The sequence below is a fragment of the Flavobacterium sp. KACC 22758 genome, assembly GCF_028736135.1.
GTDB lineage: Bacteria > Bacteroidota > Bacteroidia > Flavobacteriales > Flavobacteriaceae > Flavobacterium > Flavobacterium johnsoniae.
Genome location: NZ_CP117878.1, coordinates 4,727,849 through 4,785,519 on the forward strand (window position 1 = coordinate 4,727,849; position 57,671 = coordinate 4,785,519).

Sequence of the window (57,671 nt, forward strand, 5' to 3'; positions counted from 1 at the left end):
AAGTTATAATGCTTACCGGAGACAATAAAAACACTGCAAAAGCAGTAGCGGATCATCTTCATTTAAGTTCATTTAAAGCGGATTGTCTTCCTGAAGACAAACTAAAAGAAATTGAACGCCTGCAGGCCGAAGGAAAAGTTGTAGCAATGGCAGGAGACGGAATCAATGATGCTCCGGCACTTGCAAAAGCCGATATTGGAATTGCAATGGGAACCGGAACTGATGCTGCTATTGAAAGTGCTAAAATTACGCTTGTAAAAGGTGATTTAAACGGAATTGTAAAAGCTCATAAATTAAGCTTTTCTGTTATGAAAAATATCAAACAGAATTTATTTTTTGCCTTTATATATAATGTTTTAGGAGTTCCAATTGCGGCTGGGATTTTATACCCTGTATTTGGGATTTTGCTTTCGCCAATGCTGGCAGCGCTGGCTATGAGTTTAAGTTCAGTTTCTGTAATTGCAAATGCTTTACGATTGCGAAATTTAAACCTTTAAAAAATCAATATGAAACTACATACTATTTTAATTGTCTTTTTAATTGCTTTGGGTGCAAAAGCTCAAAAAGTAGTTCGTTATGATTTACACGTTCGGGATACAATTGTCAATTTTTCGGGAAAAGAAAAACGTGCTCTTACGGTAAACGGACAAATTCCGATGCCTACGCTGACTTTTACTGAAGGGGATATTGCCGAAATTTATGTACATAATGAACTAAAAAACGAAGATACCGCAATGCATTGGCATGGATTGTTTCTGCCTAATAAAGAAGACGGCGTTCCATATCTTACGCAAATGCCTATTAAACCCGGAACGACGCATAAATACACGTTCCCAATAATTCAAAACGGAACGTATTGGTACCACAGTCATTCTGGTTTACAGGAACAAATTGGTTTATACGGTCTTTTTATCATCAACAAGAAAAAAGACGACCCAACTATTCGAAAAGGAATTGATGATCTGCCAACGATTCCGGTTATTCTAAGCGAATGGTCTGATTTAAAACCAGAAAACATTCAGCGAATGCTGCACAATGCAAATGATTGGTTTGCAATAAAAAAAGGAACAACGCAAAGTTATTTTGAAGCTCTTAAACAAGGACAGTTCTCTACAAAAGTTACTAACGAATGGAAACGTATGAATGCCATGGATGTGAGTGATGTTTATTATGAGAAATTTTTAATTAACGGAAAAAATGAAGACCAGCTTTCGCAGTTTAAGGCAGGTGATAAAGTAAGACTGCGAATTGCAAACGGAGGAGCATCCAGTTATTTCTGGCTGACTTACGGCGGCGGAAAAATCACAGTTGTTGCCAGCGACGGAAATGATGTAGAACCTGTAGAAGTTGATCGTTTGATAATTGCCGTTTCTGAAACTTATGATGTTGTCGTAACAATTCCTGAGGACAAAAAATCCTTTGCATTTTTGGCCACAGCCGAAGACAGAACCGGATCTGCATCTTTATTTTTAGGCAACGGAACAAAACAACCCGTTCATCATCTTCCAAAATTAAAATATTTTAGCGGCATGAAAATGATGAACGACATGATGAAAATGAACGGAGAAATGAATGACATGGGCATGAATATGTCGCTCAATAAAATGGATATGAATGCCGTAATGTATCCTGAAATTTCCGGTGAAGATGAAAATTCAAAACCAGCGATGGATCATTCAGGTCACAATATGGAAGAAATGAAAATGGAAAGTGACAGCACAGAAAATCCGGAAATTGTTACTTTAAATTACGGAATGCTTAAATCGCCTTTTAAAACGAATCTGCCTAAGGATGCTCCTGTTAAAGAACTTCGTTTTGAATTATCAGGAAATATGAACCGTTATGTTTGGAGTTTAGACAATAAAGTGATTTCTGAAACCGATAAAATTTTAATCAAAAAAGGAGAAATTGTTCGTATAACTCTATATAACGCATCGATGATGCGCCACCCGATGCATTTGCATGGACATGATTTCAGGATTTTAAACGAACACGGTGATTATTCTCCATTAAAAAATGTTCTGGATATTATGCCGATGGAAACCGATACTATCGAATTTGCAGCTAATGCCGATGGTGATTGGTTTTTTCATTGTCACATATTGTATCACATGATGGCAGGAATGGGACGTATTTTTAGTTATGAAAATTCAGCACCAAATCCGTTGATTCATCATCCTGAAATGGCATATAAAATGCTGAAAATGGACGATCGTATGTTTCATTTTATGGCCGAAAATGATTTTGCCACAAATGGAAATGACGGAGAAGCCATGTACAGCAACACGCGCTGGAGCATTGGCACCGAATGGAGATTGGGTTATAATAATGAACATGGTTATGAAACTGAAACCCATATTGGCCGATACATTGGCAAGATGCAATGGTTTATGCCATTTATAGGTTTTGACTGGCGTTATAGAAAAATGGGAATGGACGAACAGGAACAAAACCTTTTTGGTCAAAAAAACACTAAAGACAATCGTTCGGTTTTCAGCATAGGTGCCGAATATACACTGCCAATGCTCGTAAAAGCCCAGGTTGAAATGTATACAGATGGAAATGTGAGGATTCAGTTTGAACGAAAAGATATTCCGCTTTCTAGACGATTACGAATGAATTTAATGTGGAATACGGATAAAGAATATATGGCGGGATTAAAATATATCGTTGCCCGTAACTTTGGAATCACAACACATTATGACAGCGATATGGGAATTGGATTTGGATTGAATTTGAATTATTAAAAATTGTCTCATATGGACTACATAAACATTTAGATATTAACTTATCATTGACAATTTCCAAAACTAAATCGTATTATATTTGAATCAACATCTTCAATCAAAAAAGAAAAATATCTAACATTTAAATTATACAAAAATGAAAAAATTATTTGCCGTTTTAGCGATTGCTTTATTTACAATTGGTGCACAAGCACAAGACACAAAACCAGCTCCTAAAAAGGAAAAAGCTAAAAAAGAATCATGCTGTAAAAAAACAGATGATAAAAAAGACAAAAAATGCTGCGCTAAAAAATAATCCCAGCATATATAAAATGCAAAAGGCTTCAAAAATTTGAAGCCTTTTTTTATAATGTTTGTTTTAAATCTATTTCACCGTTGCAACATTTCCAGTTCGCGTTAAAACTCCCCAGCTTTGGCTTTCACCTTTTATGGCTCTTCTTAATGCTTTGAACAAAATGACATACATTAATTGTCTGTACACAAATCGTTGTGGAATCAACCAAAACAATTTAGTAAGTTTTTCTTTTTCGAAAATAAAAGCAACAACGCTTACCAACATGTCAACCAACATAAAAGCAATATAATAAACCCATATTTTGTGAAGACTGTCTGGGTCATTGTGATTCCAGAATAAACTTATAATAAGAACCAAATCAGCCAAGGGCGCAAAGATTGGTAAAACGATTTGAAAGAGAAGGATATTTGGAAGTGCCACCATTCCCAAGCCTTTGTATCTCGGATTAAAACATGCATCCCTGTTTTTCCAAAACGCCTGCATAATACCATAACTCCAACGGAAACGCTGTTTCATAAATTCTTTTAAACTTTCTGGAGCTTCGGTTATCGCTACGGCTTCAATACAATTTATAATACGATAATCTTTTCGCAAAATACGAATCGTTAAATCACAATCTTCTGCAAGAGTATCGGTTGTAAAACCTCCAGCTTTTTCTATTGCTTCTTTCTTGAAGGCACCAATTGCTCCGGGAACAACTGTAATTCCATTGATTAAATCAAAAGCTCTTCGGTCAAAATTTTGTGCTGTTGTATATTCAATACTTTGCCATTTGGTCAACATTGTATTTTCGTTGCCTACTTTTACATTTCCTGCAATTGCCCCTACTTCTGCATTATCCTTTAATTGAATTCTAAAGCCTTTCATTAATTGTGAAATGGCATCGGTTTTAAGCTGTGTGTCGGCGTCAATACAAACTACATAGTCGCTTTTTGTTAATTTTATTCCGTAGTTTAAGGCAGATGCTTTTCCTCCGTTTGGTTTCGTATTTACTTTCACTTTTGGATTATCAGCGAAAGCTTCACTAATCATAGCAAACGTTTTGTCTTTCGATCCATCATCCACAAAAACAATATCGAATTCAGGATAATCCTGCCCCAATAAATTTTCGATTGTTTTTACTGCATTTATTTCTTCATTATAAGCCGGAACAATAATACTTACTTTCGGAAAAACGCCGCCTGAAGCTTTATAAATTGGCGGGTATTTATAATCTCTCCATTTTTTTATAAAAGCCATTATTGCCATCAACGCAATTCTTAGAAAGCCCAGAATAATTGCAACCCAGAATGCAGCCGTAATAAAATGGCCGAACCAATATCCAAAATCAAAAATAAAATTATCCAATGAAATAAATGGACCTTTTGCTTCGGGCATAATTTCATCTTTCGTTTTGCCAAGCAAATGAGCAACGGTAGTAAACTGAATATGTCGGTCTTTAAAATATTTAATGATTCGAGGCAAAGCTTTAACTGTAGCTTCTCTGTCTCCTCCAGCATCGTGAAGCAAAATAATTCCTTTATCAGGATTTGCCTCATATTGTTTTATGGTTCTAATGTAAACCGAATCGGCACTAACGCCTTTTTCCCAATCATTTGGGTCAATACTTTCTCCAACTGTATAATAATTTTGTGCTTTGCTTAATGCAATTGGTTTTAGTTCGGCTTCTGTTGTGGGTTCTGCATCAGCATTATAAGGCGCTCTAAAAAGCACGGTACTTTTTCCGGTAACGGCTTCAATTAATAATCGGGTTGTTTCCATTTCTTTTGCTGCTCGATCTGCACTCACCAAAGCAATATTGGGATGTGTAAAAGTATGATTGCCTATTTCGTGGCCTTCTTTATAAATTCTTTGCAGCAACGGAATATTATTTTCTCCCTGAATACCAATAACAAAAAATACGGCTGGTACTTTTTCTCTTTTTAAGATATCTAAAATTGGCGGAGTGTAAATAGGATCTGGTCCGTCATCAAAAGTTAAAATAACTTGTTTGTTTACATTCCCAAATTTGCTGATTACATACTTTGTAGGCAATTCTACATACTTTTGCTCAGTAATAATAGTTTCATTGGTATTAATTTCCAAATCAATTTTTCCAGGCGACGGAGCTGCAATAACATTTAATATCTCCCCGTCTCCAATATAAGCCGGGCTTTCGATTCGCGTATCGACACGTTTCATTACTTCAAAATCGAAAGGCTTTTTTTCCAAGCTTTCGCTGGTTAAACTTCGCTGATAAAAACTCCACAAACGCTGATCTTCACTTCCTAAACGCCACAAAGCCGTTCCTGCCAAACCATATTCGTCACTAAATCTTATTGTATTAAAGTTTGTTGCGGCATCTTCAAAATCAACCTCATGTTTTTTTCCATTACTATCGGTATATTTAAAAGAATTATTATAAGTATTATTATCAAATTTTATTACTGCATTATGCTGTTTTGCAATGGCAATTGCCTGATCGTAAGTTATCGTTTCGCCTTCTTGTTTTTCCTGCCAATCGTAGCCATAACCGGCAAAACAGAGAATAATTTTATCTGACGGAACTTCTTTTGCAGTTTTATCTACTATCCTTTCAATCCATTTTTGACCACTAATTTCTCCTGGAATACTGCTGGCATAATGTTCATCATAAGCCATCAAAAACATGTAGTCGTTGTATTTGGCTAATGCTTTTACATTAAAATCATCATCTCCGGCCATAATATCCTGCGAAACAAGATATCCTAACGGATGGAGTTTTTCGTACAATGCTTTCTGAAAAGCAATTATAGGTTCATCGCTGTTTTCTTTAAATTCCTCAAAATCAATATTGATCCCCTGTAAATCATATTTTTTTAATGCTTTTGTAATATCATTAATAAGTCTTTCCCTTTTATTTTTATCATGAAGAATTCTATGAATAAGATCACCGTCAAATTCGCCTTGGCCAAGTGATTCATTTATATTATTGATCAATGGCAGAATTTTTACTTTCCCTTTTTTCATTACTTTCAAGGCGGCAGTATCAATCTCAGTTCGCAGTAAATCGGTTTTTGGATCAATAAAAAACCATTCCGGAACTACCATATTTAGTTTATCAATATTTTTTTGGAGTGAAAATAAACTTTGCGGATCCCAATCGACATAAAAAGCAGCTCGAACTTCTGATGTCGTTCTTGGAGTCGCCGGCAGTTTTTTTAGTTTATCGATTTTCGCTTTTGATCGTAAAAAATAATCAAACCCTCGAAACTTTTTTAATTCTTTTGAGCTTAAATCTTTTGGTGTAATCGGATTTTCAAGGCTGCGTCCTGTGTGGCTGTTGTTTGCTAAAAGTGGAAGTTCTGGTTTTAATCCTCGTTTTAAAGTGATAAAGAAAATTGGAACCATTAAAATGAGAACAAATAAAATCAGTCGGCTGGACCATTGAAAAGTTTTCCAGCGTTTTTGAGTTACTGTTTGAAAAATTTGTTTTTTATTGTCCATATATTCTTACTTTTTTTTTAAGCAAATGTAAAAACAAAATTAATTTTAGATAAAACTATTACTATTAAATTAAGGTAAAATGAACAAATTCTTTCTTTCGTAATAATTACTAGTGAATAAATTTACGAAAGAAAAGTTCAGAAAAACAGCAAAACACACTGATTAACAAATAAGTACAAAAAAAAAGACCTCAATTGCTTGAGATCTTTGTCTATATTTTTTTAGCCACAGATAAAAGGATTGACAAAAAACTATTTTAATCTAACGCTCCATTCAAAATCCATTTCAGAAACCTGAACACCTTCTTCATTAGTTCCAATAGATTTCATCCAAAAAGTCTGGCCCTCTCCTGTTTCAATTGTTTTTTTTATTGCATCGGCAATTAAATGTCCGTCGTTACAGACAAAAGTAATTCTGCCCGTTGCTTTTTTTGTAAAGTTCCCTTTATTATTAGCAACCAGCATAGAAATCTTTTTACCGCTTTGCTGAATCTGCGAAATCACCAAAGCTCCAGTTGTTAATTCTGCCGCCATTGCCTGAACAGCAAAATACATCGAATTAAACGGGTTTTGATTTATCCATCTGTGCTTTACACTTACTATGCATCTGTCTTTGTCGATTGCTTTTACACGCACACCGCAAAAGTATGCCGATGGTAATTTGAATAATACAAATTTGTTGAGTTTCGATACTGAAATTGCCATTTGATATATTTTTTATGTAAAAATACAAAAAAACTATGCACGCACAATACTTCATATTTACTTTCTAATGAACCCAATAAAATCAATACTTACCAATGATTTTCAATTAATTAATCAAAATCTAGCATACATGAATTTGTTAATATTTTGTTAATATTTACTACTATGTAAAACAAGATACTGTTTTTTAGACATATATTTGCATAAGAAATTACTATATGCTTTTAATCATGCAATCATCAACACCACTCATCATGGAAAAATCAACAGAAAAGAATACTTCGGCATTCACACATTTAAGTACATTAAGCCAATACATTATTCCGTTTGGGAACTATATTTTCCCAATTATAATCTGGTCAAGCTACAAAGACAAATCAGAATTTGTAGATCATCACGGAAAACAGGCATTGAACTTTCAACTAAGTTTATTGCTTTACACGTTAATTTTAGCTTTAATTGCTATTCCAATTTTCGTTACAGTTTTTTTACAAAACCTGCCACTGGAAGCTGTTTTTAACGATGACGATTTCTACATTAGAAATTTCAATTTTGAAGGAAACATTGGTCTTTTAAGCATTGGAGCAACGGCGGTAATACTTTTTGGACTTTTAAAATTTGTTGAATTCTTTTTAGTGATTTATGCTTCGATAAAAGCTTCAAACGGAGAATTATACAAATATCCGCTAACGATACCTTTTATAAAGTAACATTTTGGATTCGCAAAGTGCGAGATCTAAAAAATTAAAAGTTATAGTCGAAACCAGCATACAATCAATCAATATATAGTTTCGAAATCAATCATCAATCAAATCATCATCAATCAAAAAACGAATTGTTCAATCAAAAAAAAACAAAATGAAATTATGAACATTGAAAACACAAAGGCACAGATGCGCAAAGGTGTTCTTGAGTTTTGCATCTTATCAGTTCTAAAAGAAAAAGACGCATATACATCTGAAATATTAGACACTTTAAAAAACGCAAAATTACTAGTTGTAGAGGGAACTGTTTATCCGTTGTTAACTAGGCTTAAAAATGACGGTTTACTAAATTATCGATGGGAAGAATCGACATCCGGACCACCAAGAAAATATTATGGATTAACCGAAATAGGACAAACATTTTTAAACGAACTAAGCGGTACCTGGACAGAATTGTCTGACGCTGTAAATCTAATCACCAATCAAAATCAATAAGTCATGAACAAAACAGTAAATATTAACTTAGGCGGTATGTTTTTTCACATCGATGAAGATGCATATTTAAAATTATCACGCTATTTTGACGCTATAAAACGATCACTTAACAACTCATCTGGACAAGATGAAATCATTAAAGATATCGAAATGCGTGTTTCTGAATTATTAACAGAAAAACAAAAAAGCGAGAAACATGTTGTTGGACTGAAAGACGTAGATGAAGTGATTGCGGTTATGGGGCAGCCGGAAGATTACAGAATCGAAGATGAAGAAAGTACAAGTCAATCTAACAGCAGTTATAACACAAGACGTCATAAAAAATTATACCGAGATAAAGAAAATGGTATGGTTGGAGGTGTTGCAACTGGATTAGCGCATTATTTTGGAATTGATGCTGTATGGGTTAAAATCGTATTCTTAATCTTTGTTTTTGCTGGTTTTGGAACTGGTATCTTAGCTTACTTCGTGCTTTGGGTGGTAACACCTGAAGCCGTTACAACCTCTGAAAAATTAGAGATGACAGGAGAACCGGTTACAATTTCTAATATCGAAAAAAAAGTTCGCGAAGAAATTGATTCATTATCTGAAAAATTTAAAAATGCAGATTATGATAAAATGGGAAACCAGGTAAAGTCAGGAGCTGAGAGAATAAGTAGTTCATTTGGAGACTTTATTATGACTGTTTTTAAAATTTTTGCTAAATTTTTAGGTGTGATTTTAATCATCGCAGGAATTTCAACTTTAATAATGCTGTTAGTTGGAGTTTTTACTTTAGGAACTAACCTTTTTGTTGAATTTCCATGGCAGAATTTTATAGAAGCAGGAAACTTTACAGAATATCCGTTGTGGTCATTTGGTTTATTGATGTTTTTTGCTGTAGGGATTCCATTTTTCTTCTTAACTCTTTTAGGATTTAAATTGTTATCTCCAAACTTAAAATCAATTGGAAATATTACTAAATATACTCTTTTAGCTATTTGGATCATTGCAATTGCAGTTTTGGTAAGCATTGGAATTAAACAGGCAACTGAAATTTCACACGATAATAAAATCATCGAGAAAAAAGCTTTCAACATTAATCCAACAGACACTTTATATGTAAAATTCAGATACAGTGACTACTATGCAAAAAGCTTAAATCATTACAGAGAATTTGAATTTGTTCAGGATTCTGCCAATAACGAATTAATTTATTCAAACGATGTACGCCTACATGTTTTACGTACAGATGAAAAAGCTCCGTTTGTTCAAATAGAGAAAAGTGCAAGAGGAAACTCTTTTACAAATGCTAAAAAAAGAGCAGAAAAAATTAATTACAAGTTTCAAATTAACGGAAATCATTTAATTTTGGATAATTATTTTCTGACAGATATAAAAAACAAATTCAGAGGACAAGAAGTTGACATATACCTTTATTTACCAGAAGGCCAATTGCTTAAACCAGACAGTTCTGTTAGAGATTACTTTAATTACGATGATGATTTCTTTAACCTAAATCATGATGGAAATTATGATTATAAAGTTGAAGGTTCAAAAGTTAAATGCCTGAATTGTCCGGCAGATGATCATGATAATGACAGTGACAATGACAACGATTCTGACGAAGTAAATACAATCGACAATGATACTGTAAAAGAAGTTTCAATTAAAATAAATGGAAAAGAAGTTCTAAACGGTAAAAAAACTAACGGAAGATTAACAACTGATAAAAACGGAGTTATTATAAAAATTAACTAACAACCAAAGCCATGATAAAAATAATCATTCATATCACAAAGTTTTTAATTGCAACTATTACCGCATTATTGTTTGCTTCATGTAATTTCAACATGAACGCTATCGAAGGAAGCGGCAATGTAACCACTGAAAAAAGAATAGTTCAGGGAGATTTTAAAAACATTTCTGTAAGCAATGCGATAGATGTAGTTGTACAGCAGTCTGACTCGGTAGAAGTAACAGTTGAAGCCGATGATAATCTGCAAAAAGAAATTATTACTAAAGTAGAAAACGGAACATTAGTTATAGAATGCAAATACTCATCATTTCGTAATATAACTCAGAAAAAAGTAACCGTAAAAATGCCTCATATTGGCAAAATCGAAGCCTCTAGTGCTTCAAGTGTTACTAGTAAAAATACACTTCAGGGAGAAAATATTGAACTGGAAACTTCAAGTGCCGCATCGATGAATGTAGAAGTTGAATCTGATAATGTTTCTTTCCATGCAAGCAGCGGAAGTTCAATTGATATTAAAGGAAAAGCATTAAAAATTAAAACTTCAGCCGCAAGCGGGTCTTCTATTGAAGCCGGTCAGTTATTAGCAAATGATGTTGATGCCGAAGTTTCGAGTGGAGCAGTTATTAAAGTTCATCCTATTTTAAGCCTTAAAGCACAGGCAAGCAGCGGAGGAAACATTAACTACAACAATGTTCCCAAAACAATCGACAAAACCGCAAGTTCTGGAGGAAGCATAAGTCAGGGCTAATATGCCGTAACTGTTAAATATAAAAAAAATCATTCATCTAAAGTGGATGATTTTTTTATATTTGCTAAAATCAAAATTAGAATTAATGAAAAAACATACTGCACTATTCCTGTTACTTTTAGTTACAACATTAACCTTTGCTCAAAAAAGAGAAAAAGTAAAAGGATCAAAAATTGTAACGACTTCTATTAAAGAAACAGGAAGCTTTGATGCAATTGAAGTCGATGATAATTTAGAAGTTTATCTTGAAAAAGGAGAAAAAAACGAAATTAAAATTGAGGCCGATGATAATCTGCATGAAATCATCGCAATGGACTTAAGAGATAAAACTCTTCGTTTATATACATCAAAAGAAAGTACAATCTTTAAAAAACTTTCTGTAAAAGTTACCTACACCAGTTCTTTAAACAAAGTAATCAGTAAAAACGATTCTAAAATTTATGCAATTCAGGAACTGCAATTAGACAATATTACTTTTAACAGCTTTGATTATTCTAAATTATACTTAAATGTAAATTCAAAAAAATTCACTCTTTTTGCTGATGACAAATCAAAAACTGAATTAAACTTAAAAACGGAAGATGGAAGTTTGCAATTGAGCAAAAACTCTTCTATTAAAACATTAGTTTCTGCCATTAAATTTAAATGCGATTTATATCAAAAAGCAATTGCAGCTATAGAAGGTATTGCGGAAAAAGCAACAATTCGTTTAGATAACAATTCGGTTTTTACAGGAACAAAGTTCACTCTAAAAGATGCAAATGTTACAGCTGAGAATTATGCAGTAGGAACTATTCTTGCAGAAACAACACTTTCATTAGCTGTAGGAGATAAGGCTGAAATCTCTCTTTTTGGAAGCCCGGCTATCACGCTTAACCGTTTTTCTGAAGAAGCTAAACTGTTTAAGAAGATTAAATAAAGTATTCAGTATTCAGTCACAGATTGCCTGAATTAGAACACATACTATTTTAAAAATAAAAGTCCCAATCAGTTTAAGATTGGGACTTTTATTTTTTATTCAATTCCTAAAAAAGCTGGAAACTGAAACTGAATACTGTGACTCATTTTTATTCTTGAGAAGCCAAATATCTTTCAGCATCAAGTGCAGCCATACATCCTGTACCTGCAGCAGTAATTGCCTGACGGTATACGTGGTCTGCAGCATCTCCGGCTACGAAAACACCTTCAACATTAGTTTTAGATGTTCCTGGAGTATTTATGATATATCCTGTTTCATCAAGAGTAATGTAATCTTTAAAAATATCTGTGTTTGGTTTGTGTCCAATTGCTACGAAAAATCCGGTTGCAGGAATTTCGATTGTTTCGCCAGTTGTTTTGTTTAAAGCTTTAATAGCATGAACCACATTATTGTCTCCTAAGACTTCAAGAGTATCATGATTCATTAAGATTTCGATATTTTCAGTTTTACGAACTCTTTCTTCCATAATTTTAGAAGCTCTGAATTTTTCGCTTCTTACCAACATCGTTACTTTTTTACAAAGTTTAGATAAGTAATGTGCTTCTTCACAAGCAGAATCTCCTGCTCCTACAATTACTACTTCCTGATTACGGTAGAAAAACCCATCACAGACAGCGCAGGCAGAAACTCCGCCTCCCATATTTAAATAATGTTGTTCAGAAGGTAATCCCAAATATTTAGCCGAAGCACCTGTCGAAATAATTACTGTTTCGCAGTGCAATTCGATTGAATCGTTAATCCAAACTTTATGAATTCCACCAGAGAAATCAACTTTTGTAGCCCAGCCGTCACGAATATCAGCACCAAAGCGTTTTGCTTGTTCTTGTAACTGTATCATCATTTCTGGTCCTGTAACACCATCAACATAACCAGGAAAATTTTCTACTTCATTAGTTGTCGTTAACTGACCTCCAGGCTGCATTCCTTGGTATAAAACAGGATTCATGTTTGCTCTGGCAGCATAAATAGCTGCAGTATAACCCGCAGGGCCAGAACCTATAATAAGGCATTTAATTTTTTCGATTGTATCTGACATAATGTGTATTGTTTTTAAGAGATGCAAATGTAAACTTTATTATAAAAAATAACGCCGAAAATAAATCTGAAATAGCTATCTTAAAATAAGTTTTATTTATTTTCATTTTTTCCTTTTGTAAACGAAATTTATTTATATCTTTGCATCCGCTTTCGGGCAGTACAACAATACATCATCGGGGTGTAGCGTAGCCCGGTTATCGCGCCTGCTTTGGGAGCAGGAGGCCGCAGGTTCGAATCCTGCCACCCCGACAAAAGTCTTTTCATTTTCTGGAAAGACTTTTTTTTGCTCTTATCTCAAAATCTTTTAAAGCATAAATTAATTCCTAACGATTATCATCACCGATTAAAAACATAGCCCGTAGTTTCAACCACGGGAAACATATTGCAATAACACATTGTGACAAACATATTGCGCCCAACGGTTGAAACCGTTGGCAATGTTTAAACAGAACAACCCGCATCACAGTTTAGTACCCACATTTAAAATCAAGAATACATAGGTTAAAAACAAAAAACTCTGAAGATTAATATATCCTCAGAGTTTTTTGTTTTTAATATTTTCTAACACATTAATTATTACTTTTCCATATTAATATAAGCAGGATAAGATTCGCGATTTGGCAGAATAAATTCTTCGTCATAAGGCTGTACTCCTTCCCCATTATTATAATCAGCGACACGTTTTGTTCCATTTGCTGTGCTTCCGCCTGTACCATTAATAACATTTTGAATATTTCCTGAACCGGCAAAACGGGTAATACACATTTTTTCCAGTTTCACATTTGGGCTGTTTGGTGCTTCAAATCCGTTTTTCTTGTTTACATTTCCATCCGTTCCTGTAAAAACGGCGTAAGATCCCATTCCTATAGTATGATGTTCTTTTACAGTATTAGCAACTTTAAATGCTGCATAGCCGTCAACTCTCCCTCCCTGACTGCTCCAGCTTGCTTGATTTGGTGCATCATATGGAGGTTCATTTTGAAAGAAATACGTTCTGCCGCGTTCTCCAAGCCACAATACTTCATATTCCTGATAATGTTCAGTAAAAAGAGCATAAAGCGTAACATCATTACCCGTTACAATAAGTCCGTTTTTACATCTGTCTCTCTGCCAGCGTGCATTGCCGCCTTTCTGCGAACCATGATCAGCACGCCATAACCAGAAATGATCTCCCACAACATTACTACTGTTAATCTGCATAGAAGCCTGTATCTGGATATTTTTAGACTGAACTCCTCCTACTCTGCAAGTAATATCTGCAAGTAAAATAGGATCTGCCGCATGATTTGCATTTGCACCTTCGTTACCAATTCTAATTTGATACGTTGTACTATTAAACGAATCCATAAGAAGTCCGGCAACAATAACTCCGTCTTTATCATCAGCATAAATACATCCCCATATATTTTTTTCGGCTGGCTCCAAAGTTACCGATGCTATACCAGCTCCTAAAAGTATGGCATCTTTTCTGTTTACCTGAATAGGAGCATTTAACGCATAATGTCCCGGAGTAAAAAATATATTCTTACCAGCTTTTAACGCATTATTAATTTCTACATCAGTATCACCTTCTTTAGCGACATACCATTTCGTAAGCAAATCCTGAACCTGACCTTTACCCATATCTTTCGACGACCACGAAACTCCTACTCTGTCTTTCTGCCAAGCCGGAACAAAGACTTTGTATTCTCCATCATTATCTATAAAAAGAAAAGGTTTTTCTCTAATAATAGGCGTAGTTGGAATTGGCGAATTAGCATTATCTGCCTGAGGAGGGTTAACACATCCCTGCCAAACCATATTATATGAACCACCCATAGCTCCTGAGCCCGAAGGAAAAACAGTATTTCTAGTGTACCATTGCTGTTGTCCGCCCCAGTTGGGTCTTGATGATGTATAATGCGTATCGGCGATAAAGCCTCCGCTTCCCCAAAAATTGGTATTTCCAACATCTGAAATATATTTCGAAGTGCTGTCAATTAATAATCTTCGTGCACTGGTTGACTGCGAAACCGTCCATGCAAAATCTCGCATTACTTCTACATTTTCTACAGAACGCCAAAAAGTACAAGTAGCATTCGCTCCACCTGAAAGATGAGGCCTTGTAAATATAGAACCTAATTTAACATCTGACGGAACTTTTCCTAAACCTCCAATGTGAGAGTAAAATCCCAGCTCTATTGAATTTGCTTCTGCTCCTGATGCTGAACCCGAACCACCAGAATCGTAAGTCTGGCCTTTCACGTTTGCTTTGAAATAATAAGCCTGACGTTTGGTTGTCCACTCACCGTTGGCTCCGCCTAAACCAATAGATTCAAACTGCGAATTAATTTCTTTCCGTGCCGTTTCTGCTTTCTCATATTTTCTATCATAGAAATACATATTATCTCCAAAAATCTGATTTTCAAGCGAAATTATTATGAATTCATACCCACGAGTAATCTTATAATGATTTTCATATTTATCTGCATTAGGTTTATTATCGGTAAATTCTAATTTAGAAGTTGAGCCAATCGAAACAAAATCTGATGCCAGACGGCTTCCTCCTCTTGTAATTATATAATTTCCTGAAGAACCAAAAGCAGACCAGGTTAAGGTTATACTATGCTTTTTTTTGTTGTAAACAATTTTTCGTTCTGTTGTACTTTCCTGTTTTTTTTCATTAGACGGATAAGATGAAATAAAACTGCATAAAGTCAGCATAAACAAAAATGCCGTAAATACTGAAATCGCTTTTTTAGTCATAAGAATGTTCATTTTTGTGGTTTGATAGTTTGTAATAATAGTACTTTTAAAGAAGCCCAAAATAGCAATAATCTCCAACCTAAAAGTCCGTTTTTGGTTCCAATTTTCTTATCAAAAACTATACAAAGCCTCAATTTTGGCTTTTAACAACACAAATAAACCGTCTGCTATATGTTGATTCTTTTCCAATAGTTTTTTTTTGCCCTTCTACAAAAATTAGAAAATGAAAAAGATAATACTATCTATGGCTTTAGCCGTTTCCTCTACAGTTCTTTCACAAAAAGCCCCTGCTTCTGCAAATACCGATGTAGTAAATGAAGAACAGAATTTTTACAAAAAAGATGCTCATGCTTCCTATTATCACGACAAATTTAATGGCAGAAAAACAGCCAGCGGAAGAAAATTCAACAACAACGACCTGACTGCTGCACATAAAACGTTTCCCTTTGGCACGATGCTGAAAGTTACAAATGAAGCAAACAACAAATTTGTAATTGTAGAAGTTACAGACAGAGGACCTTTTGTTAAAGGAAGAGAAATTGATTTAAGCAAAAGGGCATTTATGAGCATTGCTTCTAACAAAAAAAGCGGTGTAGTTTATGTGACTATAGAAATTTTAAAATAAGCTCTTTTCTTAGGACAAAATCAGATTCGTCTCTTTTTACAGAAGGAACATCAGGCAAATTGACCAAAATTTAATTGATAATTCTATTCATAACTAAATTTATTTTGTTCCCAAGACCCATGAAACCGCGATTAAGCAAAGTTTCTTAAATGTTAACAAAATAGATTTTCAAAAACCATAAATAATTGTATTTTTACGGTTCAAAATTCAGAAAATAAATGGGCAAAATCATTGCTATTGCTAATCAAAAAGGAGGCGTTGGAAAGACTACTACATCAGTAAATCTTGCTGCCTCATTAGGTGTTTTAGAGAAAAAAGTATTATTGATCGACGCTGATCCTCAGGCCAATGCCACATCTGGCCTTGGAATAGACGTAGAAACAGTTGAAGTTGGAACTTATCAAATTCTAGAACATACTGTTACACCAAAAGAAGCCATTTTAAAATGTACATCTCCAAATGTTGACGTGATACCAGCTCACATTGACCTTGTTGCGATCGAAATTGAATTGGTTGACAAAGAAAACCGTGAGTACATGCTTAAAAAAGCATTAGAAGAAGCAAAAGAAGAATATGATTATATCATTATCGACTGTGCACCATCTCTAGGATTGTTAACCCTGAATGCTTTAACAGCTGCAGATTCTGTAGTTATTCCTATTCAGTGTGAGTATTTCGCACTTGAGGGATTAGGAAAACTATTGAATACTATTAAGAGTATTCAAAAAATACACAACCCGGATCTTGACATTGAAGGTTTATTATTAACAATGTACGATTCAAGATTACGTTTATCTAATCAGGTTGTAGAAGAGGTTCAAAAACACTTTAATGATATGGTTTTTGATACCGTAATCCAGCGAAATGTAAAATTGAGTGAGGCTCCGAGTTTTGGAGAAAGTATCATTAATTATGATGCTACAAGCAAAGGTGCCGTAAACTATATTAATTTAGCTCAAGAAATTATAAAGAAAAACAGTAAATAGTTTTTATGACAAAAGCAATTAAAAAACAAGCCTTAGGAAGAGGATTATCAGCATTATTAAAGGATCCGGAAAACGACATTAAATCAGTAGAAGACAAAAATGCTGATAAGGTTGTTGGAAATATTATTGAGCTTGAAATAAGTGCTATCGAAATAAATCCGTTTCAGCCTAGAAGCAATTTTAATGAAGAATCATTACGTGAATTAGCCACTTCTATTAAAGAACTTGGTGTAATTCAACCTATTACTGTTCGAAAATTAGATTTCAATAAATACCAGTTAATCTCGGGAGAGCGTCGTTTACGTGCTTCTACTTTAATTGGTTTAACTCATGTTCCGGCTTACATTCGTATTGCTAATGACAATGAGTCATTAGTTATGGCATTAGTTGAAAACATTCAGCGTCATGACTTAGACCCAATCGAGATCGCTCTTTCTTACCAGCGTTTAATTGACGAAATTCAATTAACACAAGAACAAATGAGCGAACGAGTTGGAAAAAAACGTTCAACTATTTCTAACTATTTACGTCTTTTAAAATTAGATCCGATTATCCAAACAGGTATTCGCGATGGTTTTATCAGTATGGGACATGGCCGTGCCATCATTAATATAGAAGATCTAGATGTACAGACTGATATTTACCAAAAAATCGTAAGCCAGAACTTATCAGTTCGTGAAACCGAAGCTTTAGTTAAAAACTATCACGAAGGCCAGCAGCCAAAAGCAGAAGGAGAAGGAAAAGCCAAACCTGATTCTGCATTTGTAGTTAGAGAAACGCAAAAAAATACTTTCAATGATTATTTTGGTTCGAAAGTTGATATAAAAGTTGCTGGTAACGGAAAAGGAAAAATTACGATTCCATTTAATTCTGAAGCCGATTTTAACAGAATCATAAAATTAATAAACGGATAGTGAATAAAATTGTCCCCATAAGTTTATTGTTCTTTCTCTTAGGAACCGTCTCTCTTTTTGCCCAGGTAAAAGAAGAAACGGTTTTGGTCGCTAAAGACAGTATTGCGTTAGAAGAAATAGACCCGCTGACACCAGCAAAAGCAGCCTTTTACTCTGCTATTTTACCCGGCTTAGGCCAAGCATATAATAAAAAATACTGGAAAATTCCTTTAGTTTACGGAGCTATTGGTACAAGTTTATACTTCTATATAGACAACAACAATAAATATCGTGATTACAGAAACGCCTATAAACGAAGATTAGAAGGCTATAATGACGATAAATACCAATATCTGGATGAAAGCCGTCTTGTTGCAGGACAAAAATTTTACCAGAGAAACAGAGACCTTTCTGCTTTATTTGTTGTTGGATTTTACGTTTTAAACATCATCGATGCCAATGTTGATGCTGCATTAATTCAATTTAACGTAAACGAAAGACTATCGATGCGTCCGGAAATTTATCCCAACGATGTAACATTTAAACCAAATGTTGGACTAACTTTTAATTATCGCTTTTAAACAGCTTTCTGTTTAAAACAATCACAAATACATACAAAATGAAAATTGCGCTTTTAGGATACGGAAAAATGGGTAAAGTAATCGAAAGAATTGCTTTAGAAAGAGGTCATGAAATAGTTTTAAAGAAAGATGAATTCAATACTTATGACGGACTTTCAACAGCCGATGTTGCCATTGATTTCAGCGTTCCATCTGCAGCAGTAAGCAACATTTCTGCATCTTTTAATGCTAATGTACCAGTGGTATCAGGCACAACAGGATGGCTGGAACATTACGATGAAATGATTGCACTTTGCAATGAGAAAAAAGGCGGATTTATTTCAAGTTCAAATTTTAGTCTTGGAGTAAATATTTTCTTTGGATTAAATGAATATTTAGCCAAAATCATGAATCAATTTGATTCTTACAAAGTTTCAATGGAAGAAATTCACCACGTGCATAAACTTGATGCGCCAAGCGGTACTGCAATTTCTCTGGCACAAGGTGTTATCCAAAACAGCAATTATGCAGAATGGACTTTAGAAGAAGCAAAAAACAATCAAATTCATATTGAAGCTAAAAGAATTGGCGAAGTTCCGGGTACACATACCGTAAATTACGATTCAGTTATTGACAGTATCGAAATTAAACATACTGCTCATAATCGTGAAGGTTTTGCTCTTGGTGCCGTTATTGCAGCAGAATGGCTTGCTGGGAAACAAGGAATTTTCACAATGAAAGACGTATTAAATCTACAATAAACAGAATAAAATTTTGGATTAAACAAAACCTCAATCCTTAATTTGAAACTTAAAATACAATATTATGACACTTTACTCTTGGTTCGTATTTTTTCTGGCTGTTCAAATAATTCATTTTGCGGGTACATGGAAACTGTATCTGGCAGCAGGAAGAAAAAGCTGGGAAGCAGCAATTCCGGTATATAACTCAATCGTATTGATGAAAATCATCAGCCGCCCAACTTGGTGGACTTTACTGCTTTTCATTCCAATTATTAATTTGATTATGTTTCCGGTTGTTTGGGTTGAAACACTTAGAACCTTTGGAAAAAAATCGACTTTAGATACACTTTTAGGAATTTTTACGCTTGGTTTTTACATCTATTATGTAAACTATACTCAAAAATTAGAGTACAATTCCAATAGAAAATTAACTCCAGAAAACAAAACAGCTGATACTGTAAGTTCGCTTCTTTTTGCTATTATCGTAGCAACTTTGGTTCATACTTACGTAATTCAGCCTTATACGATTCCAACTTCTTCATTAGAAAAATCACTTTTAATTGGTGATTTCTTATTTGTAAGTAAATTAAATTATGGTCCAAGAGTACCAATGACAACTGTTGCATTGCCAATGGTTCATGACTCTATCCCGTTAACAAAAAGAAAATCATACTTAAGCTGGCCTCAACTGCCTTATTTTAGACTTCCGGCTTTCGAAAAAATAAAACGAAATGATATTGTAGTTTTTAACTGGCCGGTAGATACGGTACATTATTTCTACGAGCCAAAAGGAAGACCGGGTGTTATAAAACCAATCGACAAGAAATCAAACTACGTAAAAAGATGTGTTGGTGTTCCAGGAGACAGTTTGTCTATTAAAGACGGATTTGTTTTTATTAACGGCAAAAAACTGGTTTTACCTGAAAGAGCAAAACCTCAATATTCTTATTCTGTAGCTTTAGACGGAAAAACTTCAATAGATTTCGAATCTTTATTCAAAGAATTAGATATTACTGATCCTGCAGGTTTTAGAACAGAAAAAAGAGATACTCTTTATTTTAGAGCATTAACCGAAGCAGGTGCAGAACGTTTAAAAAACACTCCGGGCGTTACCGCTGTAAAAAGAGAAATTGACAACGGAAACGACAATGCTATTTTCCCTCACATTAACAAATGGAGTCAGGATAATTTTGGTCCGATTTATATTCCGGAAGCAGGAAAAACAGTTGCTTTAACAAATGGATCTCTGCCATTTTACAAAGAAATCATTACCAATTACGAAGGAAACACTTTAGCATTACAAGGTTCTAAATTCTTAATTAATGGTAAAGAAACAAACACCTATACATTCAAACAAAATTACTATTGGATGATGGGAGACAACCGCCATAACTCTGAAGACAGCCGTTATTGGGGTTATGTACCGGAAAACCATATAGTAGGTAAGCCGGTTTTCATCTGGATGAGCTGGGATACAAACGGAAAAGGTATCAATAAAATTCGCTGGAGCAGAGTATTTACAACAGTTGACGGCGAAGGACAGCCGCAATCCTACTTTAAATATTTCTTAATCATTCTAGCTCTTTACTTCGTTGGAGAATTCTTCTGGAAAAAAAGAAAACAAAATAAAGCATAAAAAACGTTAATTCGTTAAACTGGTAAATCGTTTAATCGTTTCTCAAAAAGAACGATTAAACGATTTACCGATTAAACTAAAACCGCAATGAACTCTTTAATACTTCCCACCTATTTTCCGTCAATCAGCCACTTTGCAGTTATGGCTCAATCTGAAAATATAACTTTTGAGATGGAAGATAATTTTCAGAAACAGACCAATAGAAACCGTACTTATATCTATAGCCCAAACGGAATTCAATTATTAAATATACCGGTTAAACACTCTAAAGCGGCACATCAAAAAACGAAAGATATTTTAATTGAAAACGAATTTGACTGGCAGAAACAGCATTTTAAGTCATTAGAAGCAGCATATAGAAGTTCTCCTTTCTTTGAGTACTTTGAAGATGATATCGCTCCTATTTTTGAGAAAAAACATAACTTTTTGATGGATCTTAATTTTGAAGTTCTGGACACGGTAACAAAATGTCTTAGAATGAAATTGGAGTTTGGAAAAACAACCGAATATTTTCACGAAGTTGAAAACATTTCTGATTTCAGACATTTAGCAAACGGAAAAAAAGACCAGAATTCATTCGAAAAATATATTCAGGTTTTCGATGACAAACACGGGTTTATCAACAACTTGAGTGTTTTGGATTTACTTTTTAATGAAGGGAAATTTGCAATGGATTATTTAAAAACCCAAAAAATAATCTAAAACTGATCTATTGAAAGCCTTGTCATTATAGGATAATGATCTGAGTTTTCAAAATCAGGAAAGCTTTCAAATTGTTTTACCTTCATTTTAGTGTCGGTAAAAATATAGTCAATCCTTGCAGGATAATATTTAAACTTATACGTTGCTCCAAAGCCTTCTCCAGCCTCTTCAAAAGCATCTTTAAGTTTTCCCTTAATATTTCTGTAAACGTATGAAAACGGGCTGTTATTCATGTCTCCGCAAATAATAATAGGGTATTTGCACTTTTTTATATGCTCTTTAAAAATTTCAGCCTGTTCTTGCTGCTGCGTAAATCCTTTGCTGATTCTGGCATAAATACGCTGTGATTTTTTTTGGTTCACATTATCAATATCGTCTGAAATTTCACTTACATCCGGAGATATTTTGATAGACTGCAGGTGCATATTATAAACACGAATAATATCCTTTCCGCGTTTAATATCAGCATAAACCACATTATTATCTGATTTAGGAAAAACAATTTTTCCTTCGTCGATAATTGGGAATTTTGAGAAAATAGCCTGACCTGTTTTTATCTGCTTCCCATCAATAAAAATGTAACGATGCGGATACACTTTTAAATCCAAATGTGCAGAGTTTGAATATTCCTGAATACACAAAATATCCGGGTCTTTCTCATCTATAAATCCTTTTATATTTTCGGGAATATCGTCGCGGTCAAGCCATTTAAAAACATTAAACAAGCGGACATTATAACTCATTACCGAAAAATCCTTTTCGTCTTTACTATATTCTTTGGCAGAAAATTTATAAAACTTACTGATAAAAGTAATTCCGGTTAATAAAACCAAACCAGACAAAATAAGGCGTTTTTTAAACTGAATTGCCCAGTAAACAAAGAACAATCCATTAGCAACAAAAAAAGCCGGCATAAACAGCGTAAGCACCGATAAAAGCGGAAAACTCTTAGGTGCTAAAAAAGGCAGAATATAGACGCTAAATGTAAGCACAGTCAGCACTATATTCAAAAAGAACATTATTTTATTAAACCACGAAAGGTTTTTCATAGTATTCTGCTAAGGATTATTTTCCAGCTTTAAACAAAAACTCTTTTTCTTCTTTTGTCAGGCAGTCATAACCAGACTGACTGATCTTATCCAAAATCTCATCGATTTGCTGCTGTGTTTTGTCTTTTGTGACAATTTTTGATGTTGTTTTTTCAGTCGGCTTTTTATAATTCTTATGAACTGTTTTAAATGGGGTCGTTGGTGATTTTCTAAAAAGATTAGTAAAAAAATCTAATATTCTGGTAATTACAGTACTTAAATCTGTTCCGTTTTGAAGCAGCTTAATAAAGATAAATCCAAAAAAAGCACCGGCTAAATGAGAAATATGACCTCCCATATTATCCAAACGAAACTGCATTAGATCTAAAACTAAAATTACCCCTGTAATATGCCAAAGCTTTACATTGCCAAACAAAAACAATCGAACATTCATTAAAGGCTGATAGGTCGTTGCCGCAACTAAAATTGCCATTATAGCAGCCGAAGCTCCAACTATTGATGCCGAAGTTCCTAAAACATAAAAACTCAAAGCAAATACAATCCCCGAAAAAATGGCTCCCAAAATGTACAAACCTAAATATTGTTTCTGCGTAAAAAAAGTCAGGAACAAATTGCTGGCAAAGTTTAAAACCAGCATATTAAACAGCAAATGCATAAATCCGAAATGAAAAAATGCATACGTTAAAAACGTCCACGGTTTAAACATAAAAACCTGTGGGTCTGAAGACAGAGCCAGCCAGTTTGGAAAAGCAAAACTTCCGTTAGAAAATTGATAGAAAAAAACTAAAGAGATGAGAAAACAAGCGATATTCCAATAAATAACACGCAAAGCGATACCGCCTAATTTATATTGAAGTTTTAAATCGTCAAGGATATTCATAAAGTCTTCTTTTGGTTTCTTAAAATTAATCAATTAAAGTTAAAAATTAATTCCAACGATTGTTATTAAACTGATTTTTTTTCCAGTACCACATGATCATAAATCCAAAAAAAGCACCGCCAATATGAGCATAATGAGCAATTCCGGAATCGATTCCCATTAAAGAACTTCCGAAGATTCCAAAAAACCCATCAAACAACAGCATATAAATCGGCACAAAATATTTAGCCTTAATTGGAATTGGAATAAACATAATTCCAAGTTCTGCATTTGGAAACATAAAAGTAAATGCCACAAGTAATCCGTAAATAGCTCCAGATGCTCCAACAACAGTTCCTAAATAAGCATTCATGAAATGTTTAAACTCTGAAACGGTCAAAATTTGCTGCCATCTCGTATCAATTTTTCCGTCATTCAGTAAATTCAAAATATCTGCTTTGTGATATCCATTAGCCAGCAGAATATTTAAACTGTCCTGATAGAAATAATAATTTACTGCAAAATTTACCAAAGCGGCTCCTAGTCCACATGAAATATAGAAGAATAAAAATTTCTTCCCGCCCCAGAAATGCTCTAATGTTGATCCAAACGAATAAAGTGCAAACATATTAAATGCGATGTGAGCAAAACCGCCGTGCATAAACATGTGCGTAATAGGCTGCCAAACTTTAAATCCTGGATTTTCCGGAAAAAACAGCGCCAGATATTCGTAAGAAACCGGCACTAACTGAGCACCAATAAAAACTATTATATTAATTATAAGAAGTTGTTTTACAACTGGAGTCATATTCATCATAAGGCAAATTTTTTATCTATATCTTCAACACGCATAGTGATAAAGGTAGGTTTTTGAAAAGGTGAAATATTAGGATCCTTACAGGCAAACAAACCGTTTACCAGATTATCTTGTTCTTTCTCGGTTAAATAAGATCCGGTTTTAACCGCTAAACTTTTTGCCATCGATTTGGCAATAGTATCGTTCTGACTATAACTGCTTGCAGGAATTCCGTCTTGCAAATCGCTCAACAACTGTTCTATTACTAAAGAAACTTCGCTTTCGGTAATGTTTACTGGAATTCCGGAAATTACAACATGATCTGTTTGTGCTTCTTCAAACACAAATCCCGTTGTTTCTAACGAAGGTTTTAATTCTTCGATCAATTTCATTTCTGAAGAAGAATAAAATAAATCCAGCGGAAACAGCAATTGCTGGCTCGAAGCCTGATTTACGGTCATATTCAGCAAAAACTGCTCATACAAAATACGCTGATGCGCACGATGCTGGTCAACGATTACCATTCCGGATTTTATTGGCGAAACAATATATTTTTTATGTATTTGATAGGTTTTTTGACTCGCCTGTTCAACTTCATCATCATTAAATAAAGAAGAAGTTACTTCTTCATTTTCAAATATAAAAGGCGAACTTTCGATAGTTTCCGGATTTTCAGTATCTAAACCCACATATAAACTTTCCCAGCTTACAGTTGGCTCTACCCTTTTTGAATATCCAGAATAAGATGAACCTGAACCTGATCCAGAAGACGAAGAGGATCCTGAACTGTAACCAGAACCTGATCCTGAGCTCGCTTTTGTATAATGCTGATTGGTTTTATCGTCTGTAAAAGGATTAAAAGTTCCGTCAACCTGAATTGTCGGCACTTCTGCTTCTACATCTTTATAGTGATACGGTGTATCTAAATTTGAATCTCTGTCAAAATCTAAAACAGGAGCTACATTAAACTGCCCTAAACTATGTTTAATCGAAGCTCTTAAAATGGCATATAAAGCCTGTTCATCATCAAACTTAATTTCTGTTTTAGTTGGATGAATGTTAATATCGATTGTATTTGGCGGTACTTGCAAATACAAGAAATAACTCGGCTGTGAACCATCTTTTAAAAGTCCGTCGTAAGCAGCCATAACTGCATGATGCAAATAGCCGCTTTTTATAAAACGATCGTTTACAAAAAAGAACTGTTCTCCCCTGTTTTTCTTAGCAAATTCGGGTTTACACACAAATCCCTGTATGCTGATAATTTCTGTATCTTCATTTACAGGAACCAGCTTTTCATTGGTTTTACCCGACATAATCCCCACAATTCGCTGACGGTATCCTGCAGCGGGAAGATTGTACAATTCGCTTCCGTTATGATAAAAGCTGAAGTGAATATTGGGATGCGCCAAAGCTACACGCTGAAACTCATCCATTACATGGCGAAATTCAACCGTATCCGACTTCAAAAAGTTACGACGTGCCGGAATATTAAAAAATAGGTTTTTAACGGCAAATGATGTTCCTTTTGGCAGAACTGCCACTTCCTGTGAAACAAACTTACTTCCTTCAATTACAATATGCGTTCCTAATTCATCCTGTTCTTGTTTGGTTTTCATTTCCATATGTGCAATCGCAGCAATAGAAGCCAAAGCTTCCCCGCGAAAACCTTTTGTTCCCAGTGAAAACAAATCTTCGGCCTGACGAATTTTAGAAGTCGCATGACGTGCAAAACACAAACGTGCATCAGTAACCGTCATTCCTACTCCGTTATCAATAACCTGAACTAAGGATTTGCCGGCATCTTTTATAATCAATTTGATATCAGTTGCCTTTGCATCAACAGCATTTTCTAACAGCTCTTTTACAACAGAAGCTGGTCTTTGGACCACTTCTCCTGCAGCAATCTGGTTAGCAACGTGATCAGGAAGTAATTGAATAATACTCGACATTAAGCAAAAATAATTTTAAGGTTTAGGGTTTAAATTAAAAACCAAGAAGCACAAATTTAGTAAATTTCTACTGGCTTTTTGAATATCAGTAATCATAAAAAAAACAAAAAACCTATACTATTATGACACAGTATAGGTTTTAATATTTTAAAACAAATGTGTTTTATTCTTTCTCGATTTTTATAGGTGTTTCTTCAATTTGAAGTGCACCAGAAGATAATAAAGGCTGGTTAAACGGATGAGAAATAGAAGCCTGCTGGCGAATATAAGCCATTTTAATTGCTGCAATTGCCGCTTCGGTTCCTTTGTTACCATGAACACCGCCGCTTCTGTCAATTGACTGCTGCATGTTATTATCTGTTAAAACGCAAAAGATAACCGGAATATCAGTTTGAACATTCAAATCTTTTATTCCCTGAGTTACACCTTCGCACACAAAATCAAAATGTTTTGTTTCTCCCTGAATTACGCATCCAATAACAATAACTGCATCTACATTTTGTGTCTGCAGCATTTTTTTTGCACCGTAAATCAGCTCAAAACTTCCCGGAACATTCCAACGGATAATTTGCTGTGCAGGAACATCACAATCAATTAAGGCTTCAAAAGCGCCATTGTAAAGTCCTTCTGTTATAACATCATTCCACTCAGAAACAACAATCCCAAATCGAAAGTCTTTCGCATTTGGGATCGTGTTTTTATCGTATTCTGATAAATTTTTATTTTCAGTAGCCATTTGTATATTTTAGATTTTTAAGTTTCAGACTGTAAAAATACGAATCTAAAATCTAAATTCTTAACTCTAAAATTATAAATTATTGCGCTAATCCAATCAATGCCTCAACAGAAGCAGCTTCTGGAGCAGCATCGAAATTATCTTTAATATTATTTAAATATTTTAAAGCATCTTCTTTCTGTCCTAAAGCTAAAGCAGTTTTAGCAGCTTTTAACAAGAAACGAGGTGTAGTAAAATCATTTTTGTTTGATTCAGCAGCTTTTACATAATAATCTAAAGCTTCTTTTTGGTTATTTTTTTGAGAGTAAGCATCTCCAATAGCTCCTTTTGCTAAAGCGCCTAAAATCATATCTTCAGATTTAAATTCGCCTAAATACTTAATAGCATCGTCAAAATTACCTGTATTTAAATATGCCATACCAGCATAGTAGTTTGCTAAATTTCCTGCATCAGTTCCAGAATATTCGTCAGCAATTTTCACAAATCCAAATTTACCTTCAGATCCGTTTAATGCTAATTTGTATAATGAATCACTTGCTACACCATCAACAGCTTTTTGAAAGTTTTGCTGTGCAACAAACATTTCGTTTGCAGCTTCGTCTTGTTTAGGAGTTTCAATAAATTTTTGGTAAGCCAAATAACCAATAGTAGCAACTGCAATACCAGCAACTAAACCAATAATGATTTTTTGATTTTTAGCAACCCAATCCTCAGTTCTTGAAGCAGTTTCGTCTAATTTAGAAAAAACACCAGCAGTTGTGCTGTCTTTTTCATCAATTACCACCTGTTGTTCTTCAGTTACTTCTTTAACTTCCTTCTCTTTTGGTGCTTTATATCCTCTTTTATTGTAAGTAGCCATTTAAAATTAATTTAGTGAACGGCAAAAATAAAATTTTTCTTGAAACTGAGGCAAAAAAAATCAAAATTATCACTATTTTAAAAAAAATATTTTCAATAAAGCTAAGTCCTTTCACATCAGTATCAAAATAAATCAACTTGAAACATCCTAAAAGCCCTTTATATCGATAAAATTAGATAATTTTACATCCTTAATTTTACTGGCATAAAACAGTAAATTTTCTTTTTAGAGTCTCAAAATGCATTTAAACAAACTTTCTTTATTCAATTATAAAAATTTCTCTGAAGCCGGTTTTGATTTCGACATCAAGATCAACTGCTTTGTAGGCAAAAACGGAATTGGAAAAACCAATGTTCTGGATGCAATTTATCATTTAGCTTACGGAAAAAGTTATTTTAATCCGCTTGCCGTGCAAAACATCAAACACGGAGAAGAGTTTTTTGTAATTGATGCCGAATTAGAAAAAAATGACAGAACAGAGCAAATTGTCTGCAGTTTAAAAAAAGGACAAAAAAAGGTTTTAAAAAGAAACGGAAAAGCATACGATAAATTTTCTGATCATATCGGATTCATTCCGCTTGTAATTATTTCGCCGGCAGACCGCGATTTAATTGTGGAAGGAAGTGAAACACGCCGCAAATTTATGGACAGCGTTATTTCGCAGTTAGATTCAACGTATCTGCATCAGCTTATTCAATATCAAAAAGTAATTGTACAGCGAAATGCCCTTTTAAAATATTTTGCGCTCAACCACACTTTCGACAACGACACCTTATCTATATATAATGAGCAGTTAAATGAATTTGGAAAATCGATTTTTGAAAAAAGAAAAGAGTTTCTCGAAGAATTCATACCTATATTTAATGTACACCATCAGACCATAACAGGTTCAGAAGAATCGGTGCAATTAGTTTACGAAAGTCATTTGTTTGAAAAAGATTTATTAACGCTTTTACAGGAAAACATAAATAAGGACAGAGCGCTGCATTACACAAGCTCAGGGATACATAAAGATGATTTGTCTTTTGAAATTGATTCACATCCTATAAAAAAATTCGGATCACAGGGACAGCAAAAATCGTTTTTGATCGCCTTGAAACTGGCTCAGTTTGAATTTCTGAAAAAACAAAGCGGTGTAAAACCTATTTTATTATTTGATGATATTTTTGACAAACTGGATGAAACCCGCGTTGCTAAAATTGTCGAAATGGTGAACAGCGAAACTTTTGGACAGCTTTTTATTTCAGATACACATCCGGAACGAACCGAAGCGATTGTAAAATCGACGCACCAAACGTATAAGATATTCAATTTATAATTTTTTAATTGAAAATTGGTACAATTTGTATCAGGCTTCATAAGCAAACCCAAAATAGAAATTCTTAAATTAGCCTGAAAAACTTAAAAACAACTGCAATAAAATACAGAATATGTTAACGAAAGAATCATTGCAATTTTTAGACGATTTAAAAAAGAACAATAATAGAGACTGGTTTCAGGATAACAAAAAACGTTATGAAGTCTTCAAAAAAAATTACCATCAATTGGTAAGTGATTTTCTGGATGCTATGAAACCTCTCGATCCTTCATTAGAATTGCTGGAAGTTAAAAATTGTACTTTTAGAATTAATCGTGATATTCGATTTTCAAAAGACAAATCTCCCTATAAAGCACATTTGGGCGTTTGGATGTCAACTGGTGCAAAAGGTGCAAATCGTGCGGGATATTATGTTCATATAGAAAAAGGCGCCAGTTTTATCGCCGGCGGATTTTACTCTCCTGACTCTGAAGATTTAAAAAAAGTCCGCAAGGAAATTGCTTTTTTCTACGATGATCTGCAAGAAATATTAAACGATAAAAACTTTAAAAAAGAATTTGGAAGTTTAGACATAAACGAAAACAATTCACTAAAAAGCATGCCCCGCGGTTACGAAAAAGACCATCCGGCAATTGAGTTTTTAAAATTGAAGAGTTTTACAGCTACTCAAAAATATGATATTTCTGAAGTTACGCAGAAAGATTTCGTTTCGAAAATGAGCAAAAAACTAATTGCTTTAAAACCTTTAAACGAATTTATAAACCGAGCTTTAGAAACTGAGGAATTTTAGTTTTATTTGCCACAGATTTAACGGATTCTCTCAGATTAATTTTTGCAGCAGCAAAATCCTTAATCTTTTTAATCTGTGGCAAAAAACAATACTTAAATGAAAAGAAAAATACTTTTTCTTGGAGAATCTTACCGTGCTGACGCTATAACCTGGATGAAAGGTTTGAAAGAATTCGGCGATTTTGAAATTATCACCTGGGAACTTCAAACGCCAAACAATTCAAAACTTAACAGATTCAAACGTATTTTAGAATATTTCTTTTCTCCTGTTTCTATTAGAAAAATTATTAGAAACCAAAAACCAGATATGGTTATTGCAGAAAGAACTACAAGTTACGGCTTTCTTGCTGCTTTATCCGGTTCTAAAACTATTGCCATTGCACAGCAAGGCCGAACTGATTTATGGCCGGAAGGTTCTGTTTTATATCCTTTTAAGAAATTCATTCAGAAATATGCTTTCAAAAAAGCACATTTAATTCATGCCTGGGGGCCTGTCATGACAATTCACATGAAAGCAATCGGCGTTGATATGAGTAAAGTTTTGGTTGTTCCAAAAGGAATTGATTTGTCGCTTTTTAATCCTTCAACCAACAATTCAAATAAAATTGAAGCGATTGTAACACGTTCTTTACAGCCGGAATACCGCCATGATTCTATTTTAAAAGCTTTCGGAATTTTACATCAAAAAGGAATCGATTTTTCGCTTACAATTGTTGGAGATGGAACCAGATTGCAGTATTTAAAAGATTTAGCCAAAGAACTGCAAATCGATAACAAAGTAACCTTTACAGGAAGAATCCCAAATACAGAACTTCCAAAACTATTACAGCAATCCAATATCTATATCAGCATGCCAATTACCGAAGGCGTTTCGGCATCATTATTTGAAGCAATGGCTTGTAATTGTTACCCTGTTGTTTCTGATATTCCCGGAAACCAGAGCTGGATTACACATCGTGAAAACGGACAATTAATTGAAATTGACAATATCGAAATGCTCGCCAATGAATTGATCTGGTCATTTGAAAATGCTGAGTCCAGAAATCAGGCTATTTTAAGAAATAGAAAGTTTGTTGAGAAAAATGCGAATTATAATAGTAATATGAAGCTTATTGCTGATCGATATCATGAGTTGTTGGATTCTCGAAATAACTAACCTAAAATTCAGCCACAGATTATTAGATTAAACAGATTTTAACCAATCTTTCTAATCTTTGCAAATCTGCGGTAAAAAAAACCATCGTAACTTTTCTTCAATCTCAACGACATATTATTAAAAATGAATTATCTAATTTAATTCTTAAATAATATGAGCAATAGAAGAAACTGGTTAAAACAAATAGGTTTAGGCGCAATCGGATTAAGCTTTACCCAATTTGAAACATTTGCAAATCCGTCAGCAGAAAACTATGTTTCTTTAGATTTAGATAAATCTCCCATATTATTACGATCAAATGAAAATCCGTATGGTCCTTCTCCACTCGCCCGCACTGCCATGCAAAAAAGCGTCAACAGCAGTAATCGATACGGCTGGGATCTTTCAGGAGAATTGATTTCACTTATTGCAAAAAAGAACAGCGTTTCAGACAACAATATACTATTAGGTGCCGGTTCAACAGAAATTTTAGATTTAGTTCTTCAATATACTGCTTTAAAAAAGGGAAATTTCATACTTGCCGAAACAACCTTTAACTATTGGACATTCCCTTCTGAGAAATTAGGCCTCAAAAAAATTACGGTTCCGTTAACCGCAGATAAAAAACATGATTTAACAGCAATGTTAAAAGCAATTGATTCAGATACAAAAATGATTTACATCTGCAATCCTAATAATCCAACGGGCACAATCTGTAATTACGAACAGCTGGTTGCTTTTGTAAAAGAAGTACCTAAAAATATAATTGTTTTTGTTGACGAAGCTTATCTTGATTTCACAAAAGAAAAATCTCTGAGCAGTCTTGTAATTGAAAACCAAAATTTAATTATCACTAAAACTTTTTCAAAAATGTACGGTTTAGCCGGCGCGCGAATTGGTTATGCGATTGCTGCTGTATCAACAATTGACGAACTCAGCGCTTTAAAATCGTCTCCTAATTTATCTGTCAGTTCAGCATCAACAGCTGCTGCTCTGGCCTCATTAAATGACGATAAATTTATTCAGCAAGTGCAAACTGTAAATGAGGAAGTCAAAAAATATACTATCGAGCAGCTTACCAAATTAAATCTAACCTGCATTCCTTCCCAAGCCAATTTTATCTATTTTTCTCTAGACAACTACAAAAAAGACTACTTTAAACAATTAGAAAACAACAACATACAAGGAACAAAAATCTACGAAGAAAACGGAAAATGGACCAGAATTACAATTGGCACTATGAAAGAAATGCAGCAATTTATTGAAGCTGTAAAATAAAGATTCTAAAAAACCGGCAAAAGATTAGGATTTAACCCATTTCAACATTTTTTTCAATCTGTGCTAATCTGCCGCAGAAAAACTTAGCGGACTTTGCGCAAACTTTGTGTCTTTGCGGTACAACCAAAAATTATAATCCTTACTTTTGAGCCCAGATTAAAAAGCTTTTATATATGGAAATCCAATCCAATTTTTCTTTAAAAAACTACAATACTTTTGGTATCGAAGCCAAAGCCAAACAATTCATCGCAGTACATTCTGTTGAAGAATTAAAAACCATTTTAAAAGAAAATAAAAACGAAAAAAAGTTCATTCTTGGCGGCGGAAGCAATATGCTTTTGACCAAAGATATAGACGCATTGGTTATTCATATTGATTTAAAAGGCAAAGAAATAATTAAAGAAGACGAAGATTTTGTCTGGGTAGAAAGTCAGGCGGGCGAAACGTGGCACGATTTCGTTCTTTGGACAATCGACAATAATTTTGGCGGATTAGAAAATATGTCTCTAATTCCCGGAAATGTAGGCACAACTCCTGTTCAGAACATTGGCGCTTATGGGACAGAAATAAAAGACACTTTTGTTTCCTGCAATGCCATAAACATCGAAACTCAGGAAAGTAAAACTTTTACAAATGCCGAATGTAATTTTGGATATCGCGAAAGCATTTTTAAAAATGAAGTAAAAGATCAGTTTATTATCACTTCGGTTATTTATAAATTGACAAAACGCAATCATAAAATTAATACATCGTATGGCGATATTTTAGCCGAATTAGCTAAAAATAACATATCAGAACCAACTCTAAAAGATGTAAGCAATGCTGTAATTGCGATTAGACAAAGTAAACTTCCGGATCCGAAAGAACTGGGAAACAGCGGCAGTTTCTTTAAAAACCCAATTTTATTGAAATCTGATTTCGAGCAAATCCACAAAAAATTCCCTGAAATGAAATTTTACGAAGTCTCAGAAACCGAAGTAAAAGTTCCTGCTGGATGGCTTATTGAACAAGCTGGTTTTAAAGGAAAACGTTTTGGCGATGCCGGAGTTCACAAAAACCAAGCTTTGGTTTTGGTTAATTATGGAAATGCTACAGGTCAGGAAATCTTGAATGTTTCTAAAGAAGTTCAAAAAACTGTTTTTGAAACCTTCGGAATTAAGATTGAAGCCGAAGTGAATGTAATTTAAGAATCCCTTTTAATAATTTATCATTTTCAATTCTGCATAATGACAGAAGACATTTCCATAAAAGTAATAAACCCGGATGATGAAAAAGCAACTTCAATTCTCGAAGAATTGTCTTCAAATCTCTATCTTCGTTTTGGAAGTGACGGCAGAAATTCGTTTACAGACTGGCAGAACAATAATGCAAAATTTGTATTTGTCACAGCAGAATTAAACAATGAAATTATAGGATGCGGTGCAATAAGACCAATTGAAGGAAATATTGGCGAGGTAAAACGAATGTATTCAAAGTTTCGGGGAAAGAAAATCGGGCAGACTATTCTGGCATTTCTGGAAAAAGAAGCAAAGAAAATTGGCTTTACCGAATTAGTTTTAGAAACCAGAGTAAAAAATCTCGAAGCCGTAGAATTTTACAAAAAACAACAATACAATATAATTCCAAATTATGGAAAATATATTGACAGACCAGAAGCAATTTGTTTTGGAAAGTCTTTGATATAAAAACAAGAAAATGTACACACCAGATTTATACAAAAATGAAAATCAGGAAGAAATCAGAACATTTTTAAAAGAAAATAGTTTTGGAATCCTGATTAATCAAACCAACGGAAAATTATGCGCCACGCATATTCCAATGGAATTAGGAATTAATGCCGAGGGAAAAGAAATTCTGGAAGGTCATATTTCTAAACTCAATCCGCAGGCCGAAGGTTTTGCAGCAAACGATCAGGTTTTAGCCGTTTTTTCCGGTCCGCATAGTTACATTTCGTCCTCTTGGTACGACCATGAAAATGTGCCAACCTGGAATTACATAGCCGTACATGTTTATGGAAGAATCAAAATAGTTGATTACGATACCTCTGTAGACCAGCTCAAAAAATTAGTTGACAAATACGAAGCAAATTCTGTAAATCCGGTTCGTGTTGAAAATTTATCAGATAAAACAATGCGCGAAGCCAGAGGAATTTTTGGTCTTGAAATTGAAATTGATGAGATTCAGGCCACTAAAAAACTTTCTCAAAACCGCGACGATCATAATTATAAAAACATAATTTCAGAATTAGAGAAAACCGAAAACCCTCAGTCTATTGCTGTTGCAAAAGAAATGTCAAAATGCCGAAAGTAAATTAGCATTAAACATTGAAAATTAGGAATTCATAACTACATTTGTTCTCGCAAAAATTCAAGTACTAACAGACATTAAAACCATATGCTTATAACTTTATTTTACTTCTTTATTGCTGTTGTTTTTATTCAACTTTTCTACTATTTAGGAATTTTTGGAAAGTTTGCTTTTGCCAAACCTCAAGAAATTACACCAAAAAACATTCCGGTTTCTGTAATTGTCTGTGCAAAAAATGAAGAAGAAAATGTAAAGAAATTTGTTCCGTTGTTAGCAGAACAAAATTATCCTGATTTTGAAATTGTTTTAATTGATGATGCTTCAAGCGACGAAACTTTGGAAGTTTTTGAAGAGTTTGAGCAAAAATATCCAAATATTCGTCTGGTTAAAGTTGAAAACAACGAAGCTTTTTGGGGAAATAAAAAATACGCATTGACACTGGGAATTAAGGCTGCCAAAAAAGAATACCTTTTATTTACAGATGCTGATTGTTATCCAACATCAAAAGATTGGATTACTTCTATGACTTCTCAATTTACAGAAAGCAAAACTATTGTTTTAGGATATGGAGGTTACGAAAAAAGAGAGCGTTCTTTTTTAAACAAAATAATTCGTTTTGAAACTGTTTTAACGGCAGTTCAATATTTTTCATGGGCAAAAGCAGGACTTCCGTACATGGGAGTCGGCCGTAATTTAGCCTATAAAAAAGAAGAGTTTTTTAATGTAAATGGTTTTATCGATCATATTCAGGTTCGTTCCGGCGATGATGATTTATTTATAAATCAGGCCGCTAATAAATCAAATACAACAATATCCTATAATCCGGAAGGTTTTACATATTCAAACCCAAAGGAATCTTTTAAAGATTGGTTTACTCAAAAAAGAAGACATATTTCTACAGCAGAACATTATAAGTTTTTTGATAAATTTCAATTAGGACTTTTCTTCTGTTCACAATTATTTTTCTTTTTATCAGTTATTGTTTTGCTGGCTTTTCAATTTCAATGGATTGCTGTTGTGGCTATTTTGGCAACGAGATACACAGTAGTTTGGACTGTAATTGGATTTTCTGCCGGAAAATTAAAGGAAAATGATATTAAAATCTGGTTTCCTATTATAGAGATAGCGCTTATATTAACGCAAATTAATATCTTTATAACTAATATTTTTTCAAAACCTGTATATTGGAAATAAATTCTAAAATAGAAAAAGCAAAAAAAGGTGACCAGGTCGCCTTTACTTTTTTATTAGATTATTTCTGGAATGAAGTTTACAGCTTCATGCTTAAACGTACAGAAAATGAAACCACAGCTGAAGACGTTACGATAGAAACTTTTTCTAAGGCTTTTGACAAAATAGCTTCGTACAATCCCGAATTTCAGTTTAATACCTGGCTTATTGCCATCGCAAAAAATGTATATATTGATTTACTGCGTAAAAAGAAAACCAGCCTTTTTATCGAAATTACTGATACAGAAGACCAGCAGGCATATAATATTGCCGACACTACTCCATCTGCAGAAGATGCATTAATTAAAGAGCAAAATCTATCTCGTTTGCTTTTATGCATTAAAGAATTAAAGCCCCATTATCAGGAAGTAATACAGCTTCGCTACTTTCAGGAATTGTCTTATCAGGAAATTGCTGACAAGATTGATGAACCTTTAAGTAATGTTAAAGTAAAAATACTACGCGCTAAAAAATTATTAGCAGAAATCATCAATCGTAATAGATAATTTATTATCTTTAAGAAAAGATTAAATTATAATCGCATTTTTTCTTAAAAAAACTATCTATTCACACTAAAACAACAACTTCTACGTTGTTTGCTAAAACCCAACTCCTTTACGCGTATGATTTAAAGTTACTTAACCTTAAAATCCAAAAATCATGTCTAAATTAAGCATCTATGAAAGCAAGTGGACCGATCTTGTTTTCGAAAACAAAAACAAAGAGTACGGAGCGTATCAATTACGCCAAGAAAATTCTAAAACAACTGTCAATGCGTTGTTTATGGCTTTGTTATTACTAACAGCCGTGGGAAGTGTATCGATGCTGGTTAATAAATTTAGTATTGATAATACTGTTGATCCTGAACCGGTAATTTACAAGCCTTTAGTAGTAACTGATCTTAACGACATTGTGAAACCCAAAGTTGAAGAGTACATTGCACCTCCTGCACAAAAGCAAGAGCCTGCATCACAAGCTCCTGTTACTTCATCTCAATTAACAAATCCTGTTATCACTCATGCTGATCAAGCAGTTACAGAAATTGCAACAAACAGAGAAAACACTCCTGTTGTAGACAATACTGCTGCCGGACCTGGAACAGGCGTTAATACAATGCCTACAACTGGAGGGCCAGGAACTGGTGAAATTGACACACCTGTAGTTTCAGGACCTTATACTCCTGCTGCATTAGACAAAATGCCAGAGTTTCCGGGCGGGATAAAAAATTTCTACACTTATGTAGGCAAAAATTTTACCCGACCAGAATTGGATGAAGAAAGAACTTTACGTGTTTACGTTTCTTTTGTAATCGAAAGAGACGGTTCGATGACTGATATTTTAGTTAAAAACGATCCGGGTTATGGATTAGGAAAAGAAGCTGTTAGAGTTTTAAAATCATTAAAAACAAAATGGGCTCCAGGAATGATCGACGGAAAAGCAGTTAGGACTGCCTACAATCTTCCAATAACAATACAAACACAACCAGAATAAAAATACAAGAGCAGAACTTCGGTTCTGCTTTTTTTATATAAAAATCCGCCATAAGAGATTAAAAGATTTAGCATTTATTAAACCTTAATTTTTCTTAATCTCTTAATGCTTAGAAACGTTTTTATTCTCCAATTTATTTAATTTTACATACACTAAAAAATTAATCAAAATTAAAAACAAATAAAATGGGAATATTTTCAGCTCTTATGGGCAACGCAGGAACTGTAAGCCAGGAAGATTTACTAAAGAAATACGGTCAGCTTTTAACAGACAATGAGGAAATTGAAATGGGTTTTAAACTAATCCGTGACACTTTTATTTTTACCAACAAAAGATTAATCTTGGTTGATGTACAAGGATTAACAGGAAGCAAAACCGAATACAAGTCAATTGCTTATAAAAGCATTACCCGCTTTAGCGTAGAAACAGCAGGAACTTTTGATCTTGATGCTGAATTAAAAATCTGGGTTTCGAGCGAATTAAACCCAAGTATTGTAAAACAATTTAATAAATCAGTAAACGTGTATGATGTTCAAAAAGTTTTGGCACATCATGTTTTAGGTTAATTTGAAGCATAAAAAAACGGCAGATTTAAATCTGCCGTTTTTTATTTTCTCAAAGACTATTTTTTCTTTGTAGTGGTAGTTTTCTTTGTAGTAGTTGTTTTTTTCACAGTCGCCGCTTTTGGAACTTTATTGTCTATTTTTTGCTGTACGTATGGTTTGTAAACACCGTCTTTTTCAGCTCTTGCTTTAGCATCATCAGCTCTTTTCTTAGAATCTGGGTGAGAGCTCATCATTTGATCAATAAATGAAGCCTCTGCTCCTTCACTCATTTTTGCTAAAATTCTAAAAGCAGATTCTTCGGCATTTACGTTATAACCGTTTTTCTTCAAGAAATTGTATGAGTATAAATCTGCCTCCGTTTCTTGTTTACGGCTGTGTTTACTATCGATTAAGGCACTTCCTATTTTTCCTAACTGACTGTCAGTTACTGCAGAAATTTTAGCCGATTGTGAAGACACTCCGTCAATTAATGCTTCTTTTTGATAAGCTGCACGCATTGCATCTCTTGAATCATTGTTTGCAACGTGACCAATTTCATGACCAATTACTGCCAGCAATTCATTATCATCCATTATATCCATCAAACCTGAATATACACGTACACTTCCGTCTGCAGTTGCAAAAGCATTTACTTCTTTTAATTTGTAAACTTTATAATTTAAGGTAAAACCCTCACCGGCAGTGTGTTTTCCAAAAACACGGTTTAATCTTAAAGTATAACCGTCAGTTGGTCCTGCTACTTGATTAGTGGAATCTAATTTGCGAACTGCTTCTTTAGACAAAGCCGCTGCATCTGCGTTACTCAGCGTAAAACTGGCAACACCTTTTTGAAGTGCTCCAATCGCTTTATCACCTAAATTAATCTGCGCATTCATATTTGTAAAACCAAATGCTGCAAATAAGAATCCTGCTATTATAATTTTCTTTTTCATGTTTTTTATAATTACAATTTAACAACAAATGTAGCATAACAAAATGCTATTTCATTTCACTCAGAACTTGTTTTTTCAACAAATTAAAGGTATAAATTTTAAATAAGCTTATAACTATTTGCCGTTATTGTTGATAGTCCTTAACCTTGAAGCAAAAAAAACGGCAAGTTCTTTACAGAATTTGCCGTTTTTAGGTTTTATAGAAAAATTATTTCTTTTTTGCTGCTGCCTTTTTAGCAGGTGCTTTGGCTGGTGTTTTTGCTTTTACAGGTGCAGAATTATCAATTTTCTGCTGTACATAAGCTTTATACAAACCATCTTTTGTTGCTTTTTTCTTAGCAGTGTCTGCTCTTTTGCCAGAATCTGGGTGCGAACTCATCATTTTGGTCATAAAAGAAGCCTCTGTACCTTCACTTAAATTTTGAAGAATTCTAAAAGCTGATTCTACAGCATTTACATCATAACCATTTCTTTTCATGAAATCATATGAGAATGAATCAGCTTCAGATTCCTGTTTTCTGCTGTGTTTGCTGTCAATCATTGCACTTCCTATTTCCCCCAATTGAGACTTTGTCATAGTCTCGATTTTTCCTGACTGTGATGAAGCAGCATCTAGTAGTGCTTCTTTTTTATAAGCAGCTTTAATAGCATCTCTTGTATCGTGATTTACTACGTGGCCAATTTCATGTCCAATAACGGCAAGCAGTTCATTATCATCCATTATATCCATTAAACCGGCAAATACACGCACACTTCCATCTGCGCAGGCAAAAGCATTAATATCTTTTACTAAATAAACTTTATAGTTTAAAGTAACTCCCTCACTTGAAGTATGTTTTCCAAATACACGATTCAATCGAATTGAATACCCGTCCTCAGGTCCTGCAACAGGATTATTTGCATCCATTTCAGCAATTGATTCTTTAGCCAAAGCAGCGGCATCTGCATCACTAAAAGTAAATCCTGACACCCCTTTACCCAAAGCGCCCATGGCTTTGTCTGAAAGTATTTGTGCATTTATTTTAGTAAAACTAAAAGCAGCCAATAAAATTCCTAATACAGTAAATCTTTTTTTCATGTTATTAAACTTTAAATTAACAACAAAATTACTACAGCATAAATTTCACATGGCCCAAAAACGTCAAATTTATGATAGAATAAGACAGGATTTAAAATTTTAAAAATCAGATTAAAACATCAAAATATTAAAGAAGAATAAAAAAATAAACTATAAAAACTCAATAAATACAAATAATTAATATTTGAACTTACTATTTTTAAATGAAATCAGAAGGTATAAAAAGCAAACGAAAACTAAATTAGCATCTCCAAATAAACTACATTCCGTATCTTTGTATTCAGATTTATGATATATGGAAACAGTCATTGAAAACATACCACCTGCAAAACCAAAATGGTTGAAGGTAAAATTACCTATTGGACAAAAATATACTGAACTTCGTGGTTTAGTTGATAAATACAGTTTAAATACAATTTGCACCTCTGGAAGCTGCCCTAATATGGGAGAATGCTGGGGTGAGGGAACGGCAACTTTTATGATTTTAGGAAACGTTTGTACACGTTCTTGCGGTTTTTGCGGTGTTAAAACCGGAAGACCTGAAACGGTAGATTGGGACGAACCTGAAAAAGTAGCGCGTTCTATTAAAATCATGAATATCAAACACGCTGTAATTACAAGTGTTGACAGAGATGATTTAAAAGATGGCGGTTCTATCATTTGGATGGAAACCGTAAGAGCCATCCGCAGAATGAACCCAAATACTACTCTTGAAACTTTAATTCCGGACTTTCAGGGAATTGAAAGAAACATTGACAGAATCGTTGAAGCAAATCCTGAGGTAGTTTCGCATAATATGGAAACTGTTCGTCGTTTAACACGCGAAGTGCGTATTCAGGCGAAATACGACAGAAGCTTAGAAGTTTTACGCTATTTAAAAGAAAAAGGAATAAACAGAACTAAATCTGGAATTATGCTTGGACTTGGTGAAACCGAAGAAGAAGTGTACCAGACAATGAGAGATTTACGTGATGCAAATGTTGATGTTGTTACGATTGGCCAATACTTACAGCCAACTAAAAAACATTTACCTGTAAAAGAATTCATTACTCCTGAATTGTTTGCTAAATACGAAAAATACGGTATTGAATTAGGTTTCCGTCATGTTGAAAGCGGACCTCTTGTTCGTTCTTCATACAAAGCACAAAAACACATTTTATAGAAAAAGTTTAATCGTTTAATCGTTTAATTGTAAAACCGATTAAACGATTAAACAGTTAAACGAATAAACAAGAAATTGAAAACAAGAATTGCTATTAATGGTTTTGGAAGAATTGGAAGAAATTTATTTCGTCTTCTTATAAATCATCCTGAAATTGAAGTTGTTGCAATTAATGATATTGCAGATAACAAAACCATGTCGCATTTAATAAAATACGACACTATTCATGGAGTTCTTCCTTTTGCTGTAAGTTTTGACGAAGATGGAATTATTGTAAACGAAAAACATTATTTATTTTTTCATGAAAAAAGTATTTCTAATCTGGACTGGAAAAGTCATTCGATAGATTTTGTAATTGAATCGACAGGGAAATACAAAACACATGAAGAATTAAATGCACATATTGAAGCCGGAGCAAAAAAAGTGATACTTTCTGCCCCATCAGAAGTTGACACAATTAAAACAGTTGTTCTTGGTGTAAACGAAAATATATTAGACGGAACAGAAAATATTGTTTCTAATGCAAGCTGTACTACAAATAACGCTGCACCGATGATAAAAATCATCGAAGAACTGTGCGGAATTGAGCAGGCTTACATCACTACAATACATTCTTTTACGACAGACCAAAGTCTTCACGACCAGCCGCATAAGGACTTACGCCGTGCGAGAGGAGCCAGTCAGTCGATTGTTCCTACAACAACAGGTGCAGCTAAGGCATTAACGAAAATTTTTCCTAAATTGCACGAAAAAATCGGGGGTTGCGGTATTCGTGTACCTGTTCCCGATGGTTCATTGACAGACATCACGTTCAATGTTAAACGTGCTGTTACTATTGAAGAAATTAACATTGCATTTCAAAAAGCCTCAAAAACAAATTTAAAAGGAATATTAGATTACACAGAAGATCCTATCGTTTCTGTTGATATAATTGGCAATACACATTCGTGCTTGTTCGACGCACAGCTTACTTCTGTCATAGACAAAATGGTAAAAGTTGTAGGGTGGTATGATAACGAAATTGGCTATTCATCACGATTAATCGATTTGATTTTACTGATAAGAAAAACATAAGATTCATTGTAAAAGCGCTGCCATACATGAAGTACTACTATCTTTTAATTGTTGTTTGTTTTTTAAATCCATTTTTGTATTCTCAAACCAAACAGAATACAGACAGTATTTCCTATTATAACAAACTGGCAAATAAAAAACTGAATAGTAAAGAATACAATGAAGCAGTTCTTTTAACAAAAAAATCTATTGATTTTTGCGAAACAAACCACATTCCCGAAGATTTAGGCAATCAGACTTTTAAGCTTGGTAAAATATATTACAATCAGCGGAAGTACGATGAAGCTTTAAAAAACTTTCATAAAAGCGCAGCTTCTTTTGACAGTATAAAACCAACCTGCACTAAAATTTTAGCCCTTCACTATATTGGCGCAGCAAATACCGCACAAGGAGATTATAAAACTGCTGATATTTATTACCTAAAAGCTCAAAAACTCTTAAAAGAGCTTGGCGTAGTAGACAGTTCTGAAATTTTGAACTTTCAGAAAGCAATGGCGTTTAAAGCAAATAAAAACTATCCGTTAGCCCTTAAAACTTTTCAAAAAATAATAAAAAAACCAGATAATTCATCTGTAATAAAAACAAAAATCAAATCGTATTATCAACTCGGATTAATTGAAACCCAATTAAAACGTAACGATTCTGCCATGATTTATTTTGATAAAGCTTTAGATTACAATGAAAAAACAAACGATCTGGCTCAAAAATCAAAAATTATCTTAGCCATAAGCCGGTACTATAAGCAAAATAAAAACTACGACCTCGCCTACTCGTATTTAGATGAGCATTATCAATTAGAAAATTATATTTTAAAGCTGAAAAATGCGAAAATTGATTTTAATGAATTTGAAAAATTCAAAAAAAATCAAAACCTAAACAATACCATTAAAAGAGAAAGTGAAGAAAAAATTCAGTTAAAAACGTATCGGTATTCAAAATTAGTAAGCATTTTGGCAATTGCTTTAATCTCTATTTTATCACTCTTAAGTTTAGCATTATACAAAAACAATATTATTCGTAATCAAAATAATCTTCTTTTAAGAGAAAAAAACAAAGAACTTATCCTGGCTAAAAACAAAGCCGAAAAAGCATCAAAAGCAAGATCTGAATTTTTATCAACCGTGAGCCATGAACTCCGGACTCCGCTAAATGCGATCAACGGAATTACCCATTTACTTCTGGAAGACAATCCAAAAAAGGCACAATTAAAATATTTAGAGTCGTTAAAATTCTCAGGAAACTATTTAACCACTTTTATCAATGAAATTCTCGAAATCAACAAAATCGATTCTACAAAAGTTGAAGTCGAGAACATTAGTTTCAATTTAAAAGAATTGCTTTTTAATATTCAGAGTTCTCTCAAAGAACTGGCAACGGCCAATAAAAACTACTTCAATCTTGAGATCGACAAAGCCATTCCTGACAATCTGATTGGTGATCCAACAAAATTATCTCAAATTATATTAAACCTAATTAACAACGCCCTAAAATTTACTCAAAACGGACACGTTAGTGTTATTGCAAAATTATTTGCAGAAGAAGACGAGAACGCAACTGTTTATTTTGAAATCGTAGATACCGGAATTGGTATTCCTGAAGATAAACTGCAGACTGTTTTTGAAAGCTTCTCGCAAGGTTCTATTGAAGTCAATAGAAAATATGGCGGAACGGGCTTAGGGCTTACGATTGTTAAAAAGTTAATTGAACTTTTAGGGGGCGAAATCAAACTAAAAAGTGAAGTTGGCAAAGGATCGACTTTTACTTTTAAATTAAATTTTAAAATTAATAACGAACCATTGGAAGCAGTTACAGAAGAAAAACCATATAACGATAAACAGCTTAAGCATAAATCTATTCTATTGATTGAAGACAATAAAATCAATCAAATGATAACAAGAAAAATGCTTGAAAACAAAGCGATTACCTGCGAAATCCTGGACAATGGCGAAGAGGCAGTTGAGCTTTTAAAAGTAAAACGTTTTGATATGATTTTAATGGACGTTCATTTACCAGGAATAAACGGAACTACAGCAACCCAGCAAATTAGGGAATTTGATAAAACCACACCAATTATTGCATTAACAGCTATTTCTCTTGACGAAAACAGAGATATGCTTTTATCGTTTGGAATGAATGATGTTATTACCAAGCCTTTTGTTCCTGATGTATTTTACAGTACAATTGCTAAATTCTTTGATTGATTCTTTAAAGCAGCTAAGGCTCTAAGTTTTCTTTTATATACTGCAAAATCGAAACGTCAAAATTTTGCTGGTGATTTATAAATGTGCTTTTTATGGGCAGATAATACAATTGTGAAACCAGCTTTGAATCTTTTAAACGAACATAATCTTTTTCGGTTGTAATTATTTTTCTGCCATTTGCTTTGTTTTGAATCGATTCTAAGTCGGCATCAGAAAAATGATGATGATCAGGAAAGGTTAAGCATTCATCATTTTCATTTTTTAAATACTCCAAAAATGGTTTAGGTTTTGCAATTCCAGCCAAAAGTAATTTCGATTCTGATTTAATTTCTGCAGCCGATATTTTTTCATTTTCACCATAAATTTCAACATCGTAATCGATATAAGTAAAAAAGATCTGCTGAGAGCAGCTTAGTTTTAATTTCAAACGAATTTCGGCTTGTTTTTCTTCTGATAAATTTTTTGGGCATTTTGTAACCACAACTATATTGGCTCTGTTTGCACCGCTCCTGCTTTCTCTTAAATTTCCCGTTGGAAGCATAAAATCATCTGCGTACAAATCATCATAAGAAGTCAATAAAATATAAAATCCCGCTTTTACTTTTCGGTGCTGATAAGCATCATCTAATAAAATAACCTGCGGTTTTACATTCTGCGAAAGCAATTGCGTGATTCCGTTAGTACGATTGGCATCAACGGCAACCTGAACATCTGGAAATTTTTGATAAAACTGAAAAGGTTCATCTCCCAGAATTTCGGCATTAGAATTTTCATCGGCCAGAACAAAACCCTCAGACTTTCTTTTATAACCGCGGCTCAAAGTGGCCACACTATATTTGTTAGATAATAACCGAATTAAATATTCTATTTGAGGAGTTTTTCCGGTTCCGCCTACACTCAGATTTCCTACGGCAATAACCGGCAAATCAAATGAAGTTGATTTCAGGATTCCTTTATCAAAAAGAAAATTACGGATGCTGGTAATCAATCCGTATAAAATGGCAAATGGAAAAAGTATTTTTCGAAGTAAGTTCATTTTACGAAAGTATAATTTTTTTCGTTAATTTGTTTTTAGGTTTATCAATTGAAGAAAAACTTGGAACCTAAAAAAACTTGAAACAAAAAACCAAATGAAAATCAAAGATATAATAACCGTACTAGAAGAAATGGCACCTCTGGCCTATGCAGAAGATTTTGATAATGTCGGTCTTTTAGTTGGTAATCCGGAAATAGAAAGTACCGGAATTTTAGTCTGCCACGATGCGTTGGAAAATGTAATTGAGGAGGCAAAAACCAAAAACTGTAATCTTGTTGTTTGTTTTCATCCAATTCTATTTTCAGGAATTAAAAAAATTACAGGCAAAAATTATGTTGAACGCGCCATTTTAAAAGCTATCAAAAATGATATTGCTATCTATGCCGTTCATACTGCTTTAGACAACCATTCGCAAGGCGTTAATAAAATTTTCAGTCACGCATTGGGTTTAATCAACACCAGAATTTTAATTCCAAAACAACAGTTTATTCAAAAATTAGTTACTTATACCGTACCTGATAATGCAGAAAAAGTCCGCAATGCGATGTTTGAAGCCGGCGCAGGAACAATTGGAAATTATGATAACTGCAGTTTTAACTCCGAAGGTTTTTTTACTTTTAAAGGAAACGAAAAAAGCAATCCGGTTATTGGTGAAAAAGGAAAATTACATACCGGAACCGAAATAAAAATCGAAGTTATTTTTGAAAAACATTTACAATCCAGAGTTTTAAAAGCACTTTTAACCAATCATATCTACGAAGAAGTGGCTTATGAAATTTACGATTTGCAAAACGCACATCAAAATATTGGTTTAGGAATGATTGGCGAACTTGAAAATGAAATGGATGAAAAAGAATTTCTTTTGTATGCAAAAGATATTATGATTGCAAGAGGTATTCGTCATTCGGCCTTTACAGGAAAAAAAATAAAGAAAGTAGCCGTTTTGGGCGGATCTGGAAGTTTTGCCATTAAAAATGCAATTCAGGCTGGAGCCGATGCTTTTTTAACCGCTGATTTAAAGTATCATCAGTTTTATGAAGCCGAAAATAAGTTACTTTTGGCAGATATTGGTCATTTTGAGAGTGAACGCTATACAAAAAACTATATTGTTGATTATCTTCGAAAAAAAATTCTTAATTTTGCGATCATTTTATCAGAAGAAAATACAAATCCAGTTAAGTACTTATAGAATATGACGAATACGAAAGAATTAAGTGTTGAGGACAAGTTAAGAGCAATATACGATTTACAGCTTATTGACTCTAGAATTGACGAAATCAGAAACGTTAGAGGAGAACTTCCTTTAGAGGTTGAAGATTTAGAAGATGAAGTTGCAGGTTTGAGCACTCGTTCAGAAAAACTGAAAGGTGAACTTGAAGTGATTGAGGAGCAAATCAAAGCAAAGAAAATTGCTATTGAGGAGCATAAAGAGGTTATCAAAAAGTACACAAAACAACAAGAATCAGTACGTAACAACAGAGAATTTAATTCTTTGACAAAAGAAGTTGAATTTCAGGAATTAGAAATTCAATTGGCTGAAAAGCAAATCAAAGAAATGAAGGCTTCTATCGAGCATAAAAAAGAAGTTATTTCTAACTTAAAAGAAAAACTTGATGCTAAAAGCTCTCATTTAAAACATAAAAAATCTGAATTAGATGCTATCATGGCAGAAACTCAGAAAGAAGAAACTTTCTTAACTGAGAAATCTGCTGAATATTCAGCACAAATCGAAGACAGATTATTAGCTGCTTACAACAGAATCAGAAGCAGTGTTCGTAACGGATTAGCTGTAGTTTCTATCGAAAGAGGAGCTTCTGCAGGATCTTTCTTTACGATTCCGCCGCAAACTCAGGTTGAAATCGCTTCAAGAAAAAAAATCATTACAGATGAGCACTCTGGAAGAATTTTAGTTGATACGCAATTAGCTGAAGAAGAAAAAGAAAAAATGGAACAATTGTTCTCAAAATTCTAATAAATGGTCCCGATTTAATCGGGACTTTTTTTTTGCATTCATTTTACTGAATAAAATCTTTTTAATCCTTTTATCCCGATAGCTATTTGGAGTGGCAAAACATTTTTTTACCTTTAGAAAAAAATTACGTTTTGAAAATTAAAAAAGGAATTCGTTTCATCACATTAAAATCTGTTGGCACTTATATTAATTTTTTAAGTTACGTGCGTCCGCAAAAGGCTCTTGAACTTTCTTATGCACTTTTCAGCCAGCCCAGAATAGGCAGATTACAAAAAGAAAAACTTCCTAAAGTTTTACAAAATACAGAGACAGAAATTTTTCACCACAATGAACACCATTTTCAAACTTATGTCTGGAAAGGAAATGAAACCAAAATTTTATTAGTTCACGGCTGGGAAAGCAATTCATCACGCTGGAAAAAAACACTGCCTCATCTTCAAAAATCCGGAAGTACAATTATAGCGCTTGATGCTCCTGCACACGGACAAAGCAGCGGAAAAGAATTTAATGTTCCTCTTTACGCTGAATTCATCAATAAAGCAGTCGAAAAATATCAGCCGGACATTATAATTGGGCATTCTATTGGCGGCGCAGCCTGCGTTTATCATCAATATTTATTTCCAAATACAAGCATTAATAAAATGGTAATTCTTGGCGCTCCTTCTGAATTAAGAACTTTGATTGACAATTACGTTTCAATGCTGAGTTTAAACACCAAAATGTTTTCTCTTTTAGAAAGCAAATTCCTGGATCGTTTTAATTTTAAACTAGAAGATTTCTCAGGACAAAAATTTGCATCTCAATTTACTATTCCTGGTTTTATTGCTCACGATACTTCAGACAAAATAGTTGCTTTTGATGAAGGAAAAAAAATAGCCAGTAATTGGAAAAACAGCCAGTTTATTGAAACCAGCGGTTTAGGCCACGGAATGCATGATGATGAATTGTATGAGAAGGTTATTGAATTTCTTTTTTCTTCTGAAGAGACAAAGTAACAAAGATTCAAAAGGACAAGTTTTTTTTAAAATCTAAAGTCTGAAATCTAAAATTCTAAGAAGTCTAAATTTTAGCTACTTTTGCAGTATGGAAGAAAATTTAAAACGTCTGAATAAATTTATAGGTGAAACGGGGTATTGTTCTCGTCGTGAAGCCGATAAATTAATTGAAGAAGGACGCGTAACAATAAATGGCGCTGCTGCCGAAATGGGAACTAAAGTTTCACCAGATGATGAAATACGCATTGACGGTAAATTGATTGTTGAAAAACACGAAAAATTGGTTTATCTGGCTTTTAATAAACCCGTGGGAATTGAGTGTACCACTAACTTAGAGGTTAAAAATAATATTGTCGATTATATTAATTATCCTAAACGTATTTTCCCAATTGGAAGGCTGGATAAAGCAAGTGAAGGATTAATTTTTATGACTAATGACGGCGATATTGTAAACAAGATTTTGCGTGCCAGAAACAATCACGAAAAAGAATATACGGTTACAGTTAATAAACCTATTACAGAACGTTTTATTCAGCGTATGGGTAATGGAGTTCCTATTTTAGATACTGTTACAAAAAAATGTAAAGTAGAGCAAATCAGTAAATACACCTTCAAGATTATTTTAACGCAGGGATTAAACCGTCAGATTAGAAGAATGTCTGAGTATCTGGGTTATGAAGTTACGGCCTTAAAACGTATTAGAATCATTAATATCTCGCTGGATGTTCCGGTTGGCCGTTACCGTGATTTAACTGATGCTGAAATAAAAGAATTAAATAAATTAATAGAACCTTCGAGTAAAACTGAAGAAGCGAGTCTTCCAAAAGCTGCAGCTCCAACTCCAAGCCGAAGATCAACGTTTATTTCTAAAAATGATCCTAGATTTAGAAAAAGAGGCAACAATTAATTTCTCTCATAAAAAAGGCGTATTGAATATTAATACGCCTTTTGCTTTATTTAAATTTTGAATTAGATTTTGTTGTTAAAAATTCTCAATTCATTTTCAAAAATGTAGTAAACTGACTGCGTAGCAAAATCTACTTCATAGATTGGACGCATATTTTCGAATAAGATTTTATCTAATTCTGTTCCGTCATCTTTTCTTACTTTAACTAAAACTTTTTTCTGGGTTGCCTCATCTTTAGCAAAAATATAAGAGAAATCACGGCTTTGTCTCATTGCATCAAAACGCTGTGAAAATCTTTTAGAAACGTCAGCTAACGCTGCAGATCCAGCTGCTTGTTTTGCTGCTCTGTTTAATTGTTTGTCGTTTTGTTTTTTGATAACGCTTGAACCTGTTTCCTGTCCTGTAGCCGGATCAATGTAAACCATTCTCCACTCAGATCCTACAGCAGCATTATATCCAGCAGAAACTCCTAAACCAATAGATCCTGCAGTTGCTAAAGCTTGTCCCCAAGCTCTTCCTCCGTCACCAGGCTGTGTATAAATTCTGTGGTATAAAACTTTTCCTTCTTTACTTACTCCCATAACTTCTGTAGGTCCAGAAAGAGCTACTCCCCATGAAAATAATTCAATAGAATTTAATTCTTTTTCTTTTTTGATATTAACCTTTGCAAATGGGTCCGGTTTATCTTTTACAGTTGTATTGAATTTGAAAAGTTCTTCGTCGTTATACACTAAGAATTGATTGTTTTCTTCGTCAAAAACGTTTAGTAAAGGACGTTTTGCATTGAATTTCAAGTTTCCTCTCCATAATTTTTTACCCGTTTTATAATCTACCATGTTACCATAAGTAGCTGTTAAGTATAAAACTTTATCATCAACTTTACCTAAGTAGTTAATTGCATCTTCTTTATCATCAGAGATTTCGATGAAGCTTTTCCATTTTTTCTGACCGTCTTTGTCAATCAGCATCATTTCGTTTTCAGCAACATATAAATAATCACCATCAATAGAAATTACTTTTTTCAATCCGTCGCCGCGAGCGTCTTTTTTCCAAACTTTAGATCCGTCTTTTAAATTATAAAAGTTGAATCCGCTGTTGTGAGCTACAAGAATTTTATCTCCCCAGTCTTCTAAATAAACAATGTATTTTGTTTTGATAGCATCTTCCCAGATTGGTTTTCCAGTTTCAGCATCTAATACGTTTAAGTATTGTTTAAATGAAATTAATCCTTTGCTGTTAATTACAACTAAGTTTTTATCATTTTGAGTTGGGAATACTTTTGTGTATTCTAATTCTCCAACCCATTTTAAAGCACCTGTATTTCTGTCAATTGCAGATAATCTACCCATGTAAAGAGAATAGATTGTATTAGCACTTACTTCTGCTTCGTTAGAAAAGTTTGCTTTAAAAGTAAACATCGAAGCAAATGCGCTTTTTGCATCTCCCTGCTCTGTTTTCCATAATACGTTTCCTGTATTAAGGTCGATTAATGACGCGATTACTTTTCCGTTTTCTGCACCTTTTACTAAATATTGGTTTTCACCATATAAAAATTGACTGTTAAAAACAGTGTATTTATAGTTAGCAGAATTGTAAACTACTTTTCCATCAAGAGTATTGATTAAAACAGTTTTGTAGTTCACTAAAGCTTCAATGTATGGAGTACCATCGATATTCTTTAAAATTCTTTTGCTTGCAAATAAGTTGTCTGTGTCTAATTTGCTTAATGCCTCAAGTGTAGTTCCTTCACCAACAGCTTTATCAGCATCAAAACTCCAAGCTTCTGCTTTAGTTTCAGGGTTGATCCCCTTTACAACATTCCCTTCTTTAACAACAATAACCCCTGTGATAGGATTTTGCATTAAATCTTCGATTTTTGAGTTCATTTTTAAAACTTCATCGGCTGTTCTCTGGGCAAAACCAGTTAAGCCGGCGAATGTTATAAAAAGAATCATAGTAATTTTTTTCATAGTTTTCTGCAGGTTAAGATTTTATATTAACTTTAACAATTTGTCAGCAAATATCTTATAATAGAAATTAATTAGCAAGGCTATAAGTAAAAAAAATCTTTATAAAAATAAATTAATTTTCCATAAAGATTTCTTAACATTTTTATCACTTAACTTCCACAAAATCATAATATAAAGCCTTCGATAAAAACCCTGCTGCCTGATAATTTCCTATCATTTCTTCTCTCACTGCTTCAGGGTATTGTCCATCTAGGTTATTCTTTTTAAAATACTCTCTTCGAGATTCATCATTGAAGTTCAAACCGCTTAAAAATTTAGGTTCCACACCTTTATTTACTGAGATATTATAATTAGTAATTAGATTTCCCCAATTAAAAAAACTGCATATTAAAATGGTACCATAGAAATACCAAACCATCTGATTTACCAGGTAGGCATTTGTTTTTTGTTTTGTTATTTTTAAAAAAGAATAAACTAATCCTATAATGGCAAGAATTAAGAAAGCGTAAACTCCCAAACGTTTATAGGTTAAGCCATAGAACGAAACATATTCTGTGTTTTTAATCATGGCACTTACAATCAAAACCACATTTAAGACAATCCATACTTTGGCAAGTTTTTTTAATAAGTGTGCTTTTTCATCAAAATTAAAACCTCCTTTAAAATAAAACAGGATTACACCAACTGCCATTAGAATTGAAAAAATTACTGCATTTACACGTTCGTGCGTATCTGCACTTAGGTTCGTTTTTTCGATTACTTCAAAAAACTGTTCGTAATTATACGTTCCTATGAAAACCAATAGCATAATATTTAATAGAAATAATGTGATTTCACCGCTTTTTCTTTCAAAATCCAAATCGAGAAATGAAAATGTACTTTGATTTTTTACTTCAGAAATATTACCGAATTCGCTGCTAAGTTTTGGGTTGAATTCATAACAGACATCTGGCACCCAGTAATTCCAGAAACTGAATGAAACATAAAATCCAAGTATGCTGATTAAGATCAATTGAAAAATATCAATATCTAAAGTATAATCTGTAAATAATGATGAAAAATGATTGCTTCCGAAAGAGTAAACAATAAAAAACAATCCTAAAAACAGGAGCGGAATTACAAAAAACGCAACTAATTTCTTGGCAAAATCGTTATGAATTTTTCGTTCAGGAAGCCATTGGTTAAAAAGAAAAACTCGTCCTAACGATGTAATTCCGTTTAAGAATATCAATGGAAAAATCTGTACAATTTTAAGTTCTCCATCATGGGTTTTAAATTGTAAAAACAGGATTGACAATGCTAAAGCAAAAAACGAAGCCGCATCTCCATACCATGCAAAAGCAAAACAAGACAAAATAGAGGTTACAACCAGAACTAAGTGTGACCTGTCGACAAACTTCTCCTGAAAGAAGTAACTAATTAAAAGCGTTAATATTACCCCAAAAATAGAAAGGTTAACTCCGGGAGACTGATTGTAAAAAAGCAGTGTAAATATCACCGTACAAGCTAAAATAATTTGATGTTTTTTCATGATTCTAAAATTAAAAGTACTTTGTATTTCAAAGTTATTAGACAAAAAAAATATTGTTATTACGATTTCATTAATTTTTCGAGGTAAGAAAGGTGCTCTTTAAACGCCGCGCGGCCAAGCGGTGTTACCTGATAAGATGTTTTGGGCTTTTTACCCACAAATTCTTTCTTAATCTCGATATATTCTGATTTCTCTAATGCTGAGGAATGACTCGCTAAATTACCATCGGTGATATTTAAAAGCGTTTTCATCTCGGTAAAATCTACCCAGTCGTTAACCATCAGAACGGACATAATACCCAGTCTGACACGGCTTTCAAAATCTTTATTTAGTTTATCAATAATTCCCATTGGGTTATTTGTATTTTTTGAACATCACTAATCCGTATATGATATGCAGAATTCCGAATCCCAGAATCCAAAAAATCAATCCATATCCTATATTAAAAAGTGCAATACATCCTAAAATCAGTTCCGAAAAACCAAGATATTTTATATCAGAAAATGTATATTTTTCAGCATTTATAACGGCTAATCCATAAAATATTAAAGTAGACGGCGCTACTAAACCAAAATAGCCATGATGCATTAAAGCCAGGCAGAATATTCCGCCTGTAAATAAGGGCACTGCAAGGTTGAATACCATTTTTTTAGTTGCTGATGTCCAGATTGGTAAATTATATTTTCGGCTTTTTCTAATAGTAAAAAAGATTCCGAATGCAAACGCAAATACTAAAATTGTAATTCCAATCCAGAATAATTCTGATACCAGATTGGCAGAATACAATCTATGCTCATCATTTAAATAATCCATTCCGTTTGCTTTAAACAGCTGGTAAACATAGATTCCGCCAATTAAAGCCGAAAGACCTGCGAAAACTCCAGAAAGTCCGCTTAATGATATAAATCTTGAAGAGCGTTCCATCATGGAACGAATATGTGCTAAATCTTCTTGGTGCTTTTGATTCATAATTAAAGTACTTTGCATTACAAAGTTATTATTTATTTTGAAACAGCAATAAAAAAAGATCGCTTTTTTCAAAAAACTAATCTTAGAATTAATTTACTTTCTAAAGACTAACTCTCATTGGTTACAAAATTTTTGAATTTATACAATAAAGAAAACATGATATAACGCTTTAAAACATTGCTTTCTGAATCAACAACAGCTGTTGAAGTAATGGTTCTCGAAGTGCTCTGATTTTGATTGAGCAAATCATAAACTTTTACTTTGAATGTAAATTGTTTCGCGAATTTGTAGGACAAACTAGTGTTCCATAAATAAAAATCTCTTTTATATGGCCCAGAAATATTTGAATTATAGTTGTAACCAAAGTCGTTTCCAAAAACCCAATTCTTAGGCCAGAAGTTTGTTATTTCGACATTAAAATTATGAGTTGTATTTGAAGTTGAACTTAAAGAGGTATTATTATATCGAATGTCATTATATGTAAAATTATAATACGGCTTGATATTTAACAATTCACCATATTCATACGTAAATCCAAAGCCGGGATTGAGTCTAAATGCTTTTGCCTCATACAGCTGGTTATTTGTAAAACCTTTATTTAAATTATAATTAGCATACATAGAAAACCGCAGTCCAAAAGTATTCACATCTTTCTTTACCCTTTTGTTCCATTCTCCTGCCAGTAACATATCGTATGTACCTTCTACATTATCAAAAGTTGAAATCTGCTTACCTGAACTGTTATAAGCAGAAGCTCCCACAATCTGACTATCAAAATAGGTTGTACTAAAATGAAGGAAATAACCCGAATCTGATTCAAAATTATAACTTGAAAAACCTGTCTGTAAAAAATGAAAAGTTGAAGCTTTTAAATTAGGATTTCCTGTTCTAACCACTAAAGGATTATCTAAATTAGCAACTGCCAAAACCTGATTACTACTTGGAATTGTATATTTACGCTCATACATCATTAATACACTCTGAGATTGTGAAATGCTGTAATTGGCACTAATGGATCCGTTTGGGATAAAATAATTTTTATTCAAATCTATTGTTTCATTTAAATAAAATGCATGATTTTCTGTCCTGATAACAGAAGTCCCTGTAGATGCCGATAAATCAAGTTTTTTTATGCTCATATTAAAACCCACTTTAGGGTTCACACCAAAACTATTAAAAGAGTTAAAATTACTAAGTGATTCATTAAAGACATCGTATTCCATATCCTGACCATTTCGGTCGAATGTTTTTTTATCATCGCTTGTTTTTTCATAATCTGTAATTACTGAAAAATTCAGTCTTAACGAATCTGTTACTGGTTCAAAATATTGAAGATTTCCTGTATATTTATCTCTATTGTTTTTCTGAGTAACATTTTGATTACGCAAATCGTCAGGACTTGTTCCTTCTGCAAAAACGGTCAATGAATTTACCCTTGAATCTAAATCGTTTCGTGAATTCTCGTTTTCAAAAGAAGCGGTAAAGTATCGTCCTTCTTTTTTAGCATTTAAAAAAAATCTAAAATTATTTCTAAAATTCGTATTATTACTTTCAGTTGTATTAAAAGAATTACTGGAATTAATTAACTGATTATTCTCATCCCAGGTTTTTCTATCAAAGGCATTTACTGATACCGTTTTTCCTGTTTGAATGGCTGGTGTAAAAAAAACTTTTATCGAAGGCGAAACTTTATACTCAAAATTTAAACTTACATTATGTCTATTAGAATCCTGATCGCTTTTTGAAGCAGATTTCGACAATAAAGAACCTGTTGGAAGTAAAGTAAGTTCTGATGTTTTATTTGTATTGTCTGTATTAGAATTGTTAAAATAATAGTTCAAATCAGTGCTTTCTCCTTTAAACCATTCGTCAGTATAACTTATCCCAATCATATTCGATTTTATTATTCCTCCTCTGCTCCCAAAAGAACCGCCTGAACCATCGTTTCTTCCGCCTCCCATATTATCAAAAACCTCGTTCATAGAAAAACCAGATGCATTAATATTATTTGAAGAAGCCAAAAAACTGACACGTCTTTTATCTTTAAAATAACTTAGTAAAGCACTGCTTTCATATCTTTCTGAACTTCCATAACCGCCTAATAATTTGCCAAAAAAGCCTTTATTCTTCTTTTTGTCTATTGTCAAATTGATTGAAACATTCTCTGATGTCGAAGCTTGTTTCGTAAATTCCTGTTCCTTGGTTTTAGTGTCTGAAACCTGTACTTTTTTTATGAGCTCAGCAGGAAGGTTTTGAAGTGCTATTTTTCCATCTGCATCAAAAAAAGGTTTTCCGTTAACTAATACTTGGTTAACCTTTTTTCCATTGACCATTATTTTTTTGTCCATATCAATAGTTACACCGGGCAATTCTTTCAACAAAGCTTCTACATTGGCGTCTGGACGTAACTTAAAAGAAGAAGCATTAAATTCTATGGTATCTTTTTTTATTCGGATAGGGGCATCGGTTTTAATAATAACTTCATCCAGTTCAACATCATATTTCATAAGTCTGACAACTCCCAAATCTATATTCTGAGTGCGTTTTTCTATTGTATCCGAAAACTCCAGATAACCTTCTGCCGAAATTTTTAAAATACTGTTTTGAGATGCTGATTTAGTTTCTAATTTAAAGTGACCATTTTTATCCGAAAGTGTATAAACAACTATAGAAAAATCTTTAGGATGCATTAAATAAATGGTTGCAGATTCGATAGGTGAATCTTTTTCGGTAACAACTTTACCACTGATAACGGTGTTTTTTTGTGCAAAAGAGGAAATGGTATACAAGAAAAACACAAAAAAATGCAGCATTTTTATTCTGCTTCGTATTGAGAAAAATTTATTTAAAAGAATTAAATGAAAAAAAAATGCGTGGAATTTTAAAGATTTAATCATGGGAGCTGATATACTTGTAACAGGCTTAAATTGTTTGTTTTATTAGGGACAAACTTACATTATAAATTAAAACAAATAATAACTTATTGTTAAAAAATAGGGATTAAAACTAAAATCAAACAAAGAGTTAATTTTCATGAACTTAGAAAATCAATTTATAATTTAAACCATTTAAAGATTCTCAAAAAACAGCCCTGACGGAATATAATTTCAATAAGAAAAAATAAAAAAACTCCAGCGGAGCGGCATATATTTTAGATTATTAAAATATGCCTCTCCGCTGGAGCTTTGTATTGTAAATATTTATTCTTTGCTATGAATGTTTCGCTTCTCTAAAGCTTACAAAAGTACTTTCTTAAGAAAGCAGCTTTGTAACTTATAGTTTTAAAACCATCTTCTTCTTTTGAATAAAAACACTCCAAAAGTGGATAAAATAATGGAAACTAAAAGCAGGATCCAGATTCCGTATCTACTTTCTTCAAGACCGTTTGGTACGTTCATTCCGTACAAACTGGCAATTAATGTCGGGATCATTAAAATGATAGAAATCGAAGTCATCTGCTTCATGATGTTATTCATGTTATTTGAAATAACTGAAGCGTAAGCATCCATCATTCCGGTCAAGATGTTGTTGTAAATATTGGCTGTATCTTGTGCCTGATTTAATTCGATTTCAACATCTTCCAATAATTCCGGATCGTAATTGGCTTTGTGTGCTTTTAGGTTTTTGATTCTTTGAAACAAAACGTCATTAGCTTTTAAAGAGGTTATAAAGAATA

52 protein-coding genes and 1 tRNA gene (2 of these 53 running past the window's edge) are annotated in these 57,671 nt (G+C 33.4%); 34 read left to right on the forward strand and 19 right to left on the reverse strand.

The features are described from left to right. The 3 genes from PQ462_RS19965 to PQ462_RS19975 all read left to right on the forward strand — a co-directional run. Window positions 1–497, forward strand: the end of a protein-coding gene (locus PQ462_RS19965; protein WP_274251300.1) for a heavy metal translocating P-type ATPase. The gene continues 2,017 nt to the left of window position 1, outside the view; 497 of the gene's 2,514 nt are visible here — the last part of the coding sequence; its start codon lies beyond the left edge, outside the window; its stop codon occupies window positions 495–497. A 9-nt stretch (window positions 498–506) separates the two neighbouring features. Continuing rightward, window positions 507–2,747, forward strand: coding sequence for a multicopper oxidase family protein (locus PQ462_RS19970; protein ID WP_274251301.1), 2,241 nt, complete (start codon window positions 507–509; stop codon window positions 2,745–2,747). 136 nt (window positions 2,748–2,883) lie between these two features. Then, window positions 2,884–3,042, forward strand: a complete 159-nt coding sequence (locus tag PQ462_RS19975) for a hypothetical protein (protein WP_175556815.1) — start codon at window positions 2,884–2,886, stop codon at window positions 3,040–3,042. Window positions 3,043–3,111: 69 nt separating this feature from the next. Here the strand turns inward: PQ462_RS19975 and PQ462_RS19980 are convergent, their stop codons facing one another. Together PQ462_RS19980 and PQ462_RS19985 are read right to left on the reverse strand one after the other, a co-directional pair. After that, window positions 3,112–6,507 (reverse strand): polysaccharide deacetylase family protein, encoded by a 3,396-nt coding sequence (locus PQ462_RS19980; RefSeq protein WP_274251302.1) that lies wholly within the window; start codon window positions 6,505–6,507, stop codon window positions 3,112–3,114. A 251-nt stretch (window positions 6,508–6,758) separates the two neighbouring features. Continuing rightward, on the reverse strand, window positions 6,759–7,211 hold the full coding sequence (locus tag PQ462_RS19985; RefSeq protein ID WP_012022302.1) for a DUF4442 domain-containing protein: 453 nt from the start codon (window positions 7,209–7,211) through the stop codon (window positions 6,759–6,761). Window positions 7,212–7,465: 254 nt separating this feature from the next. On the opposite strand from PQ462_RS19985, the gene PQ462_RS19990 reads away from it, so the two are divergent. From PQ462_RS19990 to PQ462_RS20010, 5 genes are all read left to right on the forward strand, one after another. Further along, entirely contained in the window at window positions 7,466–7,921 is a 456-nt protein-coding gene (locus PQ462_RS19990; RefSeq protein WP_183044555.1) for a DUF4870 domain-containing protein, read from the forward strand. Between the two features lie 156 nt (window positions 7,922–8,077). Beyond that, on the forward strand, window positions 8,078–8,410 hold the full coding sequence (locus tag PQ462_RS19995; protein ID WP_008464689.1) for a PadR family transcriptional regulator: 333 nt from the start codon (window positions 8,078–8,080) through the stop codon (window positions 8,408–8,410). 3 nt (window positions 8,411–8,413) lie between these two features. Then, window positions 8,414–10,150 carry a PspC domain-containing protein gene (locus tag PQ462_RS20000; RefSeq protein ID WP_274251303.1) on the forward strand — a complete coding sequence of 579 codons (1,737 nt, stop codon included), beginning with the start codon at window positions 8,414–8,416 and terminating at the stop codon, window positions 10,148–10,150. Between the two features lie 11 nt (window positions 10,151–10,161). Next, complete coding sequence (locus PQ462_RS20005) at window positions 10,162–10,896, forward strand: head GIN domain-containing protein (RefSeq protein ID WP_274251304.1); 735 nt, start codon at window positions 10,162–10,164, stop codon at window positions 10,894–10,896. A gap of 85 nt (window positions 10,897–10,981) precedes the next feature. Continuing rightward, window positions 10,982–11,815, forward strand: coding sequence for a GIN domain-containing protein (locus PQ462_RS20010; protein ID WP_274251305.1), 834 nt, complete (start codon window positions 10,982–10,984; stop codon window positions 11,813–11,815). 148 nt (window positions 11,816–11,963) lie between these two features. Here PQ462_RS20010 and trxB read toward each other — a convergent pair whose 3' ends face one another. Then, window positions 11,964–12,911: a thioredoxin-disulfide reductase gene (gene trxB, locus PQ462_RS20015; protein WP_012022307.1), complete on the reverse strand. Its 948-nt coding sequence runs from the start codon at window positions 12,909–12,911 to the stop codon at window positions 11,964–11,966. A 176-nt stretch (window positions 12,912–13,087) separates the two neighbouring features. Between trxB and PQ462_RS20020 the strand changes: the two genes are divergently transcribed. Then, window positions 13,088–13,162: transfer RNA gene (locus PQ462_RS20020), tRNA-Pro, on the forward strand. A gap of 327 nt (window positions 13,163–13,489) precedes the next feature. On the opposite strand, the gene PQ462_RS20025 is transcribed toward PQ462_RS20020, so the two are convergent. Beyond that, window positions 13,490–15,658, reverse strand: a complete 2,169-nt coding sequence (locus tag PQ462_RS20025; protein ID WP_274251306.1) for a hypothetical protein — start codon at window positions 15,656–15,658, stop codon at window positions 13,490–13,492. Between the two features lie 223 nt (window positions 15,659–15,881). Between PQ462_RS20025 and PQ462_RS20030 the strand changes: the two genes are divergently transcribed. From PQ462_RS20030 to PQ462_RS20060, 7 genes are all read left to right on the forward strand, one after another. Next, window positions 15,882–16,283, forward strand: coding sequence for a septal ring lytic transglycosylase RlpA family protein (locus tag PQ462_RS20030; RefSeq protein WP_274251307.1), 402 nt, complete (start codon window positions 15,882–15,884; stop codon window positions 16,281–16,283). A 218-nt stretch (window positions 16,284–16,501) separates the two neighbouring features. Continuing rightward, the gene (locus PQ462_RS20035; RefSeq protein WP_121360213.1) at window positions 16,502–17,269 is read left to right on the forward strand and encodes a ParA family protein; all 768 of its coding nucleotides are present in this window, start codon (window positions 16,502–16,504) and stop codon (window positions 17,267–17,269) included. 5 nt (window positions 17,270–17,274) lie between these two features. Beyond that, window positions 17,275–18,183 (forward strand): ParB/RepB/Spo0J family partition protein, encoded by a 909-nt coding sequence (locus PQ462_RS20040; protein ID WP_274251308.1) that lies wholly within the window; start codon window positions 17,275–17,277, stop codon window positions 18,181–18,183. Continuing rightward, window positions 18,183–18,743, forward strand: coding sequence for a DUF5683 domain-containing protein (locus tag PQ462_RS20045; protein WP_012022312.1), 561 nt, complete (start codon window positions 18,183–18,185; stop codon window positions 18,741–18,743). Before PQ462_RS20040 ends, PQ462_RS20045 begins: the two co-directional genes overlap by 1 nt. 38 nt (window positions 18,744–18,781) lie before the next feature. Then, window positions 18,782–19,483, forward strand: a complete 702-nt coding sequence (gene dapB / locus PQ462_RS20050) for a 4-hydroxy-tetrahydrodipicolinate reductase (RefSeq protein WP_121360212.1) — start codon at window positions 18,782–18,784, stop codon at window positions 19,481–19,483. Window positions 19,484–19,547: 64 nt separating this feature from the next. After that, the gene (lepB, locus tag PQ462_RS20055) at window positions 19,548–21,101 is read left to right on the forward strand and encodes a signal peptidase I (RefSeq protein WP_274251309.1); all 1,554 of its coding nucleotides are present in this window, start codon (window positions 19,548–19,550) and stop codon (window positions 21,099–21,101) included. A gap of 87 nt (window positions 21,102–21,188) precedes the next feature. Further along, a complete protein-coding gene (locus PQ462_RS20060) occupies window positions 21,189–21,803 on the forward strand; it encodes a WbqC family protein (protein ID WP_274251310.1) in 615 nt (204 codons plus the stop codon). On the opposite strand, the gene PQ462_RS20065 is transcribed toward PQ462_RS20060, so the two are convergent. From PQ462_RS20065 to PQ462_RS20090, 6 genes are all read right to left on the reverse strand, one after another. Next, window positions 21,800–22,852, reverse strand: a complete 1,053-nt coding sequence (locus PQ462_RS20065; protein WP_183044554.1) for an endonuclease/exonuclease/phosphatase family protein — start codon at window positions 22,850–22,852, stop codon at window positions 21,800–21,802. The genes PQ462_RS20060 and PQ462_RS20065 overlap by 4 nt on opposite strands. A 16-nt stretch (window positions 22,853–22,868) precedes the next feature. Continuing rightward, a complete protein-coding gene (locus PQ462_RS20070; protein ID WP_274251311.1) occupies window positions 22,869–23,732 on the reverse strand; it encodes a rhomboid family intramembrane serine protease in 864 nt (287 codons plus the stop codon). 46 nt (window positions 23,733–23,778) lie between these two features. Then, window positions 23,779–24,528: a rhomboid family intramembrane serine protease gene (locus PQ462_RS20075; protein WP_012022318.1), complete on the reverse strand. Its 750-nt coding sequence runs from the start codon at window positions 24,526–24,528 to the stop codon at window positions 23,779–23,781. Then, a complete protein-coding gene (mutL, locus tag PQ462_RS20080) occupies window positions 24,525–26,459 on the reverse strand; it encodes a DNA mismatch repair endonuclease MutL (protein ID WP_274251312.1) in 1,935 nt (644 codons plus the stop codon). The genes PQ462_RS20075 and mutL overlap by 4 nt, the downstream gene beginning before the upstream one ends. A 163-nt stretch (window positions 26,460–26,622) precedes the next feature. Continuing rightward, the gene (gene ribH, locus PQ462_RS20085) at window positions 26,623–27,195 is read right to left on the reverse strand and encodes a 6,7-dimethyl-8-ribityllumazine synthase (protein WP_012022320.1); all 573 of its coding nucleotides are present in this window, start codon (window positions 27,193–27,195) and stop codon (window positions 26,623–26,625) included. Between the two features lie 79 nt (window positions 27,196–27,274). Continuing rightward, entirely contained in the window at window positions 27,275–28,054 is a 780-nt protein-coding gene (locus PQ462_RS20090; protein WP_274251313.1) for a tetratricopeptide repeat protein, read from the reverse strand. Window positions 28,055–28,292: 238 nt separating this feature from the next. On the opposite strand from PQ462_RS20090, the gene recF reads away from it, so the two are divergent. The 11 genes from recF to PQ462_RS20145 all read left to right on the forward strand — a co-directional run bounded on the left by recF (window position 28,293) and on the right by PQ462_RS20145 (window position 38,168). Next, window positions 28,293–29,372 (forward strand): DNA replication/repair protein RecF, encoded by a 1,080-nt coding sequence (gene recF, locus PQ462_RS20095; protein WP_274251314.1) that lies wholly within the window; start codon window positions 28,293–28,295, stop codon window positions 29,370–29,372. A gap of 112 nt (window positions 29,373–29,484) precedes the next feature. After that, entirely contained in the window at window positions 29,485–30,162 is a 678-nt protein-coding gene (locus tag PQ462_RS20100) for a DUF2461 domain-containing protein (protein ID WP_274251315.1), read from the forward strand. A 96-nt stretch (window positions 30,163–30,258) separates the two neighbouring features. Beyond that, window positions 30,259–31,317, forward strand: a complete 1,059-nt coding sequence (locus PQ462_RS20105; protein WP_274251316.1) for a glycosyltransferase — start codon at window positions 30,259–30,261, stop codon at window positions 31,315–31,317. A gap of 153 nt (window positions 31,318–31,470) precedes the next feature. Further along, on the forward strand, window positions 31,471–32,574 hold the full coding sequence (locus tag PQ462_RS20110; RefSeq protein WP_274251317.1) for a pyridoxal phosphate-dependent aminotransferase: 1,104 nt from the start codon (window positions 31,471–31,473) through the stop codon (window positions 32,572–32,574). Between the two features lie 173 nt (window positions 32,575–32,747). Further along, complete coding sequence (gene murB / locus PQ462_RS20115) at window positions 32,748–33,761, forward strand: UDP-N-acetylmuramate dehydrogenase (RefSeq protein WP_274251318.1); 1,014 nt, start codon at window positions 32,748–32,750, stop codon at window positions 33,759–33,761. 39 nt (window positions 33,762–33,800) lie between these two features. Continuing rightward, the gene (locus tag PQ462_RS20120) at window positions 33,801–34,259 is read left to right on the forward strand and encodes a GNAT family N-acetyltransferase (protein ID WP_274251319.1); all 459 of its coding nucleotides are present in this window, start codon (window positions 33,801–33,803) and stop codon (window positions 34,257–34,259) included. 10 nt (window positions 34,260–34,269) lie between these two features. Next, window positions 34,270–34,884: an FMN-binding negative transcriptional regulator gene (locus tag PQ462_RS20125; RefSeq protein ID WP_121360203.1), complete on the forward strand. Its 615-nt coding sequence runs from the start codon at window positions 34,270–34,272 to the stop codon at window positions 34,882–34,884. Between the two features lie 84 nt (window positions 34,885–34,968). Beyond that, the gene (locus tag PQ462_RS20130; protein ID WP_274251320.1) at window positions 34,969–36,075 is read left to right on the forward strand and encodes a glycosyltransferase; all 1,107 of its coding nucleotides are present in this window, start codon (window positions 34,969–34,971) and stop codon (window positions 36,073–36,075) included. Next, window positions 36,066–36,617 carry an RNA polymerase sigma factor gene (locus PQ462_RS20135; protein WP_012022330.1) on the forward strand — a complete coding sequence of 184 codons (552 nt, stop codon included), beginning with the start codon at window positions 36,066–36,068 and terminating at the stop codon, window positions 36,615–36,617. Before PQ462_RS20130 ends, PQ462_RS20135 begins: the two co-directional genes overlap by 10 nt. Before the next feature lie 154 nt (window positions 36,618–36,771). Beyond that, window positions 36,772–37,602, forward strand: a complete 831-nt coding sequence (locus PQ462_RS20140) for an energy transducer TonB (protein ID WP_274251321.1) — start codon at window positions 36,772–36,774, stop codon at window positions 37,600–37,602. A 185-nt stretch (window positions 37,603–37,787) separates the two neighbouring features. Further along, window positions 37,788–38,168 carry a PH domain-containing protein gene (locus PQ462_RS20145; protein ID WP_012022332.1) on the forward strand — a complete coding sequence of 127 codons (381 nt, stop codon included), beginning with the start codon at window positions 37,788–37,790 and terminating at the stop codon, window positions 38,166–38,168. 56 nt (window positions 38,169–38,224) lie between these two features. On the opposite strand, the gene PQ462_RS20150 is transcribed toward PQ462_RS20145, so the two are convergent. Then, window positions 38,225–39,100, reverse strand: coding sequence for a M48 family metalloprotease (locus PQ462_RS20150; RefSeq protein ID WP_274251322.1), 876 nt, complete (start codon window positions 39,098–39,100; stop codon window positions 38,225–38,227). Between the two features lie 208 nt (window positions 39,101–39,308). After that, on the reverse strand, window positions 39,309–40,178 hold the full coding sequence (locus tag PQ462_RS20155; protein WP_274251323.1) for a M48 family metalloprotease: 870 nt from the start codon (window positions 40,176–40,178) through the stop codon (window positions 39,309–39,311). Window positions 40,179–40,473: 295 nt separating this feature from the next. Between PQ462_RS20155 and lipA the strand changes: the two genes are divergently transcribed. The 3 genes from lipA to PQ462_RS20170 all read left to right on the forward strand — a co-directional run bounded on the left by lipA (window position 40,474) and on the right by PQ462_RS20170 (window position 44,615). After that, complete coding sequence (lipA, locus tag PQ462_RS20160; protein ID WP_012022335.1) at window positions 40,474–41,340, forward strand: lipoyl synthase; 867 nt, start codon at window positions 40,474–40,476, stop codon at window positions 41,338–41,340. A 75-nt stretch (window positions 41,341–41,415) separates the two neighbouring features. After that, the gene (gap, locus tag PQ462_RS20165) at window positions 41,416–42,414 is read left to right on the forward strand and encodes a type I glyceraldehyde-3-phosphate dehydrogenase (RefSeq protein WP_274251324.1); all 999 of its coding nucleotides are present in this window, start codon (window positions 41,416–41,418) and stop codon (window positions 42,412–42,414) included. 26 nt (window positions 42,415–42,440) lie between these two features. Beyond that, window positions 42,441–44,615, forward strand: coding sequence for a tetratricopeptide repeat-containing hybrid sensor histidine kinase/response regulator (locus PQ462_RS20170; RefSeq protein ID WP_274251325.1), 2,175 nt, complete (start codon window positions 42,441–42,443; stop codon window positions 44,613–44,615). Window positions 44,616–44,628: 13 nt separating this feature from the next. On the opposite strand, the gene lpxK is transcribed toward PQ462_RS20170, so the two are convergent. Further along, window positions 44,629–45,651 (reverse strand): tetraacyldisaccharide 4'-kinase, encoded by a 1,023-nt coding sequence (lpxK, locus tag PQ462_RS20175; protein ID WP_274251326.1) that lies wholly within the window; start codon window positions 45,649–45,651, stop codon window positions 44,629–44,631. 94 nt (window positions 45,652–45,745) lie between these two features. Here lpxK and PQ462_RS20180 point away from each other — a divergent pair, with 94 nt between their 5' ends. The 4 genes from PQ462_RS20180 to rluF all read left to right on the forward strand — a co-directional run bounded on the left by PQ462_RS20180 (window position 45,746) and on the right by rluF (window position 49,525). After that, window positions 45,746–46,840, forward strand: a complete 1,095-nt coding sequence (locus PQ462_RS20180) for a Nif3-like dinuclear metal center hexameric protein (RefSeq protein WP_274251327.1) — start codon at window positions 45,746–45,748, stop codon at window positions 46,838–46,840. A gap of 3 nt (window positions 46,841–46,843) precedes the next feature. Further along, entirely contained in the window at window positions 46,844–47,623 is a 780-nt protein-coding gene (locus tag PQ462_RS20185; RefSeq protein ID WP_012022342.1) for a zinc ribbon domain-containing protein, read from the forward strand. Window positions 47,624–47,754: 131 nt separating this feature from the next. Further along, window positions 47,755–48,618: an alpha/beta fold hydrolase gene (locus tag PQ462_RS20190; protein WP_274251329.1), complete on the forward strand. Its 864-nt coding sequence runs from the start codon at window positions 47,755–47,757 to the stop codon at window positions 48,616–48,618. Window positions 48,619–48,706: 88 nt separating this feature from the next. Next, window positions 48,707–49,525, forward strand: a complete 819-nt coding sequence (gene rluF / locus PQ462_RS20195) for a 23S rRNA pseudouridine(2604) synthase RluF (protein ID WP_274251331.1) — start codon at window positions 48,707–48,709, stop codon at window positions 49,523–49,525. A gap of 62 nt (window positions 49,526–49,587) precedes the next feature. On the opposite strand, the gene PQ462_RS20200 is transcribed toward rluF, so the two are convergent. From PQ462_RS20200 to PQ462_RS20225, 6 genes are all read right to left on the reverse strand, one after another. Beyond that, window positions 49,588–51,495 (reverse strand): outer membrane protein assembly factor BamB family protein, encoded by a 1,908-nt coding sequence (locus PQ462_RS20200; protein ID WP_274251333.1) that lies wholly within the window; start codon window positions 51,493–51,495, stop codon window positions 49,588–49,590. A gap of 145 nt (window positions 51,496–51,640) precedes the next feature. Beyond that, window positions 51,641–53,026 carry a DUF4153 domain-containing protein gene (locus PQ462_RS20205; RefSeq protein WP_274251335.1) on the reverse strand — a complete coding sequence of 462 codons (1,386 nt, stop codon included), beginning with the start codon at window positions 53,024–53,026 and terminating at the stop codon, window positions 51,641–51,643. Between the two features lie 59 nt (window positions 53,027–53,085). Beyond that, window positions 53,086–53,376 carry a winged helix-turn-helix domain-containing protein gene (locus tag PQ462_RS20210; protein WP_008464519.1) on the reverse strand — a complete coding sequence of 97 codons (291 nt, stop codon included), beginning with the start codon at window positions 53,374–53,376 and terminating at the stop codon, window positions 53,086–53,088. A gap of 4 nt (window positions 53,377–53,380) precedes the next feature. Further along, window positions 53,381–53,995, reverse strand: a complete 615-nt coding sequence (locus tag PQ462_RS20215; RefSeq protein ID WP_274251336.1) for a hypothetical protein — start codon at window positions 53,993–53,995, stop codon at window positions 53,381–53,383. 107 nt (window positions 53,996–54,102) lie between these two features. Continuing rightward, window positions 54,103–56,808 carry an outer membrane beta-barrel protein gene (locus tag PQ462_RS20220; protein WP_274251337.1) on the reverse strand — a complete coding sequence of 902 codons (2,706 nt, stop codon included), beginning with the start codon at window positions 56,806–56,808 and terminating at the stop codon, window positions 54,103–54,105. Window positions 56,809–57,276: 468 nt separating this feature from the next. Continuing rightward, window positions 57,277–57,671 carry the final stretch of a magnesium transporter CorA family protein gene (locus tag PQ462_RS20225; protein WP_274251338.1) on the reverse strand. It continues 532 nt past the right edge of the window, so the window shows 395 of its 927 coding nt (coding positions 533–927); its start codon lies off the right edge, out of view — the gene reads right to left on this strand; the stop codon is at window positions 57,277–57,279.

What these genes read in the sequence shown, in the direction of transcription:
- mutL (WP_274251312.1), bottom strand. Translation starts at nt 26,459, where the DNA reads ATGTCGAGTATTATTCAATTACTTCCTGATCACGTTGCTAACCAGATT.
- PQ462_RS20120 (WP_274251319.1), top strand. Translation starts at nt 33,801, where the DNA reads ATGACAGAAGACATTTCCATAAAAGTAATAAACCCGGATGATGAAAAA.
- PQ462_RS19985 (WP_012022302.1), bottom strand. Translation starts at nt 7,211, where the DNA reads ATGGCAATTTCAGTATCGAAACTCAACAAATTTGTATTATTCAAATTA.
- PQ462_RS19995 (WP_008464689.1), top strand. Translation starts at nt 8,078, where the DNA reads ATGAACATTGAAAACACAAAGGCACAGATGCGCAAAGGTGTTCTTGAG.
- PQ462_RS20005 (WP_274251304.1), top strand. Translation starts at nt 10,162, where the DNA reads ATGATAAAAATAATCATTCATATCACAAAGTTTTTAATTGCAACTATT.
- PQ462_RS20000 (WP_274251303.1), top strand. Translation starts at nt 8,414, where the DNA reads ATGAACAAAACAGTAAATATTAACTTAGGCGGTATGTTTTTTCACATC.
- PQ462_RS20180 (WP_274251327.1), top strand. Translation starts at nt 45,746, where the DNA reads ATGAAAATCAAAGATATAATAACCGTACTAGAAGAAATGGCACCTCTG.
- PQ462_RS19990 (WP_183044555.1), top strand. Translation starts at nt 7,466, where the DNA reads ATGGAAAAATCAACAGAAAAGAATACTTCGGCATTCACACATTTAAGT.
- PQ462_RS19970 (WP_274251301.1), top strand. Translation starts at nt 507, where the DNA reads ATGAAACTACATACTATTTTAATTGTCTTTTTAATTGCTTTGGGTGCA.
- PQ462_RS20150 (WP_274251322.1), bottom strand. Translation starts at nt 39,100, where the DNA reads ATGAAAAAGAAAATTATAATAGCAGGATTCTTATTTGCAGCATTTGGT.
- PQ462_RS20130 (WP_274251320.1), top strand. Translation starts at nt 34,969, where the DNA reads ATGCTTATAACTTTATTTTACTTCTTTATTGCTGTTGTTTTTATTCAA.
- lipA (WP_012022335.1), top strand. Translation starts at nt 40,474, where the DNA reads ATGGAAACAGTCATTGAAAACATACCACCTGCAAAACCAAAATGGTTG.
- rluF (WP_274251331.1), top strand. Translation starts at nt 48,707, where the DNA reads ATGGAAGAAAATTTAAAACGTCTGAATAAATTTATAGGTGAAACGGGG.
- PQ462_RS20040 (WP_274251308.1), top strand. Translation starts at nt 17,275, where the DNA reads ATGACAAAAGCAATTAAAAAACAAGCCTTAGGAAGAGGATTATCAGCA.
- PQ462_RS20170 (WP_274251325.1), top strand. Translation starts at nt 42,441, where the DNA reads ATGAAGTACTACTATCTTTTAATTGTTGTTTGTTTTTTAAATCCATTT.
- PQ462_RS20065 (WP_183044554.1), bottom strand. Translation starts at nt 22,852, where the DNA reads ATGAAAAACCTTTCGTGGTTTAATAAAATAATGTTCTTTTTGAATATA.
- PQ462_RS20030 (WP_274251307.1), top strand. Translation starts at nt 15,882, where the DNA reads ATGAAAAAGATAATACTATCTATGGCTTTAGCCGTTTCCTCTACAGTT.
- murB (WP_274251318.1), top strand. Translation starts at nt 32,748, where the DNA reads ATGGAAATCCAATCCAATTTTTCTTTAAAAAACTACAATACTTTTGGT.
- ribH (WP_012022320.1), bottom strand. Translation starts at nt 27,195, where the DNA reads ATGGCTACTGAAAATAAAAATTTATCAGAATACGATAAAAACACGATC.
- PQ462_RS20125 (WP_121360203.1), top strand. Translation starts at nt 34,270, where the DNA reads ATGTACACACCAGATTTATACAAAAATGAAAATCAGGAAGAAATCAGA.
- PQ462_RS20210 (WP_008464519.1), bottom strand. Translation starts at nt 53,376, where the DNA reads ATGGGAATTATTGATAAACTAAATAAAGATTTTGAAAGCCGTGTCAGA.
- PQ462_RS20155 (WP_274251323.1), bottom strand. Translation starts at nt 40,178, where the DNA reads ATGAAAAAAAGATTTACTGTATTAGGAATTTTATTGGCTGCTTTTAGT.
- PQ462_RS20185 (WP_012022342.1), top strand. Translation starts at nt 46,844, where the DNA reads ATGACGAATACGAAAGAATTAAGTGTTGAGGACAAGTTAAGAGCAATA.
- PQ462_RS20070 (WP_274251311.1), bottom strand. Translation starts at nt 23,732, where the DNA reads ATGAATATCCTTGACGATTTAAAACTTCAATATAAATTAGGCGGTATC.
- PQ462_RS20110 (WP_274251317.1), top strand. Translation starts at nt 31,471, where the DNA reads ATGAGCAATAGAAGAAACTGGTTAAAACAAATAGGTTTAGGCGCAATC.
- PQ462_RS20060 (WP_274251310.1), top strand. Translation starts at nt 21,189, where the DNA reads ATGAACTCTTTAATACTTCCCACCTATTTTCCGTCAATCAGCCACTTT.
- PQ462_RS20215 (WP_274251336.1), bottom strand. Translation starts at nt 53,995, where the DNA reads ATGAATCAAAAGCACCAAGAAGATTTAGCACATATTCGTTCCATGATG.
- PQ462_RS20145 (WP_012022332.1), top strand. Translation starts at nt 37,788, where the DNA reads ATGGGAATATTTTCAGCTCTTATGGGCAACGCAGGAACTGTAAGCCAG.
- dapB (WP_121360212.1), top strand. Translation starts at nt 18,782, where the DNA reads ATGAAAATTGCGCTTTTAGGATACGGAAAAATGGGTAAAGTAATCGAA.
- PQ462_RS20090 (WP_274251313.1), bottom strand. Translation starts at nt 28,054, where the DNA reads ATGGCTACTTACAATAAAAGAGGATATAAAGCACCAAAAGAGAAGGAA.
- PQ462_RS19980 (WP_274251302.1), bottom strand. Translation starts at nt 6,507, where the DNA reads ATGGACAATAAAAAACAAATTTTTCAAACAGTAACTCAAAAACGCTGG.
- PQ462_RS19975 (WP_175556815.1), top strand. Translation starts at nt 2,884, where the DNA reads ATGAAAAAATTATTTGCCGTTTTAGCGATTGCTTTATTTACAATTGGT.
- PQ462_RS20105 (WP_274251316.1), top strand. Translation starts at nt 30,259, where the DNA reads ATGAAAAGAAAAATACTTTTTCTTGGAGAATCTTACCGTGCTGACGCT.
- recF (WP_274251314.1), top strand. Translation starts at nt 28,293, where the DNA reads ATGCATTTAAACAAACTTTCTTTATTCAATTATAAAAATTTCTCTGAA.
- PQ462_RS20025 (WP_274251306.1), bottom strand. Translation starts at nt 15,658, where the DNA reads ATGACTAAAAAAGCGATTTCAGTATTTACGGCATTTTTGTTTATGCTG.
- PQ462_RS20035 (WP_121360213.1), top strand. Translation starts at nt 16,502, where the DNA reads ATGGGCAAAATCATTGCTATTGCTAATCAAAAAGGAGGCGTTGGAAAG.
- PQ462_RS20100 (WP_274251315.1), top strand. Translation starts at nt 29,485, where the DNA reads ATGTTAACGAAAGAATCATTGCAATTTTTAGACGATTTAAAAAAGAAC.
- PQ462_RS20075 (WP_012022318.1), bottom strand. Translation starts at nt 24,528, where the DNA reads ATGATGAATATGACTCCAGTTGTAAAACAACTTCTTATAATTAATATA.
- lepB (WP_274251309.1), top strand. Translation starts at nt 19,548, where the DNA reads ATGACACTTTACTCTTGGTTCGTATTTTTTCTGGCTGTTCAAATAATT.
- lpxK (WP_274251326.1), bottom strand. Translation starts at nt 45,651, where the DNA reads ATGAACTTACTTCGAAAAATACTTTTTCCATTTGCCATTTTATACGGA.
- PQ462_RS20200 (WP_274251333.1), bottom strand. Translation starts at nt 51,495, where the DNA reads ATGAAAAAAATTACTATGATTCTTTTTATAACATTCGCCGGCTTAACT.
- PQ462_RS20010 (WP_274251305.1), top strand. Translation starts at nt 10,982, where the DNA reads ATGAAAAAACATACTGCACTATTCCTGTTACTTTTAGTTACAACATTA.
- PQ462_RS20205 (WP_274251335.1), bottom strand. Translation starts at nt 53,026, where the DNA reads ATGAAAAAACATCAAATTATTTTAGCTTGTACGGTGATATTTACACTG.
- PQ462_RS20140 (WP_274251321.1), top strand. Translation starts at nt 36,772, where the DNA reads ATGTCTAAATTAAGCATCTATGAAAGCAAGTGGACCGATCTTGTTTTC.
- trxB (WP_012022307.1), bottom strand. Translation starts at nt 12,911, where the DNA reads ATGTCAGATACAATCGAAAAAATTAAATGCCTTATTATAGGTTCTGGC.
- PQ462_RS20220 (WP_274251337.1), bottom strand. Translation starts at nt 56,808, where the DNA reads ATGCTGCATTTTTTTGTGTTTTTCTTGTATACCATTTCCTCTTTTGCA.